51 protein-coding genes and 7 pseudogenes (2 of these 58 cut by a window edge) are annotated in these 57132 nt (G+C 68.2%); 24 read left to right on the top strand and 34 right to left on the bottom strand.

The annotated features are described in order from the left end of the window. From ABZ910_RS26055 to ABZ910_RS26045, 3 genes are all read right to left on the bottom strand, one after another. Window positions 1-249 carry the beginning of an isocitrate lyase/phosphoenolpyruvate mutase family protein gene (locus ABZ910_RS26055; RefSeq protein WP_361369333.1) on the bottom strand. Its footprint begins 546 nt before the window's first position, so only the first 249 of its 795 coding nucleotides appear in the window; the start codon lies at window positions 247-249; its stop codon lies off the left edge, out of view. Between the two features lie 111 nt (window positions 250-360). Then, the gene (locus ABZ910_RS26050; RefSeq protein WP_361369332.1) at window positions 361-609 is read right to left on the bottom strand and encodes a hypothetical protein; all 249 of its coding nucleotides are present in this window, start codon (window positions 607-609) and stop codon (window positions 361-363) included. 215 nt (window positions 610-824) lie between these two features. Then, the gene (locus tag ABZ910_RS26045; protein ID WP_361369331.1) at window positions 825-1313 is read right to left on the bottom strand and encodes a carboxymuconolactone decarboxylase family protein; all 489 of its coding nucleotides are present in this window, start codon (window positions 1311-1313) and stop codon (window positions 825-827) included. A gap of 602 nt (window positions 1314-1915) precedes the next feature. Between ABZ910_RS26045 and ABZ910_RS26040 the strand changes: the two genes are divergently transcribed. From ABZ910_RS26040 to ABZ910_RS26030, 3 genes and pseudogenes are all read left to right on the top strand, one after another. Continuing rightward, window positions 1916-2449: a Rid family hydrolase gene (locus ABZ910_RS26040; protein ID WP_361369329.1), complete on the top strand. Its 534-nt coding sequence runs from the start codon at window positions 1916-1918 to the stop codon at window positions 2447-2449. Window positions 2450-2471: 22 nt separating this feature from the next. After that, entirely contained in the window at window positions 2472-3089 is a 618-nt protein-coding gene (locus tag ABZ910_RS26035; RefSeq protein WP_361369327.1) for a TetR/AcrR family transcriptional regulator, read from the top strand. 112 nt (window positions 3090-3201) lie between these two features. Further along, a pseudogene (locus ABZ910_RS26030) lies at window positions 3202-3351 on the top strand (Ada metal-binding domain-containing protein); the annotation flags it as partial. Between the two features lie 155 nt (window positions 3352-3506). On the opposite strand, the gene ABZ910_RS26025 reads toward ABZ910_RS26030, so the two are convergent. From ABZ910_RS26025 to ABZ910_RS26010, 4 genes are all read right to left on the bottom strand, one after another. After that, on the bottom strand, window positions 3507-3890 hold the full coding sequence (locus ABZ910_RS26025; RefSeq protein ID WP_361369325.1) for an MmcQ/YjbR family DNA-binding protein: 384 nt from the start codon (window positions 3888-3890) through the stop codon (window positions 3507-3509). Window positions 3891-4158: 268 nt separating this feature from the next. Beyond that, entirely contained in the window at window positions 4159-4665 is a 507-nt protein-coding gene (locus ABZ910_RS26020) for a GNAT family N-acetyltransferase (RefSeq protein ID WP_361369323.1), read from the bottom strand. Window positions 4666-4704: 39 nt separating this feature from the next. After that, window positions 4705-5163 carry a GNAT family N-acetyltransferase gene (locus ABZ910_RS26015; protein ID WP_361369321.1) on the bottom strand — a complete coding sequence of 153 codons (459 nt, stop codon included), beginning with the start codon at window positions 5161-5163 and terminating at the stop codon, window positions 4705-4707. 46 nt (window positions 5164-5209) lie between these two features. After that, window positions 5210-6127 carry an NADP-dependent oxidoreductase gene (locus ABZ910_RS26010; protein WP_361369319.1) on the bottom strand — a complete coding sequence of 306 codons (918 nt, stop codon included), beginning with the start codon at window positions 6125-6127 and terminating at the stop codon, window positions 5210-5212. A 1230-nt stretch (window positions 6128-7357) separates the two neighbouring features. Between ABZ910_RS26010 and ABZ910_RS26005 the strand changes: the two genes are divergently transcribed. From ABZ910_RS26005 to ABZ910_RS25995, 3 genes are all read left to right on the top strand, one after another. After that, window positions 7358-7912: a DNA starvation/stationary phase protection protein gene (locus ABZ910_RS26005; RefSeq protein ID WP_361369317.1), complete on the top strand. Its 555-nt coding sequence runs from the start codon at window positions 7358-7360 to the stop codon at window positions 7910-7912. Window positions 7913-8086: 174 nt separating this feature from the next. After that, window positions 8087-8311 carry a hypothetical protein gene (locus ABZ910_RS26000; RefSeq protein ID WP_361369316.1) on the top strand — a complete coding sequence of 75 codons (225 nt, stop codon included), beginning with the start codon at window positions 8087-8089 and terminating at the stop codon, window positions 8309-8311. A gap of 15 nt (window positions 8312-8326) precedes the next feature. Further along, window positions 8327-8794: an SsgA family sporulation/cell division regulator gene (locus ABZ910_RS25995; protein ID WP_361369314.1), complete on the top strand. Its 468-nt coding sequence runs from the start codon at window positions 8327-8329 to the stop codon at window positions 8792-8794. Window positions 8795-9313: 519 nt separating this feature from the next. On the opposite strand, the gene ABZ910_RS25990 is transcribed toward ABZ910_RS25995, so the two are convergent. Beyond that, on the bottom strand, window positions 9314-9574 hold the full coding sequence (locus tag ABZ910_RS25990; RefSeq protein WP_361369367.1) for a transposase: 261 nt from the start codon (window positions 9572-9574) through the stop codon (window positions 9314-9316). 231 nt (window positions 9575-9805) lie between these two features. Then, window positions 9806-9955 (bottom strand): hypothetical protein, encoded by a 150-nt coding sequence (locus ABZ910_RS25985; RefSeq protein WP_361369312.1) that lies wholly within the window; start codon window positions 9953-9955, stop codon window positions 9806-9808. A 97-nt stretch (window positions 9956-10052) separates the two neighbouring features. Here ABZ910_RS25985 and ABZ910_RS25980 point away from each other — a divergent pair. Further along, window positions 10053-10503 (top strand): annotated as a pseudogene (locus tag ABZ910_RS25980) (hypothetical protein); the annotation flags it as partial. On the opposite strand, the gene lpdA reads toward ABZ910_RS25980, so the two are convergent. After that, window positions 10455-11849 carry a dihydrolipoyl dehydrogenase gene (gene lpdA / locus ABZ910_RS25975; RefSeq protein WP_361369310.1) on the bottom strand — a complete coding sequence of 465 codons (1395 nt, stop codon included), beginning with the start codon at window positions 11847-11849 and terminating at the stop codon, window positions 10455-10457. The pseudogene ABZ910_RS25980 and the gene lpdA overlap by 49 nt on opposite strands. 1024 nt (window positions 11850-12873) lie before the next feature. Between lpdA and ABZ910_RS25970 the strand changes: the two genes are divergently transcribed. The 6 genes and pseudogenes from ABZ910_RS25970 to ABZ910_RS25945 all read left to right on the top strand — a co-directional run bounded on the left by ABZ910_RS25970 (window position 12874) and on the right by ABZ910_RS25945 (window position 18817). Then, complete coding sequence (locus tag ABZ910_RS25970; RefSeq protein WP_361369309.1) at window positions 12874-14784, top strand: Na+/H+ antiporter NhaA; 1911 nt, start codon at window positions 12874-12876, stop codon at window positions 14782-14784. Window positions 14785-14864: 80 nt separating this feature from the next. Continuing rightward, a pseudogene (locus ABZ910_RS25965) lies at window positions 14865-15172 on the top strand (ISAzo13 family transposase); the annotation flags it as partial. 182 nt (window positions 15173-15354) lie between these two features. After that, a complete protein-coding gene (locus ABZ910_RS25960; protein ID WP_361369307.1) occupies window positions 15355-16587 on the top strand; it encodes an MFS transporter in 1233 nt (410 codons plus the stop codon). Between the two features lie 469 nt (window positions 16588-17056). After that, window positions 17057-17494: a universal stress protein gene (locus ABZ910_RS25955; RefSeq protein WP_361369305.1), complete on the top strand. Its 438-nt coding sequence runs from the start codon at window positions 17057-17059 to the stop codon at window positions 17492-17494. Between the two features lie 408 nt (window positions 17495-17902). Then, a complete protein-coding gene (locus tag ABZ910_RS25950; RefSeq protein ID WP_361369303.1) occupies window positions 17903-18436 on the top strand; it encodes a hypothetical protein in 534 nt (177 codons plus the stop codon). Between the two features lie 18 nt (window positions 18437-18454). Continuing rightward, a complete protein-coding gene (locus ABZ910_RS25945; protein WP_361369301.1) occupies window positions 18455-18817 on the top strand; it encodes a hypothetical protein in 363 nt (120 codons plus the stop codon). A 131-nt stretch (window positions 18818-18948) separates the two neighbouring features. On the opposite strand, the gene ABZ910_RS25940 is transcribed toward ABZ910_RS25945, so the two are convergent. The 3 genes from ABZ910_RS25940 to ABZ910_RS25930 form a co-directional block, all read right to left on the bottom strand. Next, window positions 18949-21300 (bottom strand): penicillin acylase family protein, encoded by a 2352-nt coding sequence (locus ABZ910_RS25940; RefSeq protein ID WP_361369299.1) that lies wholly within the window; start codon window positions 21298-21300, stop codon window positions 18949-18951. Between the two features lie 237 nt (window positions 21301-21537). Beyond that, window positions 21538-22122, bottom strand: coding sequence for a sigma-70 family RNA polymerase sigma factor (locus tag ABZ910_RS25935; RefSeq protein WP_361369298.1), 585 nt, complete (start codon window positions 22120-22122; stop codon window positions 21538-21540). 788 nt (window positions 22123-22910) lie between these two features. Further along, window positions 22911-23372: a DUF5709 domain-containing protein gene (locus ABZ910_RS25930; protein ID WP_361369296.1), complete on the bottom strand. Its 462-nt coding sequence runs from the start codon at window positions 23370-23372 to the stop codon at window positions 22911-22913. A 267-nt stretch (window positions 23373-23639) separates the two neighbouring features. On the opposite strand from ABZ910_RS25930, the pseudogene ABZ910_RS25925 reads away from it, so the two are divergent. Then, window positions 23640-24110 (top strand): annotated as a pseudogene (locus tag ABZ910_RS25925) (DUF6281 family protein); the annotation flags it as partial. 54 nt (window positions 24111-24164) lie between these two features. Here the strand turns inward: ABZ910_RS25925 and ABZ910_RS25920 are convergent. From ABZ910_RS25920 to ABZ910_RS25910, 3 genes and pseudogenes are all read right to left on the bottom strand, one after another. Beyond that, window positions 24165-24418, bottom strand: a pseudogene (locus tag ABZ910_RS25920) (transposase); the annotation flags it as partial. Between the two features lie 100 nt (window positions 24419-24518). Beyond that, window positions 24519-24848 (bottom strand): thioredoxin, encoded by a 330-nt coding sequence (trxA, locus tag ABZ910_RS25915; protein WP_361369294.1) that lies wholly within the window; start codon window positions 24846-24848, stop codon window positions 24519-24521. A gap of 107 nt (window positions 24849-24955) precedes the next feature. Beyond that, window positions 24956-25723 (bottom strand): SDR family oxidoreductase, encoded by a 768-nt coding sequence (locus ABZ910_RS25910; protein WP_361369292.1) that lies wholly within the window; start codon window positions 25721-25723, stop codon window positions 24956-24958. 362 nt (window positions 25724-26085) lie between these two features. Here ABZ910_RS25910 and ABZ910_RS25905 point away from each other — a divergent pair, with 362 nt between their 5' ends. Then, window positions 26086-26697 (top strand): GNAT family N-acetyltransferase, encoded by a 612-nt coding sequence (locus ABZ910_RS25905; RefSeq protein ID WP_361369291.1) that lies wholly within the window; start codon window positions 26086-26088, stop codon window positions 26695-26697. A gap of 190 nt (window positions 26698-26887) precedes the next feature. Here ABZ910_RS25905 and ABZ910_RS25900 read toward each other — a convergent pair whose 3' ends face one another. The 4 genes from ABZ910_RS25900 to tnpA form a co-directional block, all read right to left on the bottom strand. Further along, window positions 26888-28645, bottom strand: coding sequence for an AfsR/SARP family transcriptional regulator (locus tag ABZ910_RS25900; protein ID WP_361369289.1), 1758 nt, complete (start codon window positions 28643-28645; stop codon window positions 26888-26890). Window positions 28646-29090: 445 nt separating this feature from the next. After that, a complete protein-coding gene (locus ABZ910_RS25895) occupies window positions 29091-29786 on the bottom strand; it encodes a TetR/AcrR family transcriptional regulator (RefSeq protein WP_361369287.1) in 696 nt (231 codons plus the stop codon). A 377-nt stretch (window positions 29787-30163) separates the two neighbouring features. Further along, complete coding sequence (locus ABZ910_RS25890) at window positions 30164-31090, bottom strand: NADP-dependent oxidoreductase (RefSeq protein ID WP_361369285.1); 927 nt, start codon at window positions 31088-31090, stop codon at window positions 30164-30166. A gap of 433 nt (window positions 31091-31523) precedes the next feature. Continuing rightward, window positions 31524-31940 carry an IS200/IS605 family transposase gene (tnpA, locus tag ABZ910_RS25885; protein ID WP_361369365.1) on the bottom strand — a complete coding sequence of 139 codons (417 nt, stop codon included), beginning with the start codon at window positions 31938-31940 and terminating at the stop codon, window positions 31524-31526. Window positions 31941-31968: 28 nt separating this feature from the next. Between tnpA and ABZ910_RS25880 the strand changes: the two genes are divergently transcribed. Next, window positions 31969-33213, top strand: coding sequence for an RNA-guided endonuclease TnpB family protein (locus tag ABZ910_RS25880; protein ID WP_361369284.1), 1245 nt, complete (start codon window positions 31969-31971; stop codon window positions 33211-33213). A 198-nt stretch (window positions 33214-33411) separates the two neighbouring features. Here ABZ910_RS25880 and ABZ910_RS25875 read toward each other — a convergent pair whose 3' ends face one another. Beyond that, on the bottom strand, window positions 33412-33780 hold the full coding sequence (locus ABZ910_RS25875) for a GNAT family N-acetyltransferase (RefSeq protein WP_361369282.1): 369 nt from the start codon (window positions 33778-33780) through the stop codon (window positions 33412-33414). Window positions 33781-33963: 183 nt separating this feature from the next. Between ABZ910_RS25875 and ABZ910_RS25870 the strand changes: the two genes are divergently transcribed. Further along, window positions 33964-34314, top strand: coding sequence for a GNAT family N-acetyltransferase (locus ABZ910_RS25870; RefSeq protein ID WP_361369280.1), 351 nt, complete (start codon window positions 33964-33966; stop codon window positions 34312-34314). 152 nt (window positions 34315-34466) lie between these two features. Here the strand turns inward: ABZ910_RS25870 and ABZ910_RS25865 are convergent, their stop codons facing one another. The 6 genes from ABZ910_RS25865 to ABZ910_RS25840 form a co-directional block, all read right to left on the bottom strand. Continuing rightward, entirely contained in the window at window positions 34467-35345 is an 879-nt protein-coding gene (locus tag ABZ910_RS25865) for a GNAT family N-acetyltransferase (RefSeq protein ID WP_361369278.1), read from the bottom strand. A gap of 187 nt (window positions 35346-35532) precedes the next feature. Beyond that, the gene (locus ABZ910_RS25860) at window positions 35533-35943 is read right to left on the bottom strand and encodes a transposase (RefSeq protein ID WP_361369276.1); all 411 of its coding nucleotides are present in this window, start codon (window positions 35941-35943) and stop codon (window positions 35533-35535) included. A 288-nt stretch (window positions 35944-36231) separates the two neighbouring features. Beyond that, window positions 36232-36558, bottom strand: a complete 327-nt coding sequence (locus ABZ910_RS25855) for an MFS transporter (RefSeq protein WP_361369274.1) — start codon at window positions 36556-36558, stop codon at window positions 36232-36234. Window positions 36559-36702: 144 nt separating this feature from the next. After that, window positions 36703-39186, bottom strand: a complete 2484-nt coding sequence (locus ABZ910_RS25850; protein ID WP_361369273.1) for a SpoIIE family protein phosphatase — start codon at window positions 39184-39186, stop codon at window positions 36703-36705. A gap of 1248 nt (window positions 39187-40434) precedes the next feature. Continuing rightward, window positions 40435-41874 (bottom strand): PLP-dependent aminotransferase family protein, encoded by a 1440-nt coding sequence (locus ABZ910_RS25845; protein ID WP_361369271.1) that lies wholly within the window; start codon window positions 41872-41874, stop codon window positions 40435-40437. 163 nt (window positions 41875-42037) lie between these two features. Next, window positions 42038-44158 (bottom strand): SpoIIE family protein phosphatase, encoded by a 2121-nt coding sequence (locus ABZ910_RS25840; RefSeq protein ID WP_361369269.1) that lies wholly within the window; start codon window positions 44156-44158, stop codon window positions 42038-42040. Window positions 44159-44513: 355 nt separating this feature from the next. On the opposite strand from ABZ910_RS25840, the gene ABZ910_RS25835 reads away from it, so the two are divergent. After that, the gene (locus tag ABZ910_RS25835; RefSeq protein WP_361369267.1) at window positions 44514-44906 is read left to right on the top strand and encodes a hypothetical protein; all 393 of its coding nucleotides are present in this window, start codon (window positions 44514-44516) and stop codon (window positions 44904-44906) included. Window positions 44907-45231: 325 nt separating this feature from the next. Beyond that, complete coding sequence (locus ABZ910_RS25830; protein WP_361369265.1) at window positions 45232-45684, top strand: hypothetical protein; 453 nt, start codon at window positions 45232-45234, stop codon at window positions 45682-45684. Here the strand turns inward: ABZ910_RS25830 and ABZ910_RS25825 are convergent. After that, window positions 45659-46084, bottom strand: coding sequence for an HIT family protein (locus tag ABZ910_RS25825; protein ID WP_361369263.1), 426 nt, complete (start codon window positions 46082-46084; stop codon window positions 45659-45661). The two genes, ABZ910_RS25830 and ABZ910_RS25825, sit on opposite strands and share 26 nt — an antisense overlap. 135 nt (window positions 46085-46219) lie before the next feature. On the opposite strand from ABZ910_RS25825, the pseudogene ABZ910_RS25820 reads away from it, so the two are divergent. After that, window positions 46220-46330: pseudogene (locus tag ABZ910_RS25820) on the top strand (transcriptional regulator); the annotation flags it as partial. A 251-nt stretch (window positions 46331-46581) separates the two neighbouring features. On the opposite strand, the gene ABZ910_RS25815 reads toward ABZ910_RS25820, so the two are convergent. Together ABZ910_RS25815 and ABZ910_RS25810 are read right to left on the bottom strand one after the other, a co-directional pair. Further along, on the bottom strand, window positions 46582-47721 hold the full coding sequence (locus ABZ910_RS25815; RefSeq protein WP_361369262.1) for an NADH:flavin oxidoreductase/NADH oxidase: 1140 nt from the start codon (window positions 47719-47721) through the stop codon (window positions 46582-46584). A 325-nt stretch (window positions 47722-48046) separates the two neighbouring features. Further along, window positions 48047-48267: pseudogene (locus ABZ910_RS25810) on the bottom strand (transposase family protein); the annotation flags it as partial. 513 nt (window positions 48268-48780) lie between these two features. Between ABZ910_RS25810 and ABZ910_RS25805 the strand changes: the two are divergent. After that, a complete protein-coding gene (locus ABZ910_RS25805; protein WP_361369260.1) occupies window positions 48781-49242 on the top strand; it encodes a pyridoxamine 5'-phosphate oxidase family protein in 462 nt (153 codons plus the stop codon). A gap of 72 nt (window positions 49243-49314) precedes the next feature. Here the strand turns inward: ABZ910_RS25805 and ABZ910_RS25800 are convergent, their stop codons facing one another. Then, entirely contained in the window at window positions 49315-51792 is a 2478-nt protein-coding gene (locus ABZ910_RS25800) for an FG-GAP-like repeat-containing protein (RefSeq protein WP_361369259.1), read from the bottom strand. Between the two features lie 822 nt (window positions 51793-52614). Next, the gene (locus tag ABZ910_RS25795; protein WP_361369258.1) at window positions 52615-53052 is read right to left on the bottom strand and encodes a glutaredoxin domain-containing protein; all 438 of its coding nucleotides are present in this window, start codon (window positions 53050-53052) and stop codon (window positions 52615-52617) included. A gap of 153 nt (window positions 53053-53205) precedes the next feature. Between ABZ910_RS25795 and ABZ910_RS25790 the strand changes: the two genes are divergently transcribed. Next, a complete protein-coding gene (locus ABZ910_RS25790; protein WP_361369256.1) occupies window positions 53206-54057 on the top strand; it encodes a class I SAM-dependent methyltransferase in 852 nt (283 codons plus the stop codon). A 127-nt stretch (window positions 54058-54184) separates the two neighbouring features. On the opposite strand, the gene ABZ910_RS25785 is transcribed toward ABZ910_RS25790, so the two are convergent. Further along, window positions 54185-54343, bottom strand: coding sequence for a hypothetical protein (locus ABZ910_RS25785; RefSeq protein WP_361369254.1), 159 nt, complete (start codon window positions 54341-54343; stop codon window positions 54185-54187). A 50-nt stretch (window positions 54344-54393) separates the two neighbouring features. On the opposite strand from ABZ910_RS25785, the gene ABZ910_RS25780 reads away from it, so the two are divergent. Then, window positions 54394-54897 carry a hypothetical protein gene (locus ABZ910_RS25780; protein WP_361369252.1) on the top strand — a complete coding sequence of 168 codons (504 nt, stop codon included), beginning with the start codon at window positions 54394-54396 and terminating at the stop codon, window positions 54895-54897. A 132-nt stretch (window positions 54898-55029) separates the two neighbouring features. Here the strand turns inward: ABZ910_RS25780 and ABZ910_RS25775 are convergent, their stop codons facing one another. Further along, the gene (locus ABZ910_RS25775; RefSeq protein WP_361369250.1) at window positions 55030-56034 is read right to left on the bottom strand and encodes an Lrp/AsnC family transcriptional regulator; all 1005 of its coding nucleotides are present in this window, start codon (window positions 56032-56034) and stop codon (window positions 55030-55032) included. 127 nt (window positions 56035-56161) lie between these two features. Here ABZ910_RS25775 and ABZ910_RS25770 point away from each other — a divergent pair, with 127 nt between their 5' ends. Continuing rightward, a protein-coding gene (locus tag ABZ910_RS25770) for a M20 family metallopeptidase (protein WP_361369248.1) crosses the window boundary here: on the top strand, window positions 56162-57132 show its 5' portion. Its footprint extends 307 nt past the window's final position; the window shows 971 of its 1278 coding nt (coding positions 1-971); the start codon lies at window positions 56162-56164; its stop codon lies off the right edge, out of view.

Raw genomic sequence — 57132 nt, 5'->3', positions numbered from 1 at the left:
CGTGTCGCCGTAACCGTCTTCGAAGTCTCCGTTGACGGGCAGCCCGGTGAGTCGGCCGAGCAGCCGCGCATGCTCGAGGTGCTCGCCACGGGTGACTTCGTGACGCCCGTCGGACCGGCCGAGCGTGGCAGCGAGCGCCGCTGACGATGTCGCGATCGCCTCGAAGCCGGCATCGGCCAGCATCAGCGCCGAGAGGCCGTCCCATGCATTCGGCATGACAAGGCCACCGTCGCGGGTGTGCAGCGCCATGAATCGCTCATAGAGTTCGGATCCCGGCATGTCGAACCTTTCCTGAATGATCTTTGAGTCGGTGAGGGGTTTGCCGGCTGGGTGCGCGGGCCGCGTCGAGGGTTCCGGCGATCAACCGGTGGGTGGGGTGTTGTCGGCGCCGGCGTGGAACTTCTTGAAGTCGGCCCAGCCCCAACAGACGAGATGCCGCGCGCGGAGCCCGTCGACGATGTCCCTGGACTCGACGAGGCGGGTCTGTTCGCCCATCGGTGTCTGGCGCGGGTACTCCCAGGTCAACTGATGCCCGGCGGCGAGGTAGGTCCCGGTACGCCACCCAGTTCTCGAAGACTCCTTCGCGGCGACGGGCGGCGAGGAAGGCACGGATCGACTCGCGGCCCTGGACCACGGCAGAACCCATGTCTCCCGACGAAAGCACGGCGGTGGGTGTTTCGATGACGCCGCCTGCCGCGCAGATGTCGGCGATCTTGTCCGCGCCCTGGGCCAGCACGACTTCGTGCCAGGAGCGGAACACACGCTCGGTCGCGCTCTCGCGTGCCGCGCGGGACACCGTCGGCTCCGAGTACGAGCTCACGGGCTCACTGGGCCACGGTCGTATCGACCGAGCCGACGGCGGGGATGTCGATGTCGGTCTGATTGACGTTGTTGATGAAGTTGGTGAGCAGGAATTGCACTGCCAACGTGACGATCGCCAGGATCTCCGCGTCGGTGTACCCGGCGCCTCGGACACCCGCGAGCTCGGCGTCGCTGACCTGCCCGCGGCTGTCGACCACTCGTTGGGCGAAGCGAGCGGCCGCGGCGCGTTTGGGGTCGACCGAGCTCCCGGCGCGGCCGAGCTCGATGTCGTCGCCCGACATGCCGCCGAATTCGGTCGCGACGTAGGTGTGGATCGCCAGGCAGTAACTGCAGCCGTTGGCTTGCGACACGGCCAGCGCGATGCTGTGCCGGGTCTTCGCATCCAGAACCCGGCTCATGGTGCCTTGCAGGGTCGTGACGACCTCGAGAACGGTCGGGTTCGACGCGATGGTCTTGAACATGTCCGGGACGAAGCCGAGCTGCGCACCCACGTTGTCGAGTATCCGCTGCGCGCCGGCAGGTACATCCTCTGGAGCGGGAGCGTTCAGTCGTGACACAGCGAATCGACCTCCGGTCGAAGTGTGAGTAGTCGTCGAGCTCAAGTCGGGCTCGTAGTGCTTCGGAGCTCCGCCGCAAGCCTTACCTGCGCTGGCCGCAACCTGGCCGGTGGCGTCGATTGCGCCGGGTGCCTGGTGACCTGCATTGCGAGGGGTGACTTCGTCGGCGCCGAGTTCCGGATCTCGTCGCCACCCCGGACGCCGCACAAGAGGGACTATACAGACCAGAAACTGCCATGCAAACCCTCCCCTGGGCAGACCCAGTCCGCCGCGCTGGACACAAGCGGGTGAATGTTGCACCGGATCAGTAAATCTGCAGCTCAGAGCCGCATCAAGGCTACGTCGTGAGTCATTCGGCCGACCAAACCGAGCGACCTCAAGCCGTCTCGAGCCAGGCCAGTTCGAGCACGATGATTGATTGTGAATGGACGATTTGGTCCAATCTTAGGGTGAGGCTGGGCTGAAACGAACGCAAGATCTCTCGGATCTGCCTGCGCCTCCACCTCGCGTCCGTCTACGAGGGGGTTTTCGCTGATATGGCCGCCGCAACACAGTTCATCGACGCCAGAGTGTCGCGCCACATCGGCACCTACTCCGATGCGGTCGCGATCCCGGCCGGCGCCACGCAGGTCGCCCGCGCACGGCCGTCGCCCGCGCACGGCCGTCGCCCGCGCTCGTTGGACCGGTCGGCGGGGACGCCGTGCGCCGTTTCAGCGCGTTGGGCACCGACCCGGTCGCGGTGTGGGAGCCACGTCCTGTCCGGCACCCCGGGATTGCGGCCGGACGGAACGCGGCCGGAAGATTTCGCCGAGGAGGCCCGGCAAGCCTCGGACAACGTGTGCCAGACGCTGCGGTGCGCGGGGGCCGAACTGAACGACATCGTTCAGGTCCGGTCCCGGCTCACAGACCTCGACGACATCGACGCTTACGTGAAGCTTCGCAAGGACGTCATCTCTCACCGACCGGCCTATATGTTCGTAGTGGTGCCACAACTGATCCGGCCCAGTCTCTGCCTGGAGATCGAGTTCGCCGCGGTTGTGGCGCACTCCGCGGCCGAGCAGCACGAGTGAGCAACATGCCCGAGGGGGCACCATGTCCGGAACCAGCGGTACACGCCGAACGCCGCGCGGCCTGGAGACCCGTTCGCGGATCGTTGATTCGGCAGCCAAACTGTTCTATGTCAAGGGCGTCAACGCCACCACCCTCGATGACGTCCGGCTGGCCAGCAGCACCAGTAAGTCCCAGTTGTACAACCACTTCGAGGACAAACTCGCGCTGATCCACGCCGTGATCGACGTGCAGTCAAAGTTAGTCCTCGCCCGCGAGGAACAGCGCCTGCGCGGCGTGAAGACCCTCACCGGTCTGCGCCGCTGGCGTGACACCCTGGTACAGGCCAACTCACTGCAGGACGGCCCGTACGGGCGCGTGCTGGGCGCGATGTCGATTGAGCTGTCCGACAACGATGAGCAGTCCCGCCAAGCGCTCAACGCATCATTCGATGCCTGGCGGCGGATGCTCGTCGAAACGCTGACCCGGCTCCGCGTTCTCGGCGTACTCGCCGAGGACGCGGACGCACAACGCTTGGGTGCTGGTCTGCTGGCTGCGCTGCAGGGTGGTTACGTGCTCGCACAGAACGCTCGCAGCTCCGAGCCGATGGCCGTCGCGCTGGACATGACCCTGGACCACATCGAATCCTTCGCTCGCAGCTGAGCCCACGTTCGCAGCTCCACGAGCGCGTTCGTTCCACGACCTACTTCTCAGGCGGCCGCTGCCTCTTGAGGCCAGTTCGGCATGCCTTCTCGACCCAAGAACACGGCGGACCATGCACACCGACTTCGGCACCTGCTATCAGGCGGTCACAGACAAGGACCGACGCTACGACGGCCAGTTCGTCACCTCGGTTCACACCACTGGCATCTATTGCCGGCCTTCCTGCCCGGCCCGGCTGCCACATGCCGAGAACGTGTCCTTCTGAACCGCCCCGCCCCCCAAAAAACGACACCGCGGGCACCAAGCAGTTCACGCGGGGACAGCGCAATCAGCACCTGGAGGGGCACCTCGACGGCCGCTCGGCCGTGTCGCGCGCTCTGTCCTGGAGCTTGTCGCCGCTGATGGGCATGACGAAGGTCAGGCGCGGCGGCCGTAGGTATGCGGATCCACGGGCTGCTCGGACTTGGGAAGGCCGCCGACCACGAGACGGTAAGAGTCGATCACGAGCTCCTTCACCAGCTTCTCGTCGATGGTGCCCTCGCCTTCCACCGTGATCCAGTGCCTCTTGTTCATGTGATAGCCGGGGGTAATGTCTGCGTGCTGCTCACGCAGGGCCGCGGCGTCGTCCGGATCAGCTTTCAGGATCACGACGGGGCGCCCCGGCATGTCGGTCATGAGCATGAAGACCTTGCCGCGCACCTTGTAGAGCGCCCAGTCAGGGCCGAAACGATGCTCCAGGTCGGCGCCGGGCAGTTCCACAGTGCAGTCGCCCGCGATCTTCTGCAGCTCCTGTCCATCCAAGGTGATCAACTCCTCTATCGATCCGAGTGCCCTGACCGCCCGGCCAAGGCCCGCTGACGGTGTCGGCTACGTATACGCCATCGGCTTCCACGGCCAGAACAGCTACGTGAAGATCGGCTCCACGACATCACCGGGAACCCGTCCCGGCGTTCGGTCGGGTTGAAGGCGCCGACGGCATCGGCGGGGGTCGGGGCGCTGCCGATGCTCGTCCGCGCCGACCATCTCCGGACTCGCTGGACGACTCGAAGCACGTTTGAAAGACGGACGGCTACGTCCAGTCGTGCTCGAGCGCGGCGATCTGCCTCTCGTCGTCCGGCCCACCCGCGGGACCGTGCTGGTGGTCTGGCCCAGCTACGGGTTCGTGCTGTGGGTGGGCGCCCGAGCCCGGATGAACCTTGTCGATGAGATCGAGGTATTGCGGGTGGCGGGCAATGAACTCACCCACAACCGGGCAGATGATGGTGATCTTCTTTCCGCTCTCGCGGATCTCGTTCAGCACGCGAGCGATGAGCTCCGTGGCTACCCGATTGCGGCGGTAGGCGGGGTCGACCCAGGTCGTCAACAGTACGACGCGGCCGCCGACGTACCGGTACGGGAGTTCTGCGATCGCTTCGGGGCCGAGGGACGCGATCCAGCGACCGCGCTCCGCGTCGTTGACGATATCGAGCTCCCAGGCGGACTCGGCCCCACGGAGACCGGGCTCGTCCAGAGCAGCGATGAGGGCCGCGTTGTTCTGTTCACGAGAGGCCGCCTCGGCCTCGATGTTGGTCGTCACTGTCGAACACTTTCTGTCGGCGGAGCCCAGCGGGTTGATTCAGGACTGGTGCGACCCTGTGGTCGCCCCCGGGTGCTCTGGGTCGATGAGGTCCGCATACTCGGGGCTGTGGTCGATGAAGGTGCGCACGATCGGACACATGATGGTGACCGTCTTTCCTTGCGTGCGCACGTCGTCGAGGACGCGTCGGATCAGCTCGGTGGCGATGCCCTGTCTGCGGTACTCGGGGAACACTGAGGTGCCCAGCAGCACGAGTCGGTCGTCGCCGGCGACGTTGTAGGGCAGGCCGGCGATCTCGGTGTCGCCGACGATGGCCTCGTAGATGCCGGTTTTCTCGTCGTTGACGACGTAGAAGTCGAACCCAGGGGCGTGAGAATCATCGATCACCTCGTCGATGAGGACGGCCTGGTCCTGACTGAGGGTGCCTTTCCCGTCGGGGTATCGGGCCTCGTCGGGGTGCTCGATGGCATAGCGGGTCTGTTCGGTTGGCTCGGTCATGGGGGTGTTCCTTCGTTGCTTGCTGGTCCGGGGGTACACCGTGTGCTTACGGGCGAACGCGGATGATCGTCTTCCCCTTGACCCGCTCGGTCGGATTGAAGGCGGCAACGGCCTCGTCGAGGTCCGCGACCTGGGCGATGTTCGTCTGCAACCGACCATCCCGGACCCGCTGGACGACCTCACCCAACTGCGTGCGATCGGCCTCGACGACGAAATCGACCGCCAGGCCTTCCGTCGGCTGCACCTCGGGCGGGCCGGCGATCGTCACGAGCATCCCTCCGGCTCGGACCAGGCCTGCTGACTGCTTGCCGATGTCACCGCCGATCACGTCGAAGACCAGATCGACTCCGCCGATGTCTTCCAGAGCCTCGTTGTCGAGGTCGACGAATTCCTTCGCGCCGAAGTCGAGTGCGGTCTGCCGGTCGGCAGCGCGTCCGGTGCCGATGACGTAGGCACCGGACTCACGGGCGAGCTGCGTCACCATCGAGCCGACGCCACCGGCCGCGCCATGCACGAGGACGCTCTGCCCCGCCTCGAAGCGGCCGTGCACGAACAGCCCCTGCCACGCGGTCAGACCCGAGATCGGCAGGCTCGCGCCCACGGTGAAGTCGACATCCCCCGGCAGCGGCGCGAGGTTACGCGCTTCGACGGCCACGTACTCCGCCAGGGTGCCGTCGCGGGTCCACTCCGCGAGCCCGAACACCCGCTGTCCCACCGACAGGCCCCTCGTGCCATAGCCAAGCGCGCTGACCACCCCTGCAACCTCGTGCCCAGGGATCGACGGCCTCCGGTCACGGCCGAGCCGATCGGTCCAGGTCCCGGGCCACGTCAGCTCACCGGGGGTGAATCCCGACGCGTGAACCTCAACGAGAACGTCGTTCCCCGCAGGCTCCGGCTGCGGACGCTCTTCCAGCATCATCCCGGCCGTTCCCGCGGCCTGGTCCGTCACCGCAATCGCCTTCATGCGACACCTCCCTCTATCCAGTCTTTGCCTGCGCGGCATGCACGGTCCGATCGCAACTGGACGATCACGTCCACATTAGTACGGAGTCATATCGCCCGGCAGACCGGACCGGCGGGCTCGATCACCGTTAGAGCCTTGGCCGACCACAGCCCCGATGCATCTGCGCGCGACGCCGGCCCCGCCCCGTCCATGACGGGAAAGGCCTGTGCAGGCTTGGGTTTCTTGCTTCTCATTCGTGTCCTGCAACCGCTGCTCGCTGTAGCGTGCTCCACCCTGTGGTCCGATGGGTGCGCCGCTGCTTGGGGCGAATGAACAGGACGATCAGGTCCACATTAGGATGGCAGAGCACCGTTCGACAAGCATCAGCGGATGATCCCGTGTTGCGGCGCTGGTCGGCAGGGTTCGACAGTGCGACCGGCGCGAAGCCCTGGGTCTGACGTCGTCAGCGTTGCACCTGCCCGCGCCTCGACTCACCACCCGATTGGAGCCTGTCGTGTCTAGGGCTGAGGGACCTGCGGTAAGCCACGGCGACCGCATCAAGGCAGCCGACATCGCGGAAGCGGTGACGAGAGCACCATTCACCTACACCGACGGGGCGACACAGGTGTTCACTCACGACGGGCACACCACCTACGTCGAGAATTGGAGCCAATCGTCCCTCGATGGCGCGGTCATCATCGTGGCCGAAGTCGAGGCAACGTGCAGGCCCTCGTCCACTCGCCGGTTACGCTCCGGCGGAAGGTGAGAGTCTCGGCGAGCTGCGGGACAGATTCCAGGACTCGGACCTGGACGAAGCCCCGGGTCTACACGCGCCCTTTCGCGCGAGGGCGCCGAGGACGGCACCGATGTCTCGGTCGGCGTCGCCCGGTTCCCGGCGATCTTCGCCGTCGACGTCGCGCGTGACCTCGACGAGATGCTCGCCGCGTCCCAGCGCCCGCCGGCAGCCCAGGCATTTGCCGAGGCCGCACCCACAGCGGCGTGGAAGACCAAGCCCGCCCGGGGTCTGGTCGCCGCGTCGGATCACACCATCGACCCCGATGTCGCGTGCTTCGGTTACCAGCGTGCTGGGACGCCCACGATCGAGGTCGACTCCTCGCACCTGGTCATACTCGCCCACCCCAAGCGCGCGGCCCACCGCCGTCAAGCCGTGGCTGACCGAGCCCCCCACCCGCCACGTACAGCCCGCCGTACCGGCTGGGCTGCCACTTTCCGGCCGAACAGGAGCCAGACATGTCCAGCCAACCCCCACTGCACCAGAAGAGACGGCTGATCCAGGAGTTCGGAACAGTCAAGCAGTTCCCGATCGCGCTGTCCTACGACGCCCGTCTGTACTCCTGCCAGCGCCTCAACCAGCTGCTGGTAGACACCCAGTTCCTGTACGCGCTCTACAAGAAGCATCACCGGCTCATGCGCGACGCCATGTACTACCCCCTCCATCTGCTGCTGGACGAGCACGCCGAGCAGCAACGCGCCCTGATCGACGACATCGCCGAGCGAGTGCATTACCTGGGCGGCGTCGCCGTGGGCGACCCCCGGCACGCCGCCGAGCTCACGTCCATCCCGCGCCCCCCGGACGGCGTCGAAGAGATACCCGCGATGCTGTCCCGTCTCCTGGAGGCCCACGAGATCATCCTCACCGACGCCCATGACGCGGCCGCCCGCACTGCCGAACTCGGGGACGACTGCGGCCAGAACCTGCTCTTCTCCCAGCTGATCCGTACCGGCGAGCGCCAGGTCTGGTCCCTGTCGGAGCACTTGGTCGTGACCCCGCTCGTGCAGAGCTGAGCGGCAGGGCAGAGCCATGAAGCCGCTCCGTACCCCGATGCCCTGCCCGGCGACGCCGAGGCCTACCGCAAGTACGCACCCAGCGGTACCTACCAGGGCTTCGCCGGATGCCTCGCCAACGGTGTCCCGGTCGCCCAAGCCAGGTCGCCGGCCTCAAGCCAGCGGCCCTTCGCGGTGAGCGCCGGCTCGCAGCCCTCGGGCACCCGCGCTTGGAAGTCGCTGCCGTCCTGGGCGGTCGTCGGCACCCAGGACCACGTGATCCCCGCGCCCGAGCAGCTCTTCATCACACGGCGGGCACGGTCCCACATCGCCAAGGCCCCCGAGGGCCACCTATCCCTCATCACGCGTGCCGACAGCGTCGCCGACGCGATCATCGCGGCCTCCCAGGCCGCCCACTGAGGCCCGGGAGGCCCCGTGTCCACACACCACATGCTCCAGGGCGATGGCTCCGCCGCGGAATCCGGAACGACGGAACTCGAACTGAACGGCCACATCGTCATGAGCGATGACATCTGTGTCAGGCTCCCGCTGCGGTTCATCTACCGCATGAGCGACCCGTATGTCGTGACCCTCGAATTCCCCAGCGAGTCCCCCGATCGCCCCCCTGTCGTCTGGGAGCTCTCCCGCGAGCTGCTGTGGGAAGGCATTCAGCGCCCGGCTGGCCCAGGCAACGTCCGGATCTGGCCACCCCGCTCCCGCCTTGGCGGCGGACAACTGAGCATCCTGCTCAAGGGGGCCGGAGATTCGGCGCTGCTGGAGATTCCGTTCCCGACGATGAGCACCTGGCTCGTCTCGGAGAGTCTCACGCTCGTTCCCCTGGGTACCGAGAGTCGTCTGATCGACTGGGACGCCGTACTGCAACGACTGCGCAGCGGCTGGTGAATCCACACCGCCAAGGAAGGCCCACCGTACTCTCCCGCATTCCGCCGGTCGTCGACTCGACTCCGGCATGCGCGCAGGCGCTCAAGACCGTCACGGCTCTGGCCCGACTGACGAGGAGCGCCGTCCACATGGCGCACCTCGTACCCAGTGTGGCCGTGAGTGGCGCGATCCTTCCCCGCGATGCGGACCACGACGGCCGGGAGGCACGCGTCGAATCCCTGAAGACACTGCTCGACTCCGGAATCAAGGCTGACGGGGAGGTGCCCCGTACTGCAACGCACAGCTGCGGGCGGCCCGACGCGCCGAAGAGCGTCTGGCCCAGGAGTGCGCGTCCTCGTCAACGTCTAGAAGATCACTGAAAATCTTGGTGCAGGGCGCCTGGCTGTCGGCCGGCCGCCCTGACTTATGTGGTGGCCGGGGTGAGTGCCCAAGTGTCGCCTGTGCGGGAAAGTCCGAGGCTGATGAGGCGGCGGGGGTTGAGGGCTGCGGCGCGGTGGTGGAGCCAGGTGTCGTTCTTGATCACGCCTCGACAGGGCACTCTGCGACTGCCGTGGGCAACGTCAGGCGATGGCCCGCTCGACCGGGGCGCCATCGGCGGTACTCGTCCTGCCAGTCGGGGTAGGTGGCGGCCCGGCGCGCGGCGGTCAGCAGGGCATGTTGGGGATGGACGGTGAGGGTCCGTCCGGTCTTGGAGGTGGTGCAACGCTCGCGCAGTGGGCAGGTGCGGCACAGCGCCTTGAACCGGGCCTGACAGTTGCCGCCCGTCTGGGAGCGGCCCAGGGCGACGGTATGGCCGACCGGGCAGGTGGCCGTGGCGACGGTGATGTCGACGGTGAAATCGTCGATGGTGAACTCGCCGGGAATGGTCCGTCGCAGCGGGGCGGTTTGATCACGAGCGTGTGGCTGTCGGTCTGCAGACGCTTCCGCAGGTCGCCGATGCCATAGGCGCCATCGCCGAGGATGGTTGACTCCCGCTCCTCATCGGCCAGAGGGTCTGCGGCGACGGCGACCTCACCGATTGCCTGCCCCGCTGCCACCGGTGAGCGCAACAGCGGTGAACAGCCCGGTCTCGGGCTCGAGGCACACATGCCGCTTGAAGCCCTCCTGGTGGCTGGTGCGGTTCTTGTGGATGTGCCGGGCGTCGGGATCAGCAGTGGACACCACCCCCTCCTTCGCGGTGCGTTTCGCGATCCGCCACTGTCCGTCACGGCCATCGGAGTCGTCGGCCGGCTCCACGTCCTGGCCCGCGACCAGGGCCAGCAGCCCCGCCGCGCTGAACTCGATCCCTGCCGCCCGGCCCGACGGCGCCCCGATCTACGGGAGCCTGGACAACCTGTCCGCCAACAGGCCACCGACATCCGCCGCTTCGGCAAGAAAGCACAAGATCGATCTGTGCTTCATCCTGACCTATGCCTCGTGGGTGAACCCGATCGAGGCCTACTGCGGACGACTGCGACAGCTCACCAACGCCAACGCCAACTCCAACTATGCGAACCACACCGTGCAGACCCGGCTCCACACGCCTACCTGCGCCGGCGCGACACCAACGCCCACCACCGCGACGTCCTGCCCGCGGAACGCGAGGAACGTGCCGCATCCGCGGCGGGAAGGGCATCTACTGGGGCGGGCGCCCCCCTCAATGCGGCGAACTGATGCGACCTCAGCCTTGGTCGTGGGTGTGGAGGGGCTTGCCGGCCAGGGCCAGGTAGGCCTCGCCCAGGGCCTCGTTCTGCGTCGGGTATGCGTGGATGAGCTGGGCTACCTCGGACGGCAGTGCCCCCCAGTTGTAGACCAGCTGGGCCTCGCCAACCTGCTCGCCCATGCGGTCGCCGACCATGTGGACGCCGACCACGGCACCGTCCTTGACCTGGACGAGCTTGACCTCGCCCGAGGCCTTGAGGATCACGCTCTTGCCGTTGCCCGCCAGGCTGTACTTGAGGGCGACGACCTTCTCCGCGCCGTAGATCTCCTTGGCCTTGGCCTCGGTCAGACCCACGGAGGCGACCTCCGGGTGGCAGTACGTCACCCGCGGGACACCGTCGTAGTCGATCGGGACGGCCTTCAGGCCGGCCAGCCGCTCCGCCACCAGGACGCCCTCGGCGAAGCCGACGTGCGCGAGCTGGAGGGTCGGGACCAGGTCGCCGATAGCCGAGATGGTCGGGACGTTCGTCCGCATGTACTCGTCGACCAGGACGTAGCCCCGGTGGTCCATAGCGACACCCTGCTCCTCGTAGCCGAGACCCTGGGAGACCGGACCGCGGCCGACGGCGACGAGGAGGACCTCGGCCTCGAACTCCTTGCCGTCGGCGAGGGTGACCTTGACACCGTCCTGCGTGTACTCGGCCTTCTCGAAGAACGTGCCGAGATTGAACTCGATGCCGCGCTTGCGGAACGCGCCCTCGAGAAGCTTGGAGGAGTTCTCGTCCTCGACCGGGACGAGGTGCTTGAGGCCCTCGATGACCGTGACGTCCGAGCCGAAGGACTTCCACGCGGAGGCGAACTCGACGCCGATGACACCGCCGCCCAGGACGATCGCGGACTTCGGCACGCGGTCCAGGACGAGGGCGTGGTCGGAGGAGATGATGCGGTCGCCGTCGATCACCAGGCCCGGCAGCGACTTCGGCACGGAGCCGGTCGCCAGCAGCACGTGACGACCCTGGATCCGTCGGCCGTTCACGTCGACGGAGGTCGGGGAGGACAGTCGGCCCTCACCCTCGATGTAAGTGATGTCTCGTGCCTTGACCAGGCCCGTCAGCCCCTTGCACAGACTGTCGACCGTCTCGTCCTTGTAGCGCTGCACCGCGGGCATGTCGATGCTTTCAAACGTGGCCATCACGCCGACGAGCCGTGCGTCGCGGGCCCGGTCGGCGATCTCGGCAGCGTGCAGCAGGGCCTTGGTGGGGATACAGCCGTTGTGCAGACAGGTGCCGCCCAGCTTGTGCCTCTCGATCATCGCGGTGCGCAGTCCCAGCTGCGCCCCGCGCAGAGCGGCGGCGTATCCACCGCTGCCGCCGCCCAGGACAACGAGGTCGAAGTCCTCGGAAACGTCGGTCATGCTGTTCCTTCCGGTCGTCGTCTTGGTTCTTGGACAGCAGGTCGCAGCCGTCGTTCGGAGGTCGCCTCGGCGAAGCGGACGAGTCGCTGCCGCATGTTCGGGTACGGCGTTCGCCGCCAGCCGGATCGGGCTGTCGCGGTTGCCGGCGGTGACCCGGACGGCGGCATCGACGGCGACGCAGCAGGGCGGAGCACCCGTGCTCACGCACCGGACTCCGAGCTAGGTGAGCCCGCCGACGTTCCGTGCCGTTGGGGATGAACCCACGCGAGCTCTCCTCCGTCCTGTCCGTCCTGTGGCCTTGGGGAATAGTGGCACCCGCCGTTTCATGAAAGACCCGCTGGCATCGACTCTGCGTCTACTCCGCATCGTGGTCCGCCAGATGTTCCGGCTCCGGGGACGGGTGGGATGCGGCAGCGGGTCGTGATCCGACGCTGCTGCCCTGTCAGGACTGTCTACGCCGGGTAGATGCCGAGGGCGCACCCGTCGCGCGCCCTTCAGGTATTCAGGAGTACTGGAAACCACACGCGGGAAGGCCTGGGCCGGCGAACTTGCGCGCAGGGGGAGGTTCGCGGGCGAGCCGATCGCGTGGGACCGCCCCTGCCCGAACCTGAGAGCGCGGCCGTCCGTGCCGCACGGAGCACGCACCGGGCGATGCCGGCCCCCTCGCTCCGCCACGACACGCATGGAGCAGCTATGCACCTCCGCGATGCTGCGGCCTACAGCCAGCTGGCCGCCGCGGACCCCGTCCTTGCGCAGCCGATCGAGCGGGTCGGCCGGTCCAACCCGTTCACCTGGAAAGGGACCGTCGGCGCAATGGGGCCCGGGGTGCGGGAGGAGAGACGATGAGGCAGCGGTCGGACGCTGCTGGGAGAGGCGTTGGAGTGGAGCAGGAGCGGAGCATCCGCTGGGAAAGGACAGTCGTCGAAGGGCGCGGCCCGCGGAAGCGCGCCCGCCTGGGCGCGGGGCGGCCCACGCCCGACCGACTGCCGCCGGCCCCTGAGCCGTCCGACGGCGGGCCAGTCCGATGAGCCTGCCTCCCAGCCCCGTCGAGCTCTGGGGCCGGACGGAACGCGGACAGAGCGCCCGCTCGCCGCTGTATGCCTTCCTCCACACCGAGACGGGCAGCGCCGTCGTCCTCCTGGCGGCTACTCTCACCGCACTGATATGGGCGAACACGGCGCCGTCGGGCTACACCTCGTTCTGGAGCACGCGGATCTCGGTGCAGGCCGCCTCCCACATCGCGTCGCTTTCGCTCCGCGATCTGGTCAACAGCGGCCTCATGGCACTGTTCTTCTTCGTGGTCGGGCTGGAGGCCCGGCGCGAGTTCGACATGGGCGAGCTGCGGGAGCGCAGGCGTCTCACCCTGCCCCTCGCCGCCGGCGTCAGCGGCATGCTCACCCCCATCGGCGTCTATCTGGCATTCAACGCCGGTCACCCGTCGGTGCACGGGTGGGGGGCGGCAATGTCGACGGACACCGCCTTTGCCCTGGGCATGTTGGCCACCCTCGGCCGGCGCATGCCAGCCGGGCTGCGGGTCTTCATCCTGACGATCGCGGTCACCGACGACCTCCTCGCGCTGGCCGTCATCGTCGGCGCCTACAGCGGCCGCATCGAGGCGGTACCGCTCCTCACGGCCCTGGCTGTCTTCGCCGTCGTGTTCCTCGTGCGCGTCCTCGGCGTGCGCCGGGCTGCCGTCTACGGGCTCCTCGCCACCGTCGCCTGGGTCGCCCTGGCACAGTCGGGGGTGGACCCCGTCATCATCGGGCTCGCCATGGGCCTGCTCACCTACGCCGCCCCGGCCTCGCGGAGCGACCTTGAGCGTGCGAGCGGGCTGTTCCAGCTCTTCCGTGAGCAGCCGACCTCAGAGTTGGCACGCTCCGCGCGCGAGGGCCTCGCCTCCGCCGTTTCCCCCAACGAGCGAATGCAGCGGCTGTTCCACCCGTGGACGAGTTACGCGATCGTGCCGCTCTTCGCCCTGGCCAACGCCGGGATCCCGGTCGACGCCGACCTCCTTCGCCGGGCCGCCACCTCTCCGGTCACGTTGGGCATCTTCTTCGGATACGTGCTCGGCAAGCCTCTTGGCATCCTGGGCGCGTCTGCGGCGACGGCCTGGCTGAGCCGGGGCCGCCTGCGCCCTTCGGCGGGCTGGGGTGCCGTAGCCGCAGGAGGGACGCTCTCGGGCGTCGGATTCACCGTCTCGCTGCTCATCGCGGCGCGCGCCTTCCATGGCGCTCAGCTCGATTTGGCGAAGGCAGGCGTGCTGGGCGCCGTCGTCGTCTCGTTCACACTCGCATGGGCGGTCAACGGGGCAATCGGGCTCCTCCCGCAGAAGGCACGGCTCAGGGCCCGCATTGGGACGGCGGAGCGCATCGTGGACCTGGCGGTCGACGTCGACCCCGCCCGTGACCACGTGCGGGGGCACTGCCGGGCGACGGTGACGGTGCTCGAGTACGGCGACTACGAATGCACGTATTGCGGCCAGGCCGAGCCCGTCATCCGCGAGTTGCTGGGAGGATACGACGACGTGCGCTACGTCTGGCGTCACCTCCCCCTCGTGGACGTCCACGTGCACGCCCAGATCGCGGCCGAAGCGGCCGAAGCAGCCGCAGCGCAGGGTCGCTACTGGCAGATGCACGATCTGCTCCTTGCCCACCAGGGCTCCCTGCAGCCGGACGACCTGAGCCGCTACGCAGCCCAGATCGGACTGGACGCCGGGCGCTTCGAGCACGACCTGCGCGCCCGGGCGGGGGCAGCGCGCGTGGCCGAGGATGTGGAGTCTGCGGACCTCAGCGGCGTGGCAGGGACGCCCACGTTCTTCGTCAACGGGCTCCGACACCACGGCGCCTATGACATCGCCAGCCTGTCCGCCGCCGTGCGCGACGCCCGTGAGCGGGCCCACGCGGGCGGCCGCCATGCAGGCGTCGATGCGAGGTAGACAGCCCGTCCACACGGGGGTGGTCAGGGCTTGCAGAGAATCAACGTGTTGCTTCCCGCTCCGGGGCTGGTTGACGCGGTATCCGCATCCCGGACGAGGCCCGCAGCCAACTCGCTGTGACGTTCGCGGTGTTGTTCCCGCATCTGGACGAGTGGCAGCGGCGGCCGCTCATGGGGGCCGAGGCCCAGGCGCTGGGGCATGGCGGTATCCGGGCCGTCGCACGGGCGGCTGCGGTGAGTGAGACGACAGTCCGCAAGGGCGCGTTCGAGCTAGAGCCGGAGAGGAGCGCTGGGCTGGCTGCGGCGGCCGGGAGGGGGGCCGCAAACGAGTCGCGGACCTCGATCCGGGGCTGCGGCCCGCGCTGCTGGCATGGGTCGAACCGGACGATCACCGCCCTCGACCCGGCCCAGCAGGTCGGCGGCATGCAACTCGGGCAGCAGCGGCTCATGCAGGCGCAGCCGGCTGCGGCGGGAGGGCGACGAGGAGCGGGTGAGATCGCGAGGTAAGACGGCGCCGTGCATCGACGCGAACCACACGGACGATGACGCAAGAATGGAAAGGCACGGCTCGATGCAAGACGTGGCACCAGTGATCAACCAGGCTCGCCAGGGCAGAACGCTCCGGCTGGCCTTCTCATCTGCGGTGGTCTCCCTGGTGGCCTCGTTCGCCGCGTTGGTCACGCCGATCCCTCTGTTCAACACCTATCGGGCTGAGCATGGGTTCACCAACGCCGATATCGCGCTGGCCGTCGTCGCCAATTCCGTCGGCACTATCGCCGCATTGTTGGTGCTGGGACGACTGTCCAATCATCTGGGCCGGCGGCTCACCGCGATCGCCAGCCTCGGCCTGCTTCTGCTGGGTTGTCTGCTGCTGCTGAACGTGCACGGCATCGGCATTCTGCTGGCCGGTCGGCTCCTGATGGGCGTCGGTACGGGGTTGGCCAGCAGCAGCCTCACCTCCTACATCGTCGACGCCGCGCCCAGCAGGCCGACCTGGTTGGCCTCTGTCGCGTCCAGCCAGGGACCCATGCTCGGCCTCTCCCTCGGCGCTATCGTCTCTGGCGCCCTGGTCCAGTTCGGCCCTTGGCCACGCCACCTCATCTACCTGGTTGCCGTCGGTCTCCTCGTACTGTCCGCCGCACTCATCGTCATCAGCCCGGAGACCGCGAAGCCGACGCCTGGCGCTTGGCGATCACTAATACCCCGGGTCCGCGTACCGGCCCGGGTCAGGCATCTGCTCCCTGTCGCGGCCGCGGTGTTCGTGGCCACCTGGACGACCGGGGCTTTCTACCAGGCCTTCATGCCCGCGCTCGTCGAAGATCAACTCCACACCCACAGCTCGCTCACCCTCGGACTGGTATTCGCCGCCTACATGGCCCCCAGCGTTCTCGGCGCTCCCATCGGCGGCCGGTTCACATCCGCGGCGGCCCAACGCATCGGCATGACCATCTTCCTGGCCGGATGGATCGGCATCATCGCAGCGATCGACGTAGGCACACTGGCGTTGTTCATCGCCGCAACGATCGTCGCAGGCGCCGGTCAAGGCATCGCCATCAGTGCCGCCACCCGCGGCCTGCTCTACGGCAGCACCCTGGCCGACCGGGCACCGATCTTCAGCGCGATCTACCTCCTCTGCTACGTGGGAGCTGCCCTCCTCAGCTTCATCTCCGGGCAACTCTCCAACGCCTTCTCGCTACCGCAGATCGCCCTCGGATACGGCGGACTCGCCCTCGTCGCCACCGTGATCAGTGTCCTCGCTGCACGCAACCCGCATACGGACCCGACCAGCCAACAGGGTGAGTAATCATGACGAACCTCACGGTCAGAGCATTGCCGACGTGCCGCCCCATACGCGCACCCTCGAGGTTCCGCCCGGCCAGGTCCGCACTGGGGCGATGTCGGTCATGGAAGCACTGGCCTCATCGAGTGGCGACGTGGACGTGACGCCATGCCGCCGCGCTTCCTCACCGAGTTCTCGGGAGCCGCTCCGTCGGACTGAGGCCTGGCGTGCGAGAGAGGATCAGCAGCTGCGCCAGGAGTGCTCCAGCCACCAGATCGACGCCGGTACCGAACACCAGGGCCTGTCCGCGCTGAAGATCCAGCTGGACCTCTGCATGGGCCCGCTCCGGCAGGGCCGACACGACTCGACGCCCGCCAGAACCCCGGCTCGGCCCAGGTGCGGCCTGCGGCCCATTACCTGCCCTGACCCGAACCAGCCCGTCTCACCTTCCCTGCTCACCACCCCGGCTCCGGCCGAGAATCGGACGATCCCCGTGTTCCAGCGCATCCTGGTTGCCATCGACGCCAGTTCCAACCGCCACCAGGCCCTCGGCCTGGCCAAGGACATGGCCTCCGTGACGGGAGGGCGTGTGCAGATCCTGCACGTCCTCGCCTCCACCGTCGCCTTCGACACCCTGGTCCGCCTCGAGGACAGCCCCGAGGCGCACGCCATCCTCAACGAGGCCGTCGCGACTTTCCACCGTGCCGGCATCGACGCCGACGGAGAGCTTGTCTCCGGCCTGACGGAGCAGATACCCGACGCCATCTCCACCGCCGCCGAGCAGTTCAAGGCCGACCTCCTCGTCCTCAGCCCCCACCACCGCGGTTGGCTGGCCGCCTTCTTCGACCGGCGCGTCAGCGATGCTGTCGCCCACACCAGCCGGATCGCCGTGCTCCTTGCGCCTGAGGCGCCGACGGACGAGCTGAACTGAACCGGAGCCCGACGTGAACACCCAACCCACTCTTGCCCTCGACAACGGCATCGGCGTTCCCCAACTCGGCTTCGGCGCCTACCCCAGGCACCGATGCGCACTGCGGCAGCTGTCAGCGTTGCCCCGAACAGCGGTCACCGCGACATCGACACCGCCGGAACCCACTGACGTAGGGAATGCCCGCGGTCCATGTCCGCTGCCCCGACGATCCGCGGCCAGACCAGGAATGCCAATCTCCTTGCTGGCAGGCCTGGCCGTGTCGGCTCGAGCCGCTGGCCCGACCTCCGGCGTCGGTATACCGGCCCGTGCATCCTGCGGGTGACCGTCGGCGTGGGCCCAGCATGGCGGCTGTGCCCACGCCGATGGGCACGACTCCCGAGAGAGTTCGGCCCTCCTGAAAGCAGCCAGATGTTCCAGCCACCGGACGAGTCGCTCCACTGGCAGCCCGGCTTCCCCGTCGACGCGAGACGGACGCTGGCCGCTCTGCGCCGCGGCCACCACGATCCCACCCACCGCGTCACGCCCGACCGGGCCCTCTGGCGCACCGCGCTCACCTCCACAGGGCCGGTCACCTATCGCATCCGGCAACAGCGGCTCGACGACCTGTCCATCGACGCCTGGGGCCCCGGGGCCCGGGAGCTGGTGGACGCCATCCCGACCGAACTCGGCGCTGGGGATCACCCCGAGCTGTTCCGGCCCGACCACCCCTTTCTCCAGCGCGCGCTGCGCCGGATGCCCGGCCTGCGCGTGCCATGCACCGGGCGGCTTTTCGAAGCGCTCGTCCCGGCGATCATCGAGCAGCGCGTCGTCGGTCTGGACGCCCAGGCCGCCTTCACCCGCCTCGTGCGGGCATACGGCACCGAACCGCCCGGCCCCGCCCCGCAGGGCATGCGCGTGCCACCGACCCCGAAGGCGTGGTCGTCGGTCCCCAGTTGGGGGTGACGCCAGGCCGGCATCGACTTGCACCGCTCCCGCACCGTGATCCAGGCCGCCCACCACGCCGCTCGCATCGACCGGACCGCGGGTGACCCCGGGCGTGCCTACGCGCTCCTGGCCAAGCTACCGGGCATCGGGCCTTGGACCGCCGCCCAGGTCGGCCACCGCGCCCTCGGCGACGCCGACGCTCTCCCCTTCGGGGACTACCACCTCGGCCGGATGACGGGTGCCGCCCTGCTCGGCCGTCGCTTGGACGACAGCGAGATCGAGGCGCTCTACGAGCCTTTCCGCCCACACCGCTACCGGGTCCTCCGCCTGATCGAACTCACTCCCCGCTCGGCCCCCCGCCGCGCGCCGCGGGCACCTCGTGCACGACCCCTGCACTGAACGTCCGACAGGCCCGAAGAGATCCCGGCTCCGGCAGCTCACCAGCTGATACTCGCCGCGGCCGTCCCACCAACGTGTGTCCGCGCCGCATGCAATGACAGCGCGACGCGACGATGAAGAACGCGCCTTGGTCAACTGCGGGCAGCAGGTCGGAGGCGGATGGTCGTCTCGACATGCCGGAGCACCGCGTCCCTGCTGTAGAGCAGCGGAAACGCCTTACCTCGAGCCCACGGCACGAACAGGTCGGCGTAATGAGGCGAACGTGGGTCGCCCGATTGACCGGGAGAGTTCATGGCCAGGCTGCCGTCCCAGTTGCCGACGTCCACAACCATGCGGAACGTGGAGCCACCCGTCTGCCGGAAGTTCCGGTCGTATGCAGTGAGGCCCACCGTGTCGCCGCTACCCGATCTGGGCAGTGGTCCGACGCGCTTCCACTGGTCGGGAACCCCAGATGTCGGGTCGAGTGCGAGGTTGATGAACGTCGAGTGGTGCAACCGGCCCCACGTCCACGAGCTCCGGTCTTGTCCAAGGAGCTCTTCCAGCTCCTTGGCAGCATCTGTCAGAGAGCCACTCACCACCTTGGTGAGCTCCTTCGCGACCTGGGCATCGTGCCAGTCGATCGCACGAAGCATCCGAAGCTCGGCACGCAGGTCGCCGCCGAACGTCTCGTCACGCAGCAAGACCTTGATCGCACCGTCCAGACGCTCGCCCTCGAAGCCGACTCGACGTAGGTGGGACTCCGCGAGCGCCTTACGGAAGTGCCGGCGGAACCAGACCTCGAATACCGCAGCCTCCTGCGAGTCGACATCCTCGACGCCGTCCCAACGCCGGAGAGCTTCGAACAGGCTTCCTTCGCCCACTTGCGCAATGTCGATGGGAGCGAGCAGGTCGAGCGCCTGGCGTGCGTGCACGTTCAGAGCATCGCTCTGCATGTCGACGCTCTCCGCGACGCCAACCTCGGAGCTCTTGTCCAGCCAATCCGCAAGCCGCTCGTACCGGCCACGACTCGGCCAGTCGTACGTCACCGGGGGTCCGTCCTTCTGGAAGGCCTCGGGAAGGTTCATCTCGTTGGCGCTCGCGAACCAGCCCGACTCCGGATTCCGCACCCGGGGCAGGTCGCCGGCCCGGGCGTAGCCGTCCCATTCGTATCGGCCATCACCGGGCACAGGCAGACTGCCGTCCCAGTTAGGTCGCTTGGGAATCGCTGCGCTTGCCTGCCAGGCGATCTCCCCGTTCGGGGCCGCGACGATCTGGTTGACCGCGGGCGCGCCCCAGTGCTCGAGCGCAGCAAGGAACTCGTCGATGTTCTCGGCGCCGAGGTACGCAAGACTTCCGAGGTACGGCACCATTCCCGGCTCGAGCCACGCGGCGCGGACCGCTACGGAGAACCGTCGCTCCGGATCTGTGTAGATGACCGGACCGTGTCGCGTGAAGGTGAGCCGGACCTCCGCCGGATCCGAGTCGCGGACCCCGATCGACTCTGAAACGACCTTGAACCGTTCCCATCGGTCGCCGTACCTGTAACGCCCCGGATCGGATGGATCGAGCTCGTATACGTAGAGATCCTCCATGTCGGCCGGCCAGATCGTCAGACCGAACGCGACCCTGCCGTTGTGACCAAGCGAAATGCCCGGCAGATTTGGCTCGCCAGCCCCGATTACGCTCAATCCAGGCGCCTCGAGGTGCGCGATATAGCGCAACGAAGGCAGCGTCAGAGCTCGGTGCGGATCGTTCGCAAGAATCGGCCGGCCTGTCTCGGTCTTGGTGGCGGCAACAATCCAGTTGTTGCTGCCGTCCACCGGTCGCTCGGCAGCATTCGGCGTCTCCTGGCCGGGATAGGTGACAGGCGAGAAGGCAAGGCGGTAGAGACTCAGGACCTCGTCCTCGATTTCGGACAATTCAAGCCCGTCCGGGAGTACCAACGGGTCCGCCGGCTCCCGAGGCTGCCGCAACTCCTCGACATCTGGCCCGAAGTCACGCAACGTGCGCGCACGCGCCACCTCGTGCTCAGCGTTGAACAAGACCCCATTGGTGCGCACGAGCAAGACGTCCTCGGCATGCCACAGCTCCGGATAGAACCCGTAGTGCGCGAACTCCGGAGGAAGCGCAGGCTCGTTGGCCAGGACCCACGAAATGTAGGCGTTGACGCCGACAACGAAGTCTGTGATGACCTCACGCGCGCCTTCACCATACGCCACCCACTCAGCATCGATGTCGCCCCGGAAGAGGAACAGCCGGCTGGCGCGGTCCTGTTCGAGATAGGCCGAACCGAGGACTTCCGAGATTCGGCCCTGCCCGCGACGACGCAACATCTCCATCTGGAAGAGACGTTCTCTCGCGGCGTTGAATCCCTGCGCGATAAAGGCATCACTTGCCGTTTCCGCGTAGATGTGCGGCACTCCCCAGGTGTCAATGATGATCTCGACGTCGTTGGCGAGACCACTCAATCGGTAGTCGATAGGCGCTCCTGGCGCGTTCGTCATACCTATCCCCTCTTCGAGAGCCGAACCATGGCGGCGACGCCGACGGCGCCGACGATCACGCCCTGCGCGATGAGCTGCCAGTTCTGGCTGACGTACAGGCTGGAGAAGATACGTCCGTCAGCGTGGCGAGAATGAGCATGCCCACTGCCAACGCGGGTGCGTCCTGACCCCACACGTCCTCCACCAGCGTGCAGCCCCCTGGTCAGCACCGCCCGGGCCGGCGTCGTCGCCGCTGCATCAGCCCGCAGCGCTGAGATGTCCGCTGGCTATCAGCTGAGCTCGCAGTTTCTTACGGGCGTCGAACATCGTCTTGTAGAGCGCGTTACGGTTCGTCTCCAGCTCACTGGCGAGCGTTTCCAGGGGGACCCCGTTGACAACGGCGGTGAAGACCTGCCGCTGGCGGGCGCTCAGTGCTGTCTCGACTGCGCCGCGCGCGGCTTCGACCAGTTCTCGCGTCTGCCAGTGGCTGACGGGGTCGATACCGGAACGGTCGGGCACTTGCGCCCATTCATCCACGTCGAACCGGGTATTTGAAACACGCCAGAAATGGCGGCCCAGCTTGCTGGACACTTCAAATACAACAAAGCGGAACGCCCATGTGGTGAACTTGGCGTCGCCTCGAAATTCCTGGATTTTGTGCGTGATCCTCATCAGTGCGTCGGCGGCCGCCTGGTGGGCGAGATCGTTCAGCTCGGGCCCGGCGATTCGGTAACGAGGACCTCGGCGGAACACTTCGTCCATGGCAAACCGCACCAGCAGTTCGTGCAGCCGCGTGCAGGCCTGCTCGTACTGCGGCCCACGGCCGCCCTCGATCGCGTCCACCCAGGCGGCGGACTCCGGGTCGAGTTGCCCTCGGCCCTCGGCGGGCCCTGCTGCCGGGGCGCCGCCGCTGGCTCCGGCATGTCCATCCGGAGCCGCGCGGCACGTTTTTCCAATATCCGCACAGTGCATGGTTCTCAATCCCCAGATCATCTTGTGCGGACAAGCCAAGCACGAGTCCATCTACAGGACGTCTACGCGAAGTCGCTGCCTTTTCTTTCGCTGTGCGCGCACCCCTGGATTTCACGAAGGGGTTTCCGGCGTATTTCGACATGCGACTCGCGCGCCACGTGGGGCGCGCTTTCCCGTACTGTCGCGACTGGCTGGTGAGCAGGCCGGCCGCGCAGGCCTGCGACCCTCCACGCCAGTGGCGGGCGGTCACGCTGTACGCAGCCCGGGCGTGTACTGCGGCAGCCCAGATACGCCAGCTGCAGCCGGCGTGCGGTGTCGGCTCGCTTCATCCAGTCCAGGGCGTGGCACCCAGCCCCGCTCCTGCCTGCGGGGCTGGCGACTGGTCTGGGTACAGCGACGGGTCCGACCGGCCCCAACTCCTGCTGAGACCGCTTGACATGTCTGACCTGGCAGCCGCTGCCGGCCGTAGTGCGGGGAACGGCGTACACCGTCCCGGCGACGGTGGGCCTTCCGTGGATACGCCTGCCCAGGGCGGTCCGACATACAGCCTGCCGGACCGGCTGCGGAGGGACTGAAAATCCACCCTGTCTCAGCGCCCCTCTGCTCCGGACAGTTCGCACTCACCCCTGCACCTGGCTCGGCCGGGGGCTGGCGGTCGCTCAGGAGTCCTCTTGGGTGTCAGGCACCACATGGACAGCCGCCTCCTCGGCGGAGGCGGCACCGTTGTCGGTGCCCACGTCTCGCGCCCAGTAGTCGTCGCCGTCGTGTCCTCCGGCGAGAACATCCGTGTCCCAGCCGAGGAGGCGTCCCGCGCGCTCGTCGCCGACCTGGTCGTCGATGAGCTCTCCGTCCGTGCCGATCGTGTCGCCCAGCCCGTCACCCTCGTCCGATGCAATGACCTCCGGCGCCTCGCGCCTGAGCCGATGGGCGAGGTCCTCGTGGGAGGCGCCCTCCCTCGCAGTGATGCCCCAGTCGTAGACGGCGAGGGGTGTATTGGCGGGTGAGTAACCCCGGTCCAGGACATCCTCTCCCAGCTCGTCCTCGTCGTACTCCTCCTCCGAGCTCAGGGGGTTGGAGGCGGCCAGGTCTTCGTAGGGCGGGAAATTGTCTGGTGCAGTCATTACGGCCTCCATGCCGTCGGAGCCCCGCGACATCTGGGTGCTGGCGCCTCGGTGACGGCGCGGCGGGAGAAGGCCATTCAAGCGGCCCGGTGTCGACGAGGCGTCTATCCGGCATAGTCGCCCGGCCGGCCATCGGCCCCGGCCGAGGGTCTCTCGTTTGGATCATGTGAGAAGGGCGAGTCACCGAAAGCGGAACGAACCAGTTCGCCCCGAGCTCCGTCGTATTCACGAATTGATCGGGAGACGCGCCCGGGGTCCGAACTCCCCATGGGTTACGCGGCCCCCGGTGTGACGGAGCGCGCACGCTCCAGAAGGAGCCCACTGATGCGAATCAGAATTTCACGCCGACGCGACGCCGACATGTCGACGCGGTCGCGGCGGCGGCCGTTGTACTCGGGCATGGTCATGGTCGTGGCCGCGCTGACGACCGCCTGTTCAGCGCAGGGCGGTGGCGGGGCGGCCGAAGGGTCATGCGCGATCGCTGCCATGTACGAGGGTCGCACCTACACGCAGGTGGCCAACGTCGACTTCACCGTAGGCAAAGCACTCGGCCCCGCCGAGTTCCCACCCTGCGATGACACACCGGGCCACAACGACGATGCCGCAGGGCCCCAACCGACCACGGCCTATGCCGTCAACGGCTTGAATCCACGTATCGCCATCGCGATGCGGTACACCCCGGACGAGGTCATGCTCCTCGCCGTCCAACCCGGTGGCAGCCTGCCTCCGGAGGTCAAGGCCCTGACACGAGGCGATTGGATCACCGGGCGGACCAGAGAAAGATGCCCGCGTGTGGAGTCCGGCCAGGTAGATCGTCGCGGTCTTCTCATATCGGATCGCGATCCCTCGCCACTGTTTCAAGCGGTTGATGCAGCGTTCGGCCGTGTTCCGCTGTTGTATGTCTCGCGGTCGAACGCCGGTTGCCCGCGGCCGCGGCTTCCGCGACGAAGCCGGTGATTTCGTTGATCAGCTGGAACTGGGATCACTGCGCGGATCCCTCGCTTGCGGAGTTGGTCGCGGATCGCGCGTGAGGAGTACGCCTTGTCAGTCTGCCCCGACCGCCGGCCTGGCCCGCCTGCTCGCGCTCGCCGCAGCGTGTCACGGCAGGCGCGGCGGCGGGCGGGTGCCCCCCGCTTCAGGGCCCGGTCACCTCAGGAACTCCAGCAGGTCCTGTTCCAGGACCGACCTGGGCCAGGCCCCGATGACCGTCTTGACGACCTTGGCGTCCCGGTAGACGTTGAGCGTGGGGATGGACCTGACGTCGTACTCGGCAGCCGTGCGGGGGCTCTCGTCGACGTTCAGCTGGACGATCGTGATCTTGTCACTGTGCTCGGCGGCGAGCGCCTCAAGGACCGGTGCTACAAGGCGGCAGGGCGCGCACCACTCGGCCCAGAAATCGACGAGCACAGGCTTGCCGCTCTTGAGCACCTCATCCGCGAAGGTCTCGTCGGTCACACTTCTCAGATTGCCTGCCATAGGGGCTCCTTCACACGCGTGCGGCATTGATCGATGCCTTTTGGCTGCCCCGCCCGGGGCAGGTGACAGGTCGCGTTCCCGGGCGGGGCGTGAACGGGGTGCGTCTACTAGTTGCGGCCTGCCATGACCCCGCCGTCGACGTTGAGGATGGCGCCCGTGGTCCAGCTCGAGGCCGACGAGAGGAGGAAGACGATCGCGGAGGCCAGGTCTTGCGGGGTGCCGACCCGGCCGAGCGGGTGCAGGCCGCTCAACTGCTCCATCGCGCCGTCCAACTGGTCTGCGGGAAAGACCTTCTCGAACAGGGGCGTCCTGGTGACGGCCGGAGCCACAGCGTTCACACGGATGCCCTCGCCGGCGAGCTCCATGGCCAGGTTGTGCGTGAGGGCGTGCAGGCCCGCCTTGGCCATCGAGTAGGCCGACGACGGTGTCACGGCGAGGGCCTGGTGCGCCCACATGCTGCCCACGTTCACGATGGCGCCGCCCTGCCCCCCGGCGACCATGCCCCGAACGATGGTCTGAGTCAGGAAGTAGGTTGCCCTGTTGAGGTCGTGATAGGCGTCGTAGTGCGCGACCTCGTGGTCGAGGAAGGCCTTGGGCGTGAAGAACCCTGCCGAGTTGACGAGGAGGGTGGCGTCGGGGTGGTCCTCCGCCAGCTGCTTCTGCGCCTCGACGACCTGATCCCAGTCCGCCAGGTCGGCCTCGATCGACCATGCCCTGCCGGAGCGCGACAGGCTTTCCACGGCGTCGTCGAGTTTCTGACCCGCGCGGCCGACGATCACCGCGCTGCCGCCCTCCGCGATCACGTCTTCGGCAGCCTTGAGGCCCATGCCGCTGGCGCCGCCGATCACGACGAGTTTCTTGCCTTCGAAATCCATGGCCACGCGAATCCCTCTCCATTACGCGGTAAACACTTCTTGCCTGTTTCGCATTCGAGCCTGCCATTGCGCTGTCTACGGCAGCTCTACAAGGCCTCTACGGTGGAAATCGCAGTGACCCCGTGGTCCGACAAGCGGAAACCGCATGGATCTGTCCTGCCTGCCGTCTGTGCCCTCTGCGCACAGCGGCGCGCGAAAACGGCCCAAGCGAGAGCCGCGAGATAGTCGCGGTACGGTCTACTGCCATCAAGGCAGTATCGGCGCTGAGCTCGGGACGCTGCCGTCCGCACGCTGCCCGCCGGGGAACCCGTCAATTCTGTCCGTCAGCTCGGTGGTTAATGGGAAGTCAGGTGATCACGGACGTGTCCAGTTCTCCAGACCCGCGGCATCGCGTGAAAGTCGAGGGCTCTCGCATCCAGACGGCCAGGCTCGTCATGCGGCCCTGGTCACCGGACGACGCTGCGGCGGCCCTGGCCGTGTACGGCGATGCCGACGTGGCCCGCTGGCTGGCCCCCGCGATGGCAACGGTGACCGACACGAACGCAATGGAGGGGATCCTCCACCAGTGGATCAGCGAGTGCTCAGCGCTGGAGCCCCCGGCAGGACGCTGGGCCATCGAGCTGGCGGAGACTGGCGAGCTCATCGGCGGTGCCGCGATCCTGCCGCTGCCCCCGGACGGCGTCGACCTGGAGATCGGCTGGCAGCTCGCGCGCCCCTTCTGGGGCCGGGGTCTGGCGACCGAGGCCGGTCACGCCGCAGCGCACTACGCGTTCACGAGAGGGGTGGACGAGGTCTTCGCCGTGGTGCGGCCGAACAACACGCGCGGCATTGCGACGGCCCAGCGCGTGGGCATGGAGTGGGTGGGCGAGACGGACAAGTACTACGGCCTCACCCTGCAGGTTTACCGCCTCCGGGAGGGGGACCTTGACGTCGCGCCTCTCACCGAGCGCGGCTCAGAAGCGAACGACGCGTAGCCGGCTCGGCGGACTCTCCGGCCGCCGTCGTGCCCCAGCCGGTCGGTTCCGGCACGACGGCGGCCGGGTCGCACTCCGCCTCCCGCAGTACGTTCACGCCCCATGGCTGTACACGCGCTACCACGGCGTCCTCTACCGCACCTGCCTTGATGGGCACCCGGCATCACATGGATGCCGGCCCCTGCTCGCCCTACCAACGGGCCGGCTTGCCCTGGTCGACGAACCCCTGCCCCGCCTGCTCCACCGCGTACGCGGCCACAAGCCGGTTCCAGCTGTACCGACCCGGGCCGATCTCCGAGACGAGGTGCGCTCGGGTGAGGCGCGACAAGACCTGGCGGACCCGGCACTCGGGGCGTCCGGCCAGGTCCGCGACCTGCGAGGCCGCGAACATGGGGTCTGGGCAGGCGCTCAGGTCGCGGAAGAGCGCGGCTGTTTCCGTGTCGAGGAGGCGGTACGAGCGGGTGATGGACTCGCGGACGTCGAGCGCCTGGTCCTCGTCGCTCGCGAAGGCATCCAGGGTGCTGCGCTCCGGCGCCTCGTACTCGTCGGCCAGGCTCGCCAGGCGCAGCTGCGGTCGATAGGCCGCGCGGGCGGCGACGTTGGCCAGGGCCAAGGGGAGCTGCCCGGCCAGCCGGATGATGCGGTCGACGGCCTCTGGTTCAGCTGCTGTCCTAGCTGCGCCGAGTCGGCGCGCGAGGAGGCTGCGAGCGTCCGTCCGGCTCAGGGGCATGAGTGTCAGGGGAAGTGCCTGATAGTCAGCGACGAGCGCGTGCAGTTGCATGCGGCTGGTGACGAGGGCCATGGAGCCGCGGCCTCCGGGGAGGAGATGCCTTAGCTGGTCCGTGTTCCATGCGTTGTCGAGGACGACGAGCACTCGGCGGTTGGCCAGCAAGCCGCGGAACATGAGCCCCCGCGCCTGCGCGGTCTCGGGCATCTCCTCGAGGCGGACCCCCAAGGACTGCAGGAAGTCCTCAAGCACGTGCGCGGGGTCCCGCGGCTCCGCCTCCGGTCCGGCTCCCTGCAGGTCTGCAAAGAGCTGGCCGTCCGGGAAGCGGTCAGCCAGACGGTGGGCGACGGTGGTGGCGAAAGCTGTCTTGCCGACGCCGGCCAGTCCGCCGACCGTGCAGATGGCCACAGAGGAAGATGCCTCTGCATCGGCGACCAAGCGCTCGACCTGCTCCTGCTCTCTCTCGCGGCCGACGAGGCTCGGCAGGGCGGCTGGGAGCTGAGCCGGGGCGTGAGGCGGGGGCGTCTGTGGCGCGCTCTTCGAGCGGTCGGCGCTTTGCGGGAGCTGGAATCGCCCGGAGAGGATGCGCTCGTGGACTTGCTGCAGTTCCGGCGACGGGTTGACGCCGAGGCGTTGACGCAGCAGGTGACTGGTCGCGTGGTAGATCGTCAGGGCCTCGGACTGCCGCCCAGCACCGTAGAGCGCAGTCATGAGGAGGCCGCATATGCGCTCTCGAAGCGGGTGCTCGACAAGCAGGGCGGACAGTTCTGCGGCGGCCTCGGTGTAGCGCCCTCTCTCCACTTCGCAGGCGAGCTGCCCCTCCGCGCAGGCGAGACGCAGCTCGCTGAGGACGCTGCGCTGCTGGCCCGCGAACGGCCCCGGGACCCCGGCGAGGGCCACTCCCTTCCACATCTCGAGGCCCTCCGTCAGCAGGCTCGCCGCGGACGCCAGGTCGCCGGTGCTGCGGGCCTCCCTCGCCCTCGCCGTCGTCTCCTTGAACCTGTTCAGGTCCAGAGCGTCCGGTTGGATGTGCAGCAGGTAGCCCCCGTCGACCAGGCTCACGGAGCTGTCACTCTGCTCTCCCAGTGCCTGCCTGAGCCTGTAGACGTACGTGCGCACGGAGCCTACGGCCGACGGTGGGGCGTCGTCGCCCCACACGTCCTCCACCAGTTTCGAGAGGCTTACAGGCTTGCCCGCCCTGAGCAACAGCGCAGCGAGCACGGCACACTGCCTCGGCTGACCGGCTCCAGCCTCGACCCCCTGTCTGTGTAGCCGGACTGGGCCGAGTACTGAGAACTGGACGCCTGCATGCATGGTGCCTACCGCCCTGGAGATCCTTGTGAGGCTTGGCTGCCTGGCTGTCCGTAGGGGACCGCTCTCCCTAAACGTACCGCAGATCGGCCAATTTTCAGGACTAAATAGTCCCCTCTTGTTGGAGGAGACCTACCTTTTACGCAGGGGGGCGCCCCTTTTGGCCGGCGGTTGGGACCACGTGCGGACACAGAGCGTGCGGACGAACGCGCCCTCCTGCCGTCACGTCCTCCGCCGGGCCGCCTCCGTCCACCGGGGAGGGCGGTGAAAAGTCCAGTCCCCTGGACGGAGACCGCGACGCAACCGGCTGTGACCTCGCACCGGGACTTCTCGGCGCCGCCTCGCCCCAGACGGCTTAGCGCCCTCCTGCGCCACCCTCCGGCGGATTGACGTCCTCGGCGAGCACGGCATAGGCCTCGACGTGGCCGATCGCCATGTCTAGGGCGATCCTCATGGGTTTGACGTCCTGGGCCGTCTGCGCAAGGAGGTAGCCGCCTTGAAGGGCGGCCATGAGGCCGGTGGCGAGCTCTCCGGCGTCCGCGTCGGCACGGAGGACTCCAGAGTCCTTCATCCGCTCGAGCCCGGCATTGAGCAGCCCCTCCCAGGTGCCGAAGTGCCGGGCGATCGCCTCGCGCGCCTCTTCGTCCTGATCGGCCAGCTCGCTTGCAAGGGAGCCGAGCGGGCAGCCGTACGCTCCGTTTCGGAGCGCGTTGTGTTCGATCAGTGCGTCCCGCCAGCGCTCCAGCCCGCGGAGGGAGTTGAGCCGCTTCAGTAGCTGGTGCTGACGTTCGAGCAATTCTGCAGCCTGCAACGCGACAACGTCCCGCACCAGTGCATCCTTGTCGGGGTAGTGGCGGTAGAGCTGGGATTTGCTCGTTCCGCTGGCCGCCCTGACGTCGTCGAGGGTCGTGGAAGACACGCCCTTGACGTACATCATGTCGGCGGCGGCCCTCAAAATGCGCTCTCGAGTCACCCGCCCGCGCTCAGTCAGCCGGGAGTCGTTTTTGCCGCGCGCCTGTTCCGCCACATTGTCCAGATTACCGCTGCGCACGTTAGCAGGATCCAGAAAGGACCTCAAGGTCCTTTCTTGATATCCCGCCCTCCGGCGCGCGGCCCATCCGATCCGAAGCCATCGTCCCGGACCTCCCGAAGCGGCGCCGGCCTGCCGGAAGCGCGCACTCGACCGAGTGCGCTCGGGCCCGGATCGGCCACTACCAGGGACAATCCATGTCTCCGGCGCCACCGCCCCCGAGGAACAGAACGGTCCCTCCCCCCTCGCCGGCCAGGCGCTCCTACCGCCTCGGGCAAGGTGATCTGGGCCGAACAGAGCTCGGACCTGATCTCCTCTGTCGAACAGAGAGTGCGCCGGGGCGCTGTCGGAACCGCTGAACATCTACCTGGTGATCACGGAGTCGCGACCCTCCGTGATCACTGGGGATCTTCGGCGACCCGGATGATCGTCCTGCCGGTGACGCGCCGCTCAGGGGCGAAGGCGGCGGCTGCCTCGGTCAGCGGGCGGACCGCGCCGACCCTCACGTCGAGCCGCCCGTCCCGGACCCGCTGCGCCAGGTCCGCGAGACGCGCGCGGTCGGGTTCCACGACGAAGAACAGCGCCCGCCCGTCCTTGGGCCGGACGGTGGGCGGCTGGGCGATCGTGACGAGCGTGCCACCGGCACGCACGAGCGCGGCCGATCGGTCGAGGATGTCACCGCCGATCACGTCGAATACCACGTCGACCTCGCCGGCGTCCTCCAGCTGGCCGGCCTCGAGGTCCAGGAACGTATGCGCGCCCAGAATGAGGATGGCGTCCCGGTCGGCGGACCGACCGGTGCCGATCACGCGGGCTCCCGCCTCCAGCGCGAGCTGCACCGCGATCGAGCCGACGCCACCCGCGGCGCCGTGGATCAGGACGGTCTGGCCGGTCATGATCCGCGCGTGGTCGAACAGGCCCTGCCAGGCGGTCAGTCCGGAGATCGGCAGCGCGGCCGCCACCGTGTGATCGACATCCGCGGGAAGCGGGGCGAGGTTGCGGGCCTCCACGGCGACGTACTCGGCCAGCGAGCCGTTGCGGGCCCAGTCGGTCAGTCCGAAGACCCGCTGGCCGACTGTGAGGCCGGTGGTTCCGTATCCGAGCTCCGCCACGACACCCGAGACCTCGTGCCCGGGCACGCTCGGAGTACGGTCGCGGCCGGCGCGATCGGACCACGTTCCGGGCCAGTCGAGCTCTCCACGGGTGAATCCTGCGGCATGCACCCGCACGATGACGTCGTTCTCGGCGGCATGGGGATACGGCAGGTCGGTCAGGGTCAGCCCGCTGACGCCGGCGTCGCGGTCTGGGGCGGTGATGGCTTGCATGACTTTTCCTCTATCTGGCTTTCCGAAGTTTGTCGCGGAGCGCGCCGGCCGCAACTGAGTCCGGCGGGAAGTAGACATTTCCCTCGATGCTGACTACCGCCTCGCTCGCGGCCTGGGCCACGACGGTCTCCCCCACCACTGCCTTCGTCGGTCTTTCCTCTCATCGATCCCTTCGCCTGGGCCGCATCCGCCCTCGTGTCCGGCCGCGTTAGCCCAGAGGCACCAATCCCTTGCGCGATGGCTCTCCAAGTCGCGATCACCGGTTGAGGCGGTGGGCTTCAGTACGGCATCCAGTTGGTGCAGTCGGAGCCAACTCGCGCACTCGGCCGGAGGTTGGCGTCGGGTGGACTCCGCTTCTTACCGGGACTCTTGCAGAAGGCCCCGGCGTTCACGCCGGGGATGATTGCATCTCAAGACTGTTCTGACTTGCACTTCAGAGCGGGTGTTGTTGCTGTTCGATGTACTGACGGACGATCGCCAATGGCGCTCCGCCGCACGATGCGGGGAAATACGAGGGCGACCACAGGTGCCCGTGCATGACGGCGCGGTTGATCCGGCCGGTGAACTCCTGCCGTATCCGGCGGGCGGAGACCCCCTTGAGGCTGTTGACCAGCTTGGAGACGGCAACCTTGGGCGGGTAGTTGACCAGAAGGTGGACGTGATCGCGTTCGCCGTTGAACTCCTTCAGCTCCGCCTCGAAGTCCTCGCAGACCTTGCGCATGATCTCTTCGCAGCGTGTCAGCATCTCGTCGTCGAAGACTCCACGTCGGTACTGTGTCACGAAGACCAAATGCGCATGCATCACCGAAACGACGTGTCTGCCCCGCCTGCAGTTGTTCTGATCATTTATGAGACTGATCGTGGATAGGGTGGTGGTTATGCAGCTCCGCTACAACTTTCGGCCCTACCCGGATGCCTCCCAGCGCGGTGCGCTGGCGCGGGCGTTCGGGTGCGCGCGGGTGGTGTGGAACGACTGCCTGCGTGACCGGAAGGAAGCGCACGCGGCGGGGCTGCCGTATGTGAAGTCGGCGGAGTTGTCGCGGCTTCGCATCACCCAGGCCAAGCGCACCGAGGAACGCGCCTGGCTCGCGGACGTGTCGGCGGTCGTCCTGCAGCAGTCCCTGCGAGACCTGGACACCGCCTACAAGAACTTCTTCGACAGCCTGGCGGGCAAGCGGCAGGGCAGGAAGGTCGGCGCTCCCCGGTACAAGTCGAAGAAGGACACCCGGCAGTCGATCCGCCTCAACACCAACGCCTTCTCCGTCCAGGGCAACGGCACGGTGTACGTGGCCAAGGTCGGCAACCTCAAGGTCAAGTGGTCCCGCCGGCTTCCGGCCGCGCCCACCTCCCTGACCGTCACCAAGGACAGTTCGGGCCGGTACTTTCTCAGCTTCGTCGTCGACACCGCACCGGACATCCTCCCCGAAGTGGAGACGGAAGCCGGGATCGATCTCGGCCTGTCCGCGTTCGCCGTCCTGTCCGACGGCCGGAAGATCGACAGCCCCCGCTTCCTACGTCGGGCCGAGAAGAAACTCAAGCGCCTTCAGCGGGAGCTGTCCGGCAAGCAGAAGGGGTCGAAGAACCGGGCCAAGGTCCGCATCAAGGTCGCACGCCAGCACGCCAGGGTGGCGGACCGGCGCCGGGACTTCCACCACAAGGCTTCCACGCAGATCATCCGCGACAACCAAGCGGTGTATGTGGAAGACCTCGCGGTGTCCGGTCTCGGCCGCACCCGGCTCGCCAAGTCCGTGCACGACGCGGGATGGTCCGCATTCGTCGACATGCTGGAGTACAAGGCCATCAAGCACGGCCGCACCTTCGCCAAAGTGGACCGGGCTTTCCCGTCCTCCCAGGTCTGCTCGGCCTGCGGATTCCGCGACGGACCCAAGCCCCTGCACGTCCGCGAGTGGACGTGCGGGACGTGCGGCGCCATGCACGACCGCGACCACAACGCAGCACGTAACGTCCTCTTCGAAGGACGCCGCATCGTCGCCGCCGGACGGGTGGAGACGCTAAACGCCCGTGGAGCGCCGGTAAGACGGGCACACGTGCCCGCACAGCGCGTTGAAGCAGGAAGCCCCCGGAAGAGTCAGCCGACTCGGGCCGGAATCCCTGGACTTTAAGCCAGGGAGCACGTCAACCATGTCGTGACGCTACGGGCGGCGCCCCAGCCGCAGGCCAGGGTGATTCGGCACGAGGCTGGCCAACGCCGATGAGCTCACGTCTCCCTGATGCACTCCGCCACCAGGAGCTCGAGGCATCACGTCGTGAGGCCGCGATGAGGCTCCTCCGAGAGGACTCCTGATTGCGGCCCGGTAGTCTCAGCCACCAGCCGCCGCTCGCGCCGACTCGGCAGCAGCACGATCGGAGTAGCCCGGGTATCGGGCGTCGACCAGATCGGCATAAGCGGTCGTGCGCGAGAGGTAGTCGACCACAAAGGGGCAGATCGCGGTGATCGTGCCCCCGCGGGCGCGGATCTCGTCGAACACTCGCCGCACCAGCGCAGCCCCAGCGCCCTGGTGCTGATGACTCGTCTCGACCTCAGTGTGCCGAAGGGCGTACCGGTTGGGCTTGAGGTGGGTGTAGTAGAGCCAGCCGACCAGGTCGTCGTCACGGCAGAGCTCAAAGCGGCCTTGGTCGATGTTGTCGATCAGTTGCTCGGTTACCGGCACTTGCTCTTCGCTGCTCATCGCCTTACCCCTCCAACGTGTCGTCACGCCGACCAGACGGCCCCGCTTCGGACCTTCAAGTCCAGTATGACGTTTCGCTGCTCGCAAAGTCATGTATAAATTGGACTCGATGGTCCGTTCACGCGCCCCTGGCGAGGACTGCTCGGGACCACCGACCGAAGACCAACGAGGCGAGAAGAGAACATGGAGCCATCACCGGCCGCCGTTGAGGTGCGCAAGGACGAAACCGCCCGCCTCTACGAGGCACTGATCGATGACCAGGTCGTCGGTACCCTGGCATACGAGACCATCGGCGGACGTGCCACGCTCACCCACTCTTATGTGGACCCAGACCAGCGGCATCGGGGCATCGCGTCTGCCCTGGCGCGCTACGCCCTGGAAGACCTGACTCAAAGTCCGGCCAAGGTTGGCATCTACTGCGGTTTTGTCGCCGACTACGTCCAAGACCACCCCGAGTGGAACGACGCCGTCGACATCAGCCGCTCGGCCTTCATCACCACTCGCACCGCGCGGGACACGACCAGCGGGGGCTGACGCTACAGACGACCTGCACGTTGCCATCGAGCCTGAGCCCATCGTCACTTCGACGCGTCGACGGAACTGCCCTCCACGCTGCTTCCTAGGTGTATCGAAAGCACGGACAGGCCGGGCGGGGTGATGCCCCGGTCCGGCCCGTCCGTTCTCTGCTAAAGATCGAGCTGATGCTGGTGTGTCGTGTGCGTGGGTGTGTAGCCGAGACCGTCGTTGATCTGTCTCATGTGCGTGTTGCTGTCGGCGGTGTCGGTCAGGAGGCCACCGAGATCCGGATAGTCCCTACGGGCCTGTCGGATCGACTCGGCCTTCATCCATCGGCCAAGGCCGTGTCCACGGTGCTCGGGCAGCACACCGGTGCCGTAGTGCTGGCCGTCACCTGCGCCGTTGCCGGGGATGACGAGTTCGGTGAACCCGGCGAGCGAGCCATTGGAGGCGTCGATGGCGACGACGGTGTGCAGGTGGTCGCCTCGCTGTTCGACGGCCTTCGCCGCGGCCCGCACGCGGTCCACGTCCCAGGTCACGGTGCCGTAGTCGGTGTCGTCCATGGGCATGTCGTCCATGGCGCGGCGTGAGGCGGCGAACGTCTGGGCGAGGTCGTCGGGGACGGTTCCCTGCCATGACATCAGCCGGTAGCCGGGATGCGGACGCTCGATGATCTCGGCGAGGACGGCGGTATCCACGTCAGCCAGTGGCAAGCGGGTGAACCTCAAGGTGAGGACCTTCCGGAAACCGCGCGCTGCCAGGAAGTGGTCGCCGGGCGATCCGGCTTCTGCCTGCGCGACAACGCAGCGTCGGGCGTTGTCCCGGGTGGTGGCCACGGCGGTGTTGAGGAGCCGGGAGCCGACGCCCTTGCGGCGCTCCGTGGGATGAACACGGAGGTCGAGCTCGGCCAAGTGCTCTTGTCCGCCATCGAACAGTCGCAGAAAGGCCGTCCCGGCAGGGATGGAATCCGCGTCCGACGCCAACCAGGCACGACGCTGGCCGTGCGGCCCGTGAGCGGGGTCGGTCAGTGGGGTGATGCGAAGGGACAAGGTGTCTCCGTCGTGAGGAGGTGGCAAAGGGCAGTACGCGAACTCAACTCCTGGGCACTCCTGCGCATGTGCTCCACACCTCCTCGTCGACAGCGCCGGCCTGCACCAATGCAGGCGGCTGGGTGAACCTAGCTGGCCGATTGGCTCCTGGGCAACGGGTTGACGAAAAGGCGGTGCGCGTGTGTGGTCACAGCCACTCGTTGATGGCCGCGACGAGGACGGTCGCCTCATAGCGGACCGCGAGCTTGTCGTATCTCGCGGCCACGGCGCGATGCCTTTTGAGGCGACTGATGCCACATTCGACCGCGTGCCGAGCCTTGTAGTCCTCGGCGTCGAATTTGGGCGGCCGGCCGCCGCGAGCGCCGAGTCTCTCGCGGTTGCGGGCCTGGTCGGCCTTGTCCGGGATGGTGCAGCGAATGCCACGTCGGCGCAGGTAGGCGCGGTTTCTGCGGGAGGCGTACGCCTCTTGTCGGCCCGCGCGCGATCGGGGCGGACACGTGGCCGGCCCGGCCCGATGCGGGGCACACCAACCTTCTCCAGTAGCGGTTCGAATTGCGGCGAGTCTCCACGCTGCCCGACCCGTCACCACGATCGACATGGGCTTCTGCCCCTGCTCGACGGCCAGGCGCAGCTTGGTGGTGAACCCACCGCGCGAACGCCCCAGCCCGTGATCACCAGGCTCGGTGAAGACACCACCCGGTGACTCCTTCTGCAGGTCACCCCGCTTCCGGGCCCCGGCCGCATGCTGATGGGCACGGCATACCGTCGAGTCGACGCTCAGGTCCCACGTAATCGCACACGGCGGCGAGCGCCTCCAAGGAGAGCCCGGTGGTGTTCGGCCCCAGGACCGTGACGTCGGCGATGACCACCACCATGGCGGCGACGATCACGCCGAACACGGCCGACGGGCCACGGTCACGGAGCAGCGGAACAAGTACAGTGAGATGCTGAAGGCGCCCAGGAACGAGAAGACGGAGTAAACCCCAAGGGTGAACAGGAAGGCGGAACTCCGTCCGTAACGGTCGCCCAGTCGGGACACCAGGATCGCCCCGAGGAAAGCTCCGATGTAGGCGGAGGACAGCAGGACAGTGAGCGAGTCCTTGGTGACGTGGAACCGCTGAACGAGCACGACTGCCAGCACGCCGGCCAGGAAAACTTCGAAGAGGTCGAAGAAGAAGCCGAGTCCGACGGCTACTGTCGCGCGGCGGTGCACGGAAGTGATCGGAAGTCGGTCGAGCCGACCACTGACCGTTGCTTCTGGAGGGCCGAGCGGATGCTGAGTTGACTGTGTAGACACGGACAACTCCAATCCGGGGCGAGGCAGGGCGGACGCGCAACTGAGGGATCGTCGGCACGGTCAGGGCACCCCGGCCGGCAGTTGCTGATCAACCCAGATGAGTTTGCCGCCCGGGATGCGGCGGGTTCCCCACCGGCGGGACAGTTGAGTGACGAGGAAGAGGCCGCGGCCGTGTTCGTCGGTGGTGCGGGGGTGTTGCACAAGCGGGTGGCATTGGCTGGCGTCGGAGACTTCACAGGTCAGCATGTCGTGCCGGATGAGGCGTAGGCCGATCATGCGGTCGCTGTTGCCGTCGCTGTGGATGATGGCGTTGGTGAACAGTTCACTGACGATCAACTCTGTGGACTCGACCAGGTGCTCCAGTCCCCACTGGGTCAGCTGCCGGGCAGCGAGAGTCCGGGCACGGCTGACGACGGCGGGGTCACTGGGGAACTGCCAAGAGGCAACCTGGTCTGCGCTCAGCGAGCGGGTCCGTGCGAGAAGCAGAGTGACATCGTCGCTCGGCGGCTCGGCCCGCAGTGTGTCCACTGTGGAAGAGCAGAGATCGTCCAGTGTGAGGTCGGGCCGTGCGAGGGCCGCGCGCAAACGGTTCATGCCGGCGCTGATGTCCTGGTCGCGGGCCTCGATCAGACCGTCGGTGTAGAGGGCGAGCACGCTTCCTTCGGCGAGTTCCGAAGTCACGGACTCGAAGGGGACCAGTCCGAGGCCGAGCGGTGCTCCGGGAGGCAGCTCGGGGAAGGTGACGTGGCCGTACGGGTCGATGACCGCGGGCGGGCGGTGGCCGGCCCGCGCCATGGTGCAGTACCGGGTGACCGGGTCGTAGACGGCGTACAGGCACGTGGCGGCCATCGAGGTGGTGGCCGGGTGCCGGGGGTCTTCCGCCTCGGTGAGGCGGACGACCTGCTCGTCGAGGCGGGACAGTACTTCGTCGGGAGGCATGTCCATGTCCGCGAGGGTGTGCATGGCGGTGCGGAGTTGGCCTATCGTCGCCGCCGCGTTGATGCCGTGTCCGACCACGTCGCCGACGACCAGGGCGACGCGGGCGCTGGGGAGTTGGATCACGTCGAACCAGTCACCGCCGATGCGGTGGTGGCCGTCGGCCGGCAGGTAGCGCCAGGCCACATCCGCGGCGGAGCCGCCCGTGGGGCGGTGGGGGTGCAGCAGGCGCTGCAGGGCGAGAGCCGCGGAGTGTTCGCGCGCGTGTTGGCGGGCGTTGTCCAGGGCCAGCGCTGCCCAGCTGACGAGTTCCTCGGCCAGGACCAGGTCGTCCTCCTCGAACGGCCTGGGGTCCTTCGTCCGCGCGAAGACCGCCACGCCCAGCGCTGCGCCCCGGGCGTGGATCGGGAGGACCATCAACGAGTGCATGGCGTGCTCGCGGATCTTCTCCGCCCACGCCGCGCCGTGGTGGTCCAGCCACGTGCCCGCGGATGTGTCCAGCATCGGCTCGAAGTGGGATTTCCCGGAGCGCAGGACACCGGTGAAGGGCGAAGTGGGCGGGAGGAAGACCGGCTCTCCGCGAGCGAACAGGGACTCCGGCGTTCCCGGGTGGATCGAAGCCAGGCCCGCACGGCGGAAGACGGGGATGTGTCCGTCTTGCGGGCCGGGACAAGCCAAGGGCTCCTCGCCGAGTGGGACGGACTCCGCCAGGTCGACAGTGGCGTAGTCCGCGAGGAACGGCACGGCGAGAGCGGCCAGTTCCTGCGCGGTCTGCATGACGTCCAAAGTGGTGCCGATGCGCCTGCTGGCCTCGCCGAGGATCGCCAGACGCTCTCGCACCCGTCGGCAGTCGGTGACGTCCACGCTCACCGTGCACACGCCCAGCGCGCGACCCTGCGCGTCGTCGAGGCGGACGAAGGACGCTGTCAATGTGCGGTTGCTTCGCGCATGCGCCGGCAGGAAGGCATGGCAGTCCACGTCCATCGCCGGGTCCCCGCTCTCCAGCACCTGGTGCATCACTGCTTCCAGCGTTTCGGCCCCCGTCCCGGGCGCCGCCTCCGTCGGCCTGCGGTCCAGCAGTTGAGCGAGAGGGATGCCGTCCCAGGAGCCCTGGGTGTCGTTCACGCGGACGCAGCGCAGGTGCGTGTCCCATATGACGACACCGATCGGCAGGCGGCTCGGCATCGGCCGCGTAGCGAGGAGCGGCTCCGCCACTGTGGCCTGGGCCGGCCACGCGGGAAGCAATGCCTTGTCGGTCGCGCAGACCACCCACCAGTCCCGGCCGTCCTGCCCGGACAGCGATGACACGCACAGGTGCACGTCGATGCTGCGGCCGTCGCGGTGGCGTACCTGCGCGAGGTGGGACCAACGGCCCCGGAGGGTGCTCTCTTGTGCGGCTTGTGAAGCCTTTGCCCGGTCGTCAGCGGCCACCAACAGGACATCAGCGGACCGCCCCACCACCTCCGCGGCCGAGTAGCCCACGAGCCGCTGAGCGGCCTGCGACCATCCGACCACGGTCCCCTGCGCGTCGAGGAGAGCTATCGCTGGGCACACTGTCTCGACGGCCGTCTGAGCTTCGGAGACTGCTGTCTCTGCGGAACTGCCCATTGCTCTTCCCTTCTATGTCCCCCGGCGACGCGGTCCCCCAACCGCTCGGTTGTCTGGTGGATGGATAGGTCCAGGGCAGGAGTGATCGAGCTACCAGGCACGGCAGGCCACAGCCGTTTCACACCGCCCCGACGGTGGCTGCGCCGGTGGTCTCGGCCCGTCAGACCTGCTTCGGCGGGACGTCTGTCGGGCCGGGGTGCGGCCAACGGACCGTCCGCTGACGCCGACGGCAGCAACACGGCCGTTCAGTGACTCCCCGCTTGCTCTCACCCGCACCTCACGTGTCAGTTGGCGACGGCTCAGAAGGTGGTGCGGCCAGGCCCCGAGGGCCGCTCCCAGGATCGGCGCGACCAGATAGATCCACAGATCAGTGGTCTGCCGGCGAATGCCGCACGACCGAACCGGCAGGCGGGTTGATCGAGCCTCCGCTGCGTGACCCCCAGAAAAGCGATCACCAGCGCGACGGCCGGCCCGATGACGTACGGCACCAGGCGCACACAGCGGGCATGAGCCATGCAAAACCCGGCCGTCGGCATGAATGACCGTCATGCCGTCGGCCCCGGCGACAAAGACGGACGCGGGCTGCAGGAGGGAGCGGGCACGATCGCCGCGTAGCCGATCGACGGGAAGGAGACCGCAGGCCCCAGCCCCACACCAGGCGCCCAAGACCCGTCCCCGCCTTTTGGGCCCCCACGTAGGGAACGATGCTGCACCCGGGGAAGGCGCCTGTGAGCCACGGGTAGACCATCCCGGTGCCGTGTCCAGGCGGATCATGGCCCGAAGCCACCGGGGCGAGCTTCGCCCCAGTCCGGACGGTGCGTGTGTTCGGGGAGGCGGCTGGGGGCTTCCGCGTGCTTCGTTCGTGCTCATGCGTGCAACGCTAGGCACCCAGTGGCATCGGAGTACGGTCCATTCCTATGACAGATTCCCAGACCAATTCTGCGGACAAGGCAAGAGCGCGATCTACGGAGCTCGGAGACTGACCCGCTCCCGAGCGTGACGCCTGCGACGTGGCGCTCCGGCTTCGCGGTGCACACGGTCTGACAGACGGTGCCCAGGGGCCTGCCTGGCCGTTCGACGCGAAGTGGCCCGGCCTTTTGCTCAGAAAATGGTCCACACGTGCGGGGCGGACGCGCGCATGGGTCCGGTCATGACTGCAACAGCGCCCACCCCCTGTGAACATCGGTGTCTTCTACCGGGCTGATGAAGGTCGTCACCGACGGAGTGCGGGCGCCCTCGGAACCCGTTCTAGGGCAGCACCTTGCACAGCGCGTCCAGTGCACCTGCCCACGCGCTGTCCGAGGGCGCCGCGTAGTTGACCACCAAGGCGTCCCGTTCAGGCCACTGCCATCCGCAGTCCGCCACTTCGTAGCGGAACTGCGTCAACCCCCTGATCGCCAGACCTCGCCGGGCCGCGGCCTGGACCACCGAGCTTTCGGTTCCACGCGGGAGTTCGAGGACCGTCTGCAGCCCTGCAGCCATCCCGGTCACACGAATCCCGGGAGCCCCCTGACGCAGGGCCTCGACCAGCTGATCGCGGCGACGCCGGTAGCGCAGCCGCATCGAGCGCACATGACGGTCGTACGCACCCGAGGCGATGAATTCCGCCAGCGTCAGCTGCTCCAGGGCGCTCGTCTCGTAGTCGCCGTGCCCTTTGGCCGTCACGATCTCCGGGATGAGTTCCTCCGGCAGCACCATCCATCCGAGCCGTACCCCCGGCGCCAGGGACTTGCTCACGGAACCGAAATACACCACCCGCTCCGGATCGAGGCCCTGCAGGGCCCCCACCGGCTGACGGTCGTATCGAAACTCCCCGTCATAGTCGTCCTCCAGGATCAGGCCGCCAGTGACACATGCCCACTCGACGGCAGCCGTGCGCCGGTCCGGGTGAAGCGCGACCCCCGTCGGGTACTGGTGGGCCGGGGTCATCAGCACCGCCCCCACTTCGCGCAGTCGCGCGAAGTCGTCGATGCGTGCGCCATGGTCGTCGACGTAGAGGGGCGGGGTGTGCAGACCGGCGTTCGCCAGCAGGTCGCGATACAGGTCGAGTCCGTAGGCCTCGACGGCCACCCCTCGCACCCGCCGCGCCCTGAGCGCCTGCGCCATCAACGTCAGGCCGTGGTGGAAACCGGAACAGATGACGATCCGCTCCGGCTCGGCGTACACCCCGCGGGCCCGCGCCAGGTAGTCCGCGAGTGCGGTGCGCAGCTCCGTTCGGCCGTGGGCGTCGCCGTAGCCGAAGGCGTCGTACGGCGCGGCGGTCAGAGCCCGGCGGGCCGCGGTGAGCCACTGCGTGCGCGGAAAGTTCGCAAGGTCCGGTGCACCCGTCCACAGGCCGTACCTGGGACGGTGCTCGTCCGGCCTCGCGCGAGGAGCGGCGGGCGCGGCCCTGTGCGGCTCGAGACGGGTGGCCACCCGGGTCCCGGAGCCCTGCTGAGCGATGAGCCAGCCCTCGGCGACCAGCTCCGCGTAGGACTCGACCACGGTGTTACGCGAGACGCCGAGATCCGCGGCGAGTGAGCGGGAGGCCGGCAGCCGACTGCCGGGCGCCAGACGCCCCGTGCGCACGGCCTCCCTCAAGGCGTCCGTGAGCCCTGCGCGCAGCCCGGGTCCGCGCAGCTCCAGATGAAGGTCGGCGCCGAACGCGGAAGGCGGACCGGCCGCGGAATTGGCCCGGGAATCTGCCATGTAGATCGACCATACTCCCATACCACCTAAAACGTAGCGTTTCGGGCATAACGACAGGCGCCAGGGCGACCGAACCGCTGCTGCGGAGCCGGGAAATATGAATAAATCCGCACACCGCCGACGGACGGCGCTGGAAGACTGCTCGCCATGAAATCAAGTCGCTTCAGGATGTCGTGACTTCCGGCAGACCCTCTTCGCGGCAAGGATCGTTCTGGGATTCGGCGATCAGGAGTGTGATGTCATCGTGGCCGTCGCGAGGAGTGAGCGTCACAAGGAGGTGGTCGCAGGTCGTTTCGATCGGCAGTCGCGGACCGGTCAGTTCGTCCAGGATGGCTTCGAGTCCGGTGCCGAGGCCGTGGTCGCGGCCCTCTATGAGGCCGTCGGTATAGAGGATGAGCCTGGCGGCGGCCGCCAGGGGCACTTGGGTGGTGGTGAAGGGGACGGTGGCAGCGGCGCCCAGGGGTGCGCCGGGCGGCAGGTCGAGCAGGGTGGGCGGGCCACTCTCGGGGTGGAGCACCGGTGGGAGGTGGCCGGCCAGGGCGATGCGGCACGGTGCGCCCGTACGGCAGATCGCGATGGCGCAGGTGGCGATGGTGTCGTCCAGTTCGCCGATGAGTTCGTCGAGCTGGCGCAGGATGTCGGCGGGATCGAGGCCCAGGCGGACCAGGGCGCGGGCGGTGGTGCGCAGCTGTCCCATGGTGGCGGCAGCGTTGATGCCATGGCCCATGACGTCTCCGACGACCAGGACGGTGGTGGCCTGGTCCCGCAGCGGGATGACGTCGTACCAATCGCCGCCCACGTGGCCGGTGACCGCCGCGGGCTGATAGCGGCAGGCGATCTTGATGCCGGGCGGGTTGGGGGGCGGCTGGGGCAGCAGGTGACGCTGGAGGGCCGTCGCGGCATGGAGCTGGGCCTGGTACCAGCGGGCGTTGTCGATGCAGACGGCTGCGCGGGATGCCAACTCCTCGGCGAGCAGTAGGTCGTCGGCGTCGAACGGCCGGGGGTTGCGGGCGCGGATGAGGTCGAGTGCGCCCAGTACTTCACCGCGCGCGGTCAAGGGGAGGGCGAGGTAGGAGTGGGCGCCGGATCGGGCGAGGACGGCGGCGGCCGCGTCGTCGCGGGCGATGCGGTGCAGGTGGTCGGCGCGTAGGTGCGGGATGTGTACGGGTTGGCCACTGGTCACGCAGCGGGTGACGAGCCGGTCCGCTTCGTAGCGGCTGACTTCTCCGATCGGGTCGGCCGCTTCAAGGGCGTCGGTGGGGTAGGCGGCTTTGACGGCGAGGGCGCGGAATCGGGCCGGCCCGTTTTCGGTGGGGGCGTGGGTGCGGGTGGGCAGGACGCTGTCGAGTAGGTCGACGGCGGCGAGGTCGGCGAGGTCGGGTACCACTGTGTCGGCCAGTTCACGGGCGGTCTGCTCCAGATCGAGGGTGGTGCCGATCCGCGCGGTGGCATGGGCGACGACGGCGAGGCGTCTGCGGGCCCGGGCGACTTCCTGGTCGGCGTGGTGCTGCTCGGTGACGTCCACGACCGACACCGCGACCCCGATCACTCGCCCTCCGGGGTCCTCGAGCCGGTAGAACGATGCGAGCCATGCGTGGTCGCGGTCGGGGTCGGCCGGGGTGCGCCCGGTGCCGAACTGGTCAAGGAGCGGCGTGCCGGTCGCCAGTACGCTCCGCATCGCGGTTTGCACCAGGTCGGTGTCAACGTGCGGTAGCACTTCGGTCACCGTGTGTCCCAGATGCCGGCGGGCTGGGACGCCGTTGATGCGCTCGAGGGCCGGATTGACCAGAACGTAACGCAGGTCGGTACCGAAGACCGCCAGGCCGATCGGGGACTGCGCGACCAGCCGGGAGGACAGAGCCAGGTCGCGCTCCACCTCGCGCACGACCACCTCGTCCGCGGCGATACCGAGCGCGTACCACGCTCCGTCCCGGCCCCGCAGCCGCATGTTGCGGAACTCCACCAGCCGTGTGGAGCCGTCCTTGTGCCGGGCCGGAAACACTCCGGCCCAGCTCTTGCCGCTGTCCATGACCTCGGTGAACAGCTCCAGGGCAAGCTCGAAGTGTTCCTCGGCGATCAGTAGCCGCGCCGCATACCGACCGAGCGCCTCCTCGGCACTCCATCCGAACAGGTCCCGCGCCTGGGGGCTCCACAGTCTGATCCGGCCGTCACTGTCGAGCACCACCGCCGCGACACCCAGCAGGTTCAGCAGCCCGCCCGGCAGCGACGGGGCAGTCGCGGAACCGGGTGCCGGCGCCGACCTGCGCATACCGGCGGCATCCATCTCAGGACCACTTCCTTCATCCGCCCGCAGTCCGCGGTCCCCGTGTAGGCAGCAGTCCCGGACCACGAAAAGGGGCGCCTTCCATCCTCCCTGGCCCGATCGGATCCGGCAGATCGAGTACCAATACCCGGATGGGCCAAATATCACGATGCCACCGGGCCCCTCGTCCCAGGCAACCCCGCCGACCCCCTGTCGTGATCGGCTGGCTGTCGATCAAGCCGTCCGACCCGGGTGGGGATGGGTGCGAACATGGCCAAGGAGCACCACCTGGTGCCGCAGTACTGGCTGCGGGCTTTCGCCGAGGACGGGCACGTCCTCGGGCGGCGACGCGACGGCGCGGAGCACCGGCACTCCCGTGCGGCGGGCGGCGGTGGCCCGGCACTTCAACACCGATCCACTCGCCGAGGGTGAGCGGTGCGTGGCGTTGGAGGCCTGTCTGGACCGCCACGTCGACGGCCCTTCCGCACCGGTTCTGCGCGCCTTGCGTGAGGGGCGGGCGCCACTGGAGGAGGTACAGGAGGCGGTCGTGCTGGACGCCCTGGCCTGGCACGTGGTGCGCACCCAGGCGTTCAGGTCCTTCGATGCGCAGGTCGGCCGACACGTGTTTCCGGCGATGTGGGCGGCGGACGCGGTCGGCTATGTGGAGGAGCAGCTGGGCCGCCAGTTGTCTGAGGCGGAGCGGATGGATGTGTTCTGGACGGTCGTACGGAGGGGCGCCCGATATGGCCATCGGCGTTCCGGCGATTGACGAGCCTTCGCCCTCCGGGCCTGCTCATTCCAGGCGCGTGCGGGACAGGAAGCCGTCAGGCTGGGTCGATGGCCCACCCTCCGCTGCGTTGAGGGCCCCGGTCGTGTACTCATACCGATCACGAGTTCCGGGATCACGTCGGAAGACCCTTCGTTGAACCACGCCTGCACTCCCGCAGGAGGGGAAACGGTTCATGGCCAGCGTCCCATCAACGGCCTACACTACGGCCGTCGCAGCTAGCCCACCGCTGCCCGTGCGGGGCCGCGGACGCCGTCGTGCGTTGTAGGTATTTCCGAACAGTCGCTTGAGATAGGGGACTTAGCGCGTGACCGCATTGAACGACGAGCCTGAAGCGAGTGCCGCTCCGGGCGTGCCGCATATGGACGCCGGCCAGATCAAGCACCTTGAGTTCATCCAGGCGGTCATAACGCGCTTCGGCACCAACTCGTTCCTCATCAAGGGCTGGACGCTCACCCTGGCCGCCGGCTTCCTCGCGCTGTCGGCCAACCAGAAGAGCGGGCAGGTGGCGGGAGCCGGGATAGTGCCGCTGATCGGCTTCTGGTTCCTCGACGGGTACTTTCTGCGACAGGAGCGGCTCTTCCGACGGCTCTACGACGCCGTACGCCGACCGGGCAGCACGGTCGAGGCCATGTCCATGAACGTGGGCCCGTATCTTGCGGAAACCCCGATGCGCGCCGCGGTCCTGTCGCAGACTCTTATCTTCTTCTACGGAGCACTAGGGGCGGCGGACCTCATGCTCCTTGCCCTCTGGCTCTGATCCGACGGGCCAGTCCGTCGAGTGCTGCCTCGTCCTGGGGCAGCTCCCGCGGCGGCCAGATGTCGCCCACGGCGTCCCCGGCCTCGCGCGGGACCAGATGCACATGCGCATGGAACACAGTCTGCGAAGCGGCTCGTCCCACCGAGTGGATGACGTTCATACCAGCGGGTTCAAGGACCGCGCGCAGTGTCCTGCCGACCTCCAGCACTGCACGCATCAGGTACTGCACTTCGGTGGCGTCCATCTCCCAAAGGTCAGCAGCATGGGCCCTCGGTATGACGAGTGTGTGCCCCCAGGTGGCCGGCGTCAGTGGGAAGAAGGCGACCGTCTGGTCGTCCTCGTGGACGACGCGCGCACGACTGAAGTCTGCGACGATGTCGCAGAAGGCGCAGGTCTCCATCAGGTTTTCTCTCGCTCCTCGTCACGTGTTGCGCGGCATCTTCTGATAAGACCGTGCCATGGGTGGGGTCTTCATCAACTATCCCAGTGGTCAGCACCAAGGCGCCGTCCGGGAGCTGTACGAGCCCTTGGCCCAGAGCTTCGAGCCTGGGCCAAGGCGACGGCCCATCCCGAGGCGTATGACCGTCTACTCGCCCAGCTGCGCGGTTTCGAGTCTCACATCCGTTCCTGGCACCGACAGTTGGCGACTTCGGCCCCAATCACGCGCAAATCGTGGGCTGTTGCGAGGACTCCGACCGACCCACCGATGATCAGAGCCTGAAACGCGGTCCTCGGGTACATCGGAAACCCTCCTGCCGCGATGGCCCCCATTGGGTTCTTCCATTTTCAGTCGGACGAGTGGCCGTCGCCCGGCGCGGAGACAGCACTGGCGACGTCGGGTGACAGAGCGACGGCCGGCCGGTCCTGGCGGTCGGAGCCGGCTGCGGTGCTTGCTGCTCAGTCGCGGTCACTCTCGTCCCTGCGCGCGTCCTTGCTTGGGCGCACCACGGCGTAGCCGTATTGCTCGGGCCAGCGCGGCTTGTCGCCGAGTTCTGCAGCGGCGCGGTAGGCCCAGTAAGGCTCGCGCAGCAACTGGCGTCCGAGCATGACCGCGTCCGCCCAACCAGAGACGAGGATCTCCTCGGCCTGCTCAGGATCCAGGATCAGTCCGACGGCAGCAGTGGGCATGCCGGTCTGATCGCGGACCTGAGCGGCGAAGGGCACCTGGTAGCTAAGGCCCGCAGGGATCGTCGCGTCGCGTACGACGCCGCCGGTGGACACGTCCAGCAGGTCCACGCCACGGTCCTGCAGTTCCTTGGCCAGGCGGACGGTGTCCTCCCCCGTCCAGCCCTCACGCGCATCCTCGGGGTTCTCGCTCAGCCAGTCGGTGGCCGAGATGCGGAAGAACACCGGCAGGTCGTCCGGCCACACCTCGCGGACCGCGTCCACCACCTGCAGTGCGAAGCGCGTGCGGTTCTCGAAACTGCCGCCGTACTCGTCGGTGCGGTGGTTGGAGGCGGGAGAGAGGAATTCGTGGATCAGATAGCCGTGCGCACCGTGGATCTCGACCACCTGGAAACCGGCGGCGAGAGCGCGCCGGGCGGCCTGCTGGAAGTCGTTCACCACCTCCTGGATCTCGTCCACGGTCATCTCACGCGGGGCGGCCAGCCCCTGGAACGGCTCGGGGCTGGGGGCGATGGGCTGCCAGCCGCCTTCGGTGGGCTCGATGCAACGGTCACTGAGCCACGGCTTGTCGACCGAGGCTTTGCGCCCCGCGTGCGCGATTTGGATGCCCGGGACGGCTCCGTACGACTTGATCGCCTGAGTGATGCGGGCGAACGCCTCCTGCTGGCGGTCGTTGTACAGGCCCAGGTCCCACGGGGTGATCCGCCCGTCGGGGCGCACTGCGGTGGCCTCGGCCATCACCAAGCCTGCACCGCCGGCCGCCCGGCCGGCCAAGTGGGTGAGGTGGAAGTCCGTCGGTACGCCGGTCTCAGGGCCTTCGTCGGCCGCCGAGTACATACACATCGGGGACATCCACACACGGTTGGGGATGGTCAGCGACCGCAGTCTGAGGGGAGTGAACAGCAGGCTCATAGGGGGTCCTTATCCTCGTGGGGAGAGGCGAGAGACGGGGCTGGCCGGGAAGGGCCACCAGCATGTCCGGTCCGTTCACGAACCGGAGACATGCACGCCGGTGGCCGTGCAGATCCAGTCCACCCACATGTACGCAATGCGGCCCTTCTCCAAGCCCAGTACCTAGAAGCATCGCGCGGCGGCAAGGTCGTCGACCGGCGTGGCCAGGTGGAACCGCGGTATCAGGGTGTCGAGAACGGCCACGGCGCTGTCTCCCTGCGAGCGGAGGCCCGGGTCCACCGAGCACTTGTCCCAATGTTGGCATTAGAACAACGACTGGGCCTTTTCAGCGTTGCCTCTCCAGAGTGAGGACGGCCTTGGTGATGACGGTCATGCGGTTGGGCCAGTGCGGGAACTGTGGAAGATCTGCCACGACTTCAGCTGTGCCATGCCACGCTCGACGGGAGCTCGGGCCTGGGTGAGGGCACGGTTGACGGTGCGCTGGGTGGGGGTGAGCTCGCCGCCGTGCGGGCGTCTGAGGCCGGTGGTGACGTGGGGACCGGCACCCGCACATGACCTTCAAAAGGGTCGGGCACGGCCCGCAGCAGCTGCAGCAGGATGTCTTTCGCAGCACGCATACCCAGCATGGCGGCCAGGCGGCCATCGGGACGGTCGTCGAGCGTGCACACGATGGACAACAGCACCGACCGCAGAAGCGGGGGCTTCTGCGCGCGTGGCCTGGTCAGCACCTCGATCTGCTCGGCGAACGTAGCAGCAGCGCAGCTGAGGGTCAGACACCGGAACCGGCGGACGTACAGCTCGACGACCACGCCCCTGCCCCCGATTGCCGCATCCGCCACGTCCCGGCCCACCGGCTCGGCTGGTCCGCCTGGCGACGCAGCCACCAGGCGCGATCACGAGCAAGCCATTACACGAAGACAAGTGTGACTGAGCACTTCCGCTGACCACTCTGAGCACCGAAGGCCGCCCCGAGCCAAAAGCTGAGGGGTGCATCGGTCGCTGGGAGTAGGTCCTGCGCCTCAGGCGCGCTTCGCGCTCGCCTGGCTAGGGTCGATCCTCATGGAGACCACGGGAATCGTTCGTCGCCAGACGGCGGAGCGTAGGCGCGACGCTCTGGAGCGGCTCGTTACCGAGCGGGATGTATGGGTGTCGACGGCTCACCCTGATCACGGGCCGCACCAGGTGCCGCTGTGGTTCTTGTGGGATGGGCGGGCAGTGTGGATGTGCACCAGCGCCACTTCCGTGACTGCGCGGAACGTCCGTGAAGAGCCGCGCGTGCGCCTGTCGCTACCGGACACCTTCGACGTGGTGCTCCTCCAGGGTGAGGCGGAGTGCTTCCCGGACCAGGAGGTGCCCGGAGGCGCAGCGGAGGCGTTCGCCGACAAGTTCGGGTGGGATCCACGCGTGGAAGAGGGTTCTTTTCTGTATGTGCGCGTGGTCCCGAGGACTGTGCGCGCTTGGCGCGGCGAGCCAGAACTACGCGGGAGAGTCATCATGCGCGACGGGATGTGGCTGGAATAATGGCCGTCGCTCGTGGACGGGCGGCCCGGCTGAGTGCCGGACCGCCCGTCGTCATCAGTTCGGTGACGTGCCTTACGGCGCCAAGGTGGTCCCCAGATGCGCCCCGGCCGGAGTGCCGAGCTGGGCCGAGCCGTAGGACGTGGACGTCGACAGGCCCAGGCCCGTGCTGTTGCTCGGGACGAACAGCAGCGTGCCGGTGCCCGTGTCCTCGCCCGACGCACCGATCGTCAGGTCGGCGCGGCCGTACCCGGAGAGGTCCGTGAGGGAGACGGACGAGCCCAGGCTGTCGCCTGTCTCGGTGGAGCCGGGTACGCCGCTGGTGTCCTGGGAGATCGACTGGGCACCGGTGCCAGTGACGCCGGTCGCGCTGCCCTTGAGCAGGATCGAGGCTCCCGCGTTGGACTGGTTCACCGCGCTGCGTGTGATGTCCTCGCCCGGGACACCGGTCAGGACGTCCGCGTAACCGTCGGCGTCGTAGTCACCGACCGAGACGGAGGCGCCCATGGCGTCGCCGGACTCGGCCGCGCCCGGTACGCCGGTGGTGTCCTGGTGCACGACCGTCGCGCCGGTGGCGCTCAGACCCGTACCCAAAGTGCCGTAGACGGCGGTGACTTGGCCGCCCGCGTGCGCGCCGGACTCGGCGGTGTACGGCTGGCCCACGGCGATGTCGTCGGTCCCGTCGCCGTTGAGGTCACCGGCGGCGATCGAGCGGCCGCCCTTCACGGACAGGGCCCCGGCCTTGCTGAGCCCGCCTGCGCCGCCCTTGAACCAGACGACACGCCCGATACCGCTCGCGTCGCGGTAGTTGAGGGCGACGTCCGCGTAGCCGTCGCCGTTGAAGTCGCCGGTTGCGGCGTCCTCGTACGCGAGTGAGGCCGTGGACGTCGTCAGGGTGCCGTACTGTGTGGCGCCGCCGGTGAGTCGGGCGTTCCAGCTGCCGCCGCTGCCGGTGCCCGCGGCGAAGACGTCGGCCTTGCCGTCGGCATTGAAGTCGCCCACGGCGACGGCGGATCCGAGTTTGGCGCCGGCCGCGGCGGTACCGGTCGTGGTGTACGTGAAGCCCGAGGTGAGACCAGGGCCGTACAGGACGGTGACCGCGCCGCGGTCGGCGTGGCCCGAGGTGTCGTCCTCACCCGGGGATCCGATGGCGAGGTCCGCGTAGCCGTCGCCGTTGAGGTCACCGGCGGCGGTAGCCGCACCGAACGCGTCACCACTCTCGGCCGTTCCCGGGACACCCGAACTCGACTGACTCAGTGCCTTCTTGGCGGCAGCGGACGGCCCCGTGAGCGAGCCGGGGACGAGGGTGATGCTGCCGCTGCCGTTCGTCGGCAGCCCGGCGACCAGGTCGGCGGCGCCGTCGCCGTTCACGTCGGCTGTGGGGCGGGCGGCGGAGGCGGTCGGGGAAGTGGCCAGCTTGCGCAGGTCGGCCAGCCGGTCGTGCAGGTTGGCTCCGGGGCAGGCCGTCGGCATCAGGTCCTGGTGGCTGGTGATGCGGTCGGTCTCGGCCTGCTGGCCCGCGGTGTAGCGGCCGTTGTCGAACTCGGCGGTCAGCGTCGTCTTCGACAGCGGGTCAGCGCCGTACAGACCGAGTTTCCAACCGGCGATACGAGCGATCGCGGCGAGCGCGGCCGGAGTCGGCTTCGCGGTCTCCATGTTGCCGAGCAGCGAGATGCCGACGGTCTCGGGGTTGAAGCCGAGGGTGTGACGGGCCTTGACCGGGTTGTCGACGCCGCCCTTGCTGCCCTCGAAGATCTGCCCGCACTTGTCGACGACGAAGTTGTAGCCGATGTCGCCCCAGCCCTGGGTCTTCACATGGAAGACCTGGATGGAACGGACGATGGCCGCGGACTGCGCGCAGCTGTAACTGTTGTTGCCCGCCTCGTGATGGACGACCACGGCCCTGATGGTCGGGCTGTAGACGGTCGGGCACTGCACGATCGACTCGTCCGCGCCCCAGGCGGCACGGGAGATGATCGCCGGTTTGGGGACGGGGCCGGTGGCCGGAGTCGCGGGCGGGGTCGACAGCCCGTCCAGGCAACGCGGGCCGGTGACCGAGGTCGGCGACGGCGAGGGGCTCGTGGTCTCGGCGGCGAAGGCAGCGGGCTCACTGCTCGTACGCGGCCCCGTGCCCGGATCCACGAGATCCAGCCGCATCGACGCGGGCAGCGACCGCTTCCCCCGCACACGGGCCTCGACGCCGTCGGACGGACCCACCCACAGCGGCTCGGTACTGCCACGCAGCCCCTTGCCCGATCCGTCACGGCCCAAGTCGGGTGCCGTGTCGGCGACTTCGAGCGGGCGCCAGCCGCTCCACGTTCCGCTGCCGACGGCTCGCGTACGGACCTCCACCGAGCCGCTGAGCCGCGTCCTGGCCGAGGGCCAGCTCACACCCACCATCGAGAAATCCTCGGTAGAGGTCTGCTGCCGTTCGCGAGCCGTGGCCGACGAGCCCTGCATGGCAAGGGTGTTGAGCGCGGCAGGACGGCCGGAGCCCCCGGGGGAAGAAGTGCTGCCGATCGCCAGGGCGGCCAGCGCTCCGGAGGCGATCACTGCCGAGGCGATGGAGGGCAGGGCGACCTTGCGGAGTCTCTGCCGCGGCAGCCGACGTCTGCCAAATCCCGTTTGCTTGCTGTTCGTCAAGGATTCCCGCCCCTGTATCTGGTGTATCCGGCTTGCATCCGGATGTCGTGCCTTGTATTCGACTCCAGCGCACCAGGCGGCCCGTGTGTCACACCCCGTACACGCAAGGCCGCCCGGCACGAAGGACTCAGCCTTGCTTGGGCGGGATATCCGCCGTGCGGTCGCACGGCCATACGGCCCTGAGGCCGTGGCCGTCTGGATCTCTCTCCCCCGCAGGTCGACGACGGCAGGAGGCGTGACCGCCCGTGGCGCCCAACTGCACGGTCACCGTGGCGGGTCCGCCGGCTGGAGTGACGCGTGTGGACGTGTGCCAGGGCAGCCGCGCCGTGACTTCATGACCCGAGGGAGCGTTTTTGCCGGGGTCCTTCCCGAGGCTGGCGTGGTGCGTGAAGCTCACGCAGGGCGGCCGCGACGATCTGTTCACGAACGACCCGTACTCGTACAACCTGGCGGTGAAGGTCACCAACAGTACGCACAAAGACCCGAAGAACATGGTCGCGCAGCAGCCGTCTTCGAGGTGTGGGCGGGTTGGTGGCTCCTCAAGCCGCTCTACATCTTCGGCGTGCTGGTTCACCGCAAGGCCACGGGGCGACACACGTCGATCTGGCGGTGCCGCGACGTGTGGTGGTGACGGGAAAGGAGACGCCTACCCTGGCCGGGAGCTCTCACCTTGTCTTTTAACCTCTGTCCGCTTGGGTCTGCGGGCGGTTCTCCGTAGGGCGCGGTTTCTGATCACGCGGAAGGGGAGAGCTGTTCGCGCACCCATCCGGGATCGGGGTTGGTGTGTGGCTGGCCCGCCACGACGATGGTCGGCACGGTCTCGTTGCCGTCGTTGGCTGCCCTCACCGCTGAGGCTCCTGCCGGGTCACTCCAGATGTTGACCCAATGCAACTGGCGGGCGCTGCGGCCCAGCCGGATGCGCAGTCGTATGCAGTACTTGCAGCCCGGCCGCCAGAAGACGACCGGCCGGCCGTCGACCGCGCTGCGGCGTTGTGCCTCCCGCCCACCGATCGACCTCGGGAAGATCAGAGGCGAGTTCACGCCCGCGAGCGCCAGGAACGCCAGCAGGAGTGCTGCGGCTGTTCCGGGGCTCCCCTTGAAGATCAGCCCAGTCGCGACAGCTGAGCCGCAGAGCACAAGCAGCATCGGCAGGATCCAAGCGCGCATCATGGTGACGCAGGCTATCGATGAGTCGAAAAGGCTCCTCGAACCAACCCGCTCACCAGGGTGTTCGCCAGACGCTGAGGCGGCCTTCGGCATGCTCGGCCAGGGTTCGGTGCGGGGGCAGTTCCGGGAAAAGTTCAGGGTTTATAAGCTGGCGCGGTGACTGATGAGCAGGAGCGGGTGCAGCCGTCGGGAGTGTGGGCCACGGCGGTGGGCGTGGCCAGGGTGCGGGCGCTGGAGACCGAGCGGGAGAACGCGCTGTTCCGCGACCCACTGGCACAGGCCTTCGCCACCGCTGGCGGCCTGTGGCCCTCCACGCCGCCGCTGCCCGATGACGAGGCCGCGCGCCGCCGCCGGCTGGCCGTGTCGTTCTCCATCGTCATCAGGACGAAGTTCCTCGACGACCTGTTGCAGCAGGCCGTCGCGTCCGGTGTCCGGCAGGTCGTGCTGCTCGGCGCCGGCATGGACAGCCGGGCCTTCCGGATGGACTGGCCCGAGGGCACCCGGCTCTTCGAGGTCGACACCGCCGCACCACTGGACTTCAAGGCTTCGGTGCTGCGCCAGGAGCGGGCCGTCGCACGCTGCGAGCGGATCACCGTCGCGGTGGATCTGCGTGAGGACTGGCCAGGCGCGCTGGCCGCCGCAGGGCACGACCCGGCGGTGCCGACCGCGTGGATCGCCGAGGGACTGCTGATCTATCTGCCCGAGGACACGGTGGAACTGCTGCTGGCCCGGATCAGCGCGCAGTCGGCGGCAGGCAGTCGGATAGGGCTGACGTTGGGCTCGCGCGGCGTGATCGAGCGCTTCGGCGCGGACGCCGTGCCAGGATCGGCGGCGTCCATGTGGGTCTCGGAGATGCCCGACGACCCGGTGGGCTGGCTGGCCGGGCACGGCTGGGAGGCCGGCAGCCACACCCTGCGCGAGCGCGCTGCCGCCTACGGCCGCCCGATCAGCACCCCGCCGCAGCGCGAGGAGCGGCCCGGCGGACTGATCTCGGCGGTCCGCCGGTAGGGCGCCTTCTCCCGGTTCCCCACCGAGGACGTAAGCACCTGACCGGTGTCAGTTCTCATCGACATTTTCCGGCCCTGTGATCATCAAGTGCTGCCCGGACTCGGTGATAAACGGTGTCACACGTCAGTTACGAAGCCAGGGCGGCGTACAGCAGGGGGGCGAAGACCTGCCAACCGGCCAGGGCGAGATCGGGTGCGGCTTCGGCGGCTGCGTGCATCGGGCAGCGCTGGGCGCGCCAGGGCAGTTGCTCGGCATTGGGCAGGTGGCTGAGGACGTAGATGGCCATCAGCGTGTCGGGCAGAGCGAGTTGGCCGCAGCGGGGACCTGAGGGCAGAAGTGTCCAGCGTCCGGCAGGCCGTCCCGAGGTCAGGACGGGCTGGGGGCGTCGACCACGAGGGGAAACAGGCGGCCTTCGCCGACTGGGAGAGCAACGAGTACCTCGTACGGCTCGACTCCGGCCGGCACGTGCGCGCCACCGAGGCCCTGCCGCACGACACTCGTGACGTGGCATTCAGCGGGGACGGCAGTCTGCCGTTCCAGGGCTTCACAACCGAGAGCACCCAGGGTGTACGCGTCCTGGACGCGAAAAGCGGCGATCAGCTCGACGTCTGGACCACGGACCCCCCGGCCGACTCCGTGCAGCCCGACAAGGGCGTGCAGGTCGTCCCCGGCCCCGCCAACGACATCCTCACCCTCGGCCCCGACCACAAGGTCGTCCGCCGCACGGTCGGCGTGGAGGCGTGGCACGACCTGCTGTGCGGCCTGGTGAGCCAGCCCCTGCCTGCCCGGGAACGGGACCGTTACCTGAAGGGCCTGGACGTGGAGGCACCCTGCCGCTGACGGACGCAACGCCGCTGCGGGATGCTCACGCCGCCGCGCCCTTGCCCGCACCCGCCCGGGCGCGCATCGGGGCTCCGGCCCAAACCCGGGCCCGGCGCTTCACGATCCAGGTGAGTGTGAAGGGATCCCGGCTCAGGGATGGAGCGCGGTGGGGGCGACGACCTCGCCCGTGCTGCGGCCGTCCGTGTCGAGCAGCCAGCCCAGCCGCTTGGCCGTACGCAGCGTCACCGCGCTCTCGACGAGGTTGAGCCAGGGCAGTCTGTTCCCGAGCAGGCGTTCGATGTGGAGGAGTTCGGTGAGTGAGCGCGTCCAGACGGTGAACATGGTGTTGGTGTCACCGGTGGTCGAGGCGCACAGCCGTAGCTCGGGCAGGGTGGCCAGGGCCGTGACGGTGCGCTCGTGTTCGGGCGCGGGGACGCGAGCCAGCCAGGTGCACGAGATGGGCCAGCGTGACTGCACCTGCGCCACCTCGCAACGAAAGGTCAGTACCTGCGAGGCAAGCAGCCGGGCCAGTTGCCGGCGGACCGTGGCCGGGTTGCGACCGGTGATCCTCGCCAGGTCCGCGGCGGTACGCCGGCCGTCCGTCGCGAGAGCCTCGATCAGCGGCCACGCGTCGGCCGGCGGTGTCACCGCGGTCGCGGTCCGCGAGCGTCGGCCGGCCGACTCCAGGGCGGCGAGCTGCTGCCGGTCGAGGGAGTCGAGCCGCCAGTCACCGCCTTGCCGGTGCACCTCCTTGGCCAGGTGGGTGCGGTAGCGCTGCACGCCTTGTACCTGGGGCAGGTCATCGAGCACGAAGGCGGTCAGCGCGCTCAGATCCGGGGCCATGACGGTCAGGAGCAGATCGCGGCCGCGGGCGGACTCCTCGACCGTGACGGCCCGCGGGTCCTGGCACAGCGTGCGGACGACGGCCGGGCGCGCGCCGGGAGCACAGTCCACCTCGACGAAGGCGACGACCACGTCACGCGCCGGGTGCGCGGTGACCCACGCCAGACCTTCTTCCCGCAGCCGCTGCCACCGCGCGGCCAGCGTGCCCGCCGTCGAACCGAGCACACGCGCTGCTTCCGCCCAGCTGATCCGCGGGGCGACCTGCAGGGCGTTGATGAGCGCCAGGTCCTCCTCTTCGAGTACAGCGATCACAATTCCCCTGCTCCGGAAGGCATTTCTGCGCGAATCAAGCGATGCGACACCCCAAGTGCCCTCACATCTCACACTGTCGACCACTCGAATGCAGCATGACCTGGACCACACCCGGAGGACGACTGAGATGAACGTGCTTCAAGACGCACAGGCCATGGGCGGTGAACTCGCCGTCCTGCGCCATGCGTTGCATGCCGAGCCGGAGATCGGCCTGGACCTGCCCCGTACACAGCAGAAGGTGCTGGCCGCCCTCGAGGGGCTGCCGCTGGAGATCAGTACCGGCACGAACACCACCTCGGTCACCGCCGTGCTCCGCGGCACCGCGACCGCCCCGGACGGCCGCGGTGCCGCGGACAGCCCCGTCGTCCTGCTTCGCGGGGACATGGACGCGCTGCCCGTACAAGAAGCGGGCGACCTGCCCTTCACGTCGAAGGCCGAGGGCGTCATGCACGCGTGCGGGCATGACCTGCACACCTCCATGCTGGTCGGCGCGGCCCGTCTGCTCGCCCAGCACCGCGACCGGCTCCAGGGCGATGTGGTGCTGATGTTCCAGCCCGGCGAGGAAGGCTGGGACGGCGCCGGCGTCATGCTCGACGAGGGCGTGCTGGAGGCCGCGGGCCGACCGGTCGATGCCGCGTACGCCCTGCACGTCCTCTCCGGAGCCGTCCCGCAAGGCCAGTTCGTCTCCCGGCCGAACACCATCATGTCCGCCTCGGACGGCCTGTACGTCACGGTCCGCGGGGCAGGCGGCCACGGCTCCACCCCCTACCGGGCCAAGGACCCGGTCACCGCGGTCGCCGCGATGGTCTCCGAGCTGCAGACGATGGTGACCCGCACCTTCGACATCTTCGACCCCGTCGTGGTGACCGTCGGCTCCCTGCACGCCGGAACCCGACGCAACGTCATCCCGGAAACCGCCACCTTCGAAGCCACCGTCCGCACGTTCTCCGCCGCCGCCCGCGAACGCATGATGGAGACCGCCCCGCGGCTGCTGCGCGGGATCGCCGCCGCGCACGGCGTGGACGTCGACGTCGACTACCGGGCGGAATACCCGCTCACCGTCACCGATGCCGACGAGACGGCGCACGTGGCCCACAC

The sequence above is a fragment of the Streptomyces sp. NPDC046805 genome (assembly GCF_040645355.1).
Taxonomy (GTDB): Bacteria; Actinomycetota; Actinomycetes; order Streptomycetales; family Streptomycetaceae; genus Streptomyces.
Note: the sequence above shows the minus strand (reverse complement) of the source record. Positions and strands in the feature narration are given on the sequence as shown.

Bases quoted from the DNA above. Each gene is read 5' to 3' on its own strand.
- ABZ910_RS25880 (WP_361369284.1), top strand. From the start codon at position 31,969: ATGCAGCTCCGCTACAACTTTCGGCCCTACCCGGATGCCTCCCAGCGC.
- ABZ910_RS25785 (WP_361369254.1), bottom strand. From the start codon at position 54,343: ATGGCCATCTACGTCCTCAGCCACCTGCCCAATGCCGAGCAACTGCCC.
- trxA (WP_361369294.1), bottom strand. From the start codon at position 24,848: ATGGCAGGCAATCTGAGAAGTGTGACCGACGAGACCTTCGCGGATGAG.
- ABZ910_RS25940 (WP_361369299.1), bottom strand. From the start codon at position 21,300: ATGACGAACGCGCCAGGAGCGCCTATCGACTACCGATTGAGTGGTCTC.
- ABZ910_RS25850 (WP_361369273.1), bottom strand. From the start codon at position 39,186: ATGGGCAGTTCCGCAGAGACAGCAGTCTCCGAAGCTCAGACGGCCGTC.
- lpdA (WP_361369310.1), bottom strand. From the start codon at position 11,849: ATGACCGACGTTTCCGAGGACTTCGACCTCGTTGTCCTGGGCGGCGGC.
- ABZ910_RS25805 (WP_361369260.1), top strand. From the start codon at position 48,781: ATGGAGACCACGGGAATCGTTCGTCGCCAGACGGCGGAGCGTAGGCGC.
- ABZ910_RS26040 (WP_361369329.1), top strand. From the start codon at position 1,916: ATGGCCGCCGCAACACAGTTCATCGACGCCAGAGTGTCGCGCCACATC.
- ABZ910_RS25950 (WP_361369303.1), top strand. From the start codon at position 17,903: ATGTTCCAGCCACCGGACGAGTCGCTCCACTGGCAGCCCGGCTTCCCC.
- ABZ910_RS25825 (WP_361369263.1), bottom strand. From the start codon at position 46,084: ATGGAGACCTGCGCCTTCTGCGACATCGTCGCAGACTTCAGTCGTGCG.
- ABZ910_RS26005 (WP_361369317.1), top strand. From the start codon at position 7,358: ATGTCCAGCCAACCCCCACTGCACCAGAAGAGACGGCTGATCCAGGAG.
- ABZ910_RS25840 (WP_361369269.1), bottom strand. From the start codon at position 44,158: ATGGATGCCGCCGGTATGCGCAGGTCGGCGCCGGCACCCGGTTCCGCG.
- ABZ910_RS26015 (WP_361369321.1), bottom strand. From the start codon at position 5,163: ATGACCGAGCCAACCGAACAGACCCGCTATGCCATCGAGCACCCCGAC.
- ABZ910_RS25870 (WP_361369280.1), top strand. From the start codon at position 33,964: ATGGAGCCATCACCGGCCGCCGTTGAGGTGCGCAAGGACGAAACCGCC.
- ABZ910_RS26035 (WP_361369327.1), top strand. From the start codon at position 2,472: ATGTCCGGAACCAGCGGTACACGCCGAACGCCGCGCGGCCTGGAGACC.
- ABZ910_RS25875 (WP_361369282.1), bottom strand. From the start codon at position 33,780: ATGAGCAGCGAAGAGCAAGTGCCGGTAACCGAGCAACTGATCGACAAC.
- ABZ910_RS25860 (WP_361369276.1), bottom strand. From the start codon at position 35,943: ATGTCGATCGTGGTGACGGGTCGGGCAGCGTGGAGACTCGCCGCAATT.
- ABZ910_RS26010 (WP_361369319.1), bottom strand. From the start codon at position 6,127: ATGAAGGCGATTGCGGTGACGGACCAGGCCGCGGGAACGGCCGGGATG.
- ABZ910_RS25890 (WP_361369285.1), bottom strand. From the start codon at position 31,090: ATGCAAGCCATCACCGCCCCAGACCGCGACGCCGGCGTCAGCGGGCTG.
- ABZ910_RS25960 (WP_361369307.1), top strand. From the start codon at position 15,355: ATGCAAGACGTGGCACCAGTGATCAACCAGGCTCGCCAGGGCAGAACG.
- ABZ910_RS25970 (WP_361369309.1), top strand. From the start codon at position 12,874: ATGAGCCTGCCTCCCAGCCCCGTCGAGCTCTGGGGCCGGACGGAACGC.
- ABZ910_RS25795 (WP_361369258.1), bottom strand. From the start codon at position 53,052: ATGATGCGCGCTTGGATCCTGCCGATGCTGCTTGTGCTCTGCGGCTCA.
- ABZ910_RS25930 (WP_361369296.1), bottom strand. From the start codon at position 23,372: ATGACTGCACCAGACAATTTCCCGCCCTACGAAGACCTGGCCGCCTCC.
- ABZ910_RS25845 (WP_361369271.1), bottom strand. From the start codon at position 41,874: ATGGCAGATTCCCGGGCCAATTCCGCGGCCGGTCCGCCTTCCGCGTTC.
- ABZ910_RS25910 (WP_361369292.1), bottom strand. From the start codon at position 25,723: ATGGATTTCGAAGGCAAGAAACTCGTCGTGATCGGCGGCGCCAGCGGC.
- ABZ910_RS25815 (WP_361369262.1), bottom strand. From the start codon at position 47,721: ATGAGCCTGCTGTTCACTCCCCTCAGACTGCGGTCGCTGACCATCCCC.